General features: G+C 65.2%; 49 protein-coding genes (2 of these 49 running past the window's edge). 28 read left to right on the plus strand and 21 right to left on the minus strand.

Features of this window, described 5'->3' with window-relative positions:
- Positions 1-35, plus strand: partial view of a type II toxin-antitoxin system BrnA family antitoxin gene (gene brnA, locus HZF03_RS18225; RefSeq protein WP_119017937.1) — the 3' end only. It extends 223 nt beyond the left edge of the window; 35 of the gene's 258 nt are visible here — the last part of the coding sequence; its start codon lies off the left edge, out of view; its stop codon occupies positions 33-35.
- A gap of 175 nt (positions 36-210) precedes the next feature.
- Here the strand turns inward: brnA and ettA are convergent, their stop codons facing one another.
- Entirely contained in the window at positions 211-1,860 is a 1,650-nt protein-coding gene (gene ettA, locus HZF03_RS18230; protein WP_011159148.1) for an energy-dependent translational throttle protein EttA, read from the minus strand.
- Between the two features lie 240 nt (positions 1,861-2,100).
- Between ettA and HZF03_RS18235 the strand changes: the two genes are divergently transcribed.
- On the plus strand, positions 2,101-2,301 hold the full coding sequence (locus tag HZF03_RS18235) for a hypothetical protein (RefSeq protein ID WP_119017936.1): 201 nt from the start codon (positions 2,101-2,103) through the stop codon (positions 2,299-2,301).
- A gap of 79 nt (positions 2,302-2,380) precedes the next feature.
- On the opposite strand, the gene HZF03_RS18240 is transcribed toward HZF03_RS18235, so the two are convergent.
- Positions 2,381-3,646 (minus strand): L,D-transpeptidase family protein, encoded by a 1,266-nt coding sequence (locus HZF03_RS18240; RefSeq protein WP_119017935.1) that lies wholly within the window; start codon positions 3,644-3,646, stop codon positions 2,381-2,383.
- A gap of 410 nt (positions 3,647-4,056) precedes the next feature.
- Here HZF03_RS18240 and HZF03_RS18245 point away from each other — a divergent pair, with 410 nt between their 5' ends.
- Positions 4,057-5,028 carry a hypothetical protein gene (locus tag HZF03_RS18245; protein ID WP_179906186.1) on the plus strand — a complete coding sequence of 324 codons (972 nt, stop codon included), beginning with the start codon at positions 4,057-4,059 and terminating at the stop codon, positions 5,026-5,028.
- A gap of 12 nt (positions 5,029-5,040) precedes the next feature.
- On the opposite strand, the gene sseA is transcribed toward HZF03_RS18245, so the two are convergent.
- The 3 genes from sseA to HZF03_RS18260 form a co-directional block, all read right to left on the minus strand.
- On the minus strand, positions 5,041-5,901 hold the full coding sequence (gene sseA, locus HZF03_RS18250) for a 3-mercaptopyruvate sulfurtransferase (protein WP_119017933.1): 861 nt from the start codon (positions 5,899-5,901) through the stop codon (positions 5,041-5,043).
- 117 nt (positions 5,902-6,018) lie between these two features.
- Positions 6,019-6,435 (minus strand): rhodanese-like domain-containing protein, encoded by a 417-nt coding sequence (locus HZF03_RS18255; RefSeq protein ID WP_119017932.1) that lies wholly within the window; start codon positions 6,433-6,435, stop codon positions 6,019-6,021.
- A gap of 146 nt (positions 6,436-6,581) precedes the next feature.
- Positions 6,582-7,757, minus strand: a complete 1,176-nt coding sequence (locus tag HZF03_RS18260; protein ID WP_011159154.1) for a vWA domain-containing protein — start codon at positions 7,755-7,757, stop codon at positions 6,582-6,584.
- Positions 7,758-7,965: 208 nt separating this feature from the next.
- Here HZF03_RS18260 and HZF03_RS18265 point away from each other — a divergent pair, with 208 nt between their 5' ends.
- The 6 genes from HZF03_RS18265 to HZF03_RS18290 all read left to right on the plus strand — a co-directional run bounded on the left by HZF03_RS18265 (position 7,966) and on the right by HZF03_RS18290 (position 14,668).
- Positions 7,966-9,858 (plus strand): diguanylate cyclase, encoded by a 1,893-nt coding sequence (locus HZF03_RS18265; protein WP_234832197.1) that lies wholly within the window; start codon positions 7,966-7,968, stop codon positions 9,856-9,858.
- Positions 9,859-10,027: 169 nt separating this feature from the next.
- Positions 10,028-10,282 carry a GlsB/YeaQ/YmgE family stress response membrane protein gene (locus HZF03_RS18270; protein ID WP_011159156.1) on the plus strand — a complete coding sequence of 85 codons (255 nt, stop codon included), beginning with the start codon at positions 10,028-10,030 and terminating at the stop codon, positions 10,280-10,282.
- 114 nt (positions 10,283-10,396) lie between these two features.
- Positions 10,397-11,239 (plus strand): AAA family ATPase, encoded by an 843-nt coding sequence (locus HZF03_RS18275; protein ID WP_011159157.1) that lies wholly within the window; start codon positions 10,397-10,399, stop codon positions 11,237-11,239.
- A 603-nt stretch (positions 11,240-11,842) separates the two neighbouring features.
- A complete protein-coding gene (locus HZF03_RS18280) occupies positions 11,843-12,886 on the plus strand; it encodes an aromatic ring-hydroxylating dioxygenase subunit alpha (RefSeq protein WP_119017930.1) in 1,044 nt (347 codons plus the stop codon).
- Between the two features lie 3 nt (positions 12,887-12,889).
- A complete protein-coding gene (locus tag HZF03_RS18285) occupies positions 12,890-13,645 on the plus strand; it encodes a GntR family transcriptional regulator (RefSeq protein WP_119017929.1) in 756 nt (251 codons plus the stop codon).
- 30 nt (positions 13,646-13,675) lie between these two features.
- Complete coding sequence (locus HZF03_RS18290) at positions 13,676-14,668, plus strand: PDR/VanB family oxidoreductase (protein ID WP_119017928.1); 993 nt, start codon at positions 13,676-13,678, stop codon at positions 14,666-14,668.
- A 101-nt stretch (positions 14,669-14,769) separates the two neighbouring features.
- Here the strand turns inward: HZF03_RS18290 and HZF03_RS18295 are convergent, their stop codons facing one another.
- From HZF03_RS18295 to HZF03_RS18310, 4 genes are all read right to left on the minus strand, one after another.
- On the minus strand, positions 14,770-15,054 hold the full coding sequence (locus tag HZF03_RS18295) for a hypothetical protein (protein ID WP_011159161.1): 285 nt from the start codon (positions 15,052-15,054) through the stop codon (positions 14,770-14,772).
- A 139-nt stretch (positions 15,055-15,193) separates the two neighbouring features.
- Entirely contained in the window at positions 15,194-15,790 is a 597-nt protein-coding gene (locus tag HZF03_RS18300) for a GNAT family N-acetyltransferase (protein ID WP_119017927.1), read from the minus strand.
- A gap of 148 nt (positions 15,791-15,938) precedes the next feature.
- Complete coding sequence (locus HZF03_RS18305; RefSeq protein ID WP_119017926.1) at positions 15,939-16,868, minus strand: SMP-30/gluconolactonase/LRE family protein; 930 nt, start codon at positions 16,866-16,868, stop codon at positions 15,939-15,941.
- A gap of 151 nt (positions 16,869-17,019) precedes the next feature.
- Positions 17,020-17,400: a hypothetical protein gene (locus HZF03_RS18310; protein WP_119017955.1), complete on the minus strand. Its 381-nt coding sequence runs from the start codon at positions 17,398-17,400 to the stop codon at positions 17,020-17,022.
- 115 nt (positions 17,401-17,515) lie between these two features.
- Between HZF03_RS18310 and HZF03_RS18315 the strand changes: the two genes are divergently transcribed.
- Positions 17,516-17,857: a GIY-YIG nuclease family protein gene (locus HZF03_RS18315; protein ID WP_119017925.1), complete on the plus strand. Its 342-nt coding sequence runs from the start codon at positions 17,516-17,518 to the stop codon at positions 17,855-17,857.
- Between the two features lie 838 nt (positions 17,858-18,695).
- Here the strand turns inward: HZF03_RS18315 and HZF03_RS18320 are convergent.
- From HZF03_RS18320 to HZF03_RS18335, 4 genes are all read right to left on the minus strand, one after another.
- Positions 18,696-18,950, minus strand: coding sequence for a DUF3297 family protein (locus tag HZF03_RS18320; RefSeq protein WP_012497047.1), 255 nt, complete (start codon positions 18,948-18,950; stop codon positions 18,696-18,698).
- Positions 18,947-19,423 carry a glutathione peroxidase gene (locus HZF03_RS18325; RefSeq protein ID WP_119017924.1) on the minus strand — a complete coding sequence of 159 codons (477 nt, stop codon included), beginning with the start codon at positions 19,421-19,423 and terminating at the stop codon, positions 18,947-18,949. The genes HZF03_RS18320 and HZF03_RS18325 overlap by 4 nt, the downstream gene beginning before the upstream one ends.
- Before the next feature lie 18 nt (positions 19,424-19,441).
- Positions 19,442-20,839, minus strand: a complete 1,398-nt coding sequence (locus HZF03_RS18330) for an amidase family protein (protein ID WP_119017954.1) — start codon at positions 20,837-20,839, stop codon at positions 19,442-19,444.
- Positions 20,840-20,910: 71 nt separating this feature from the next.
- Positions 20,911-21,168, minus strand: coding sequence for a DUF6894 family protein (locus HZF03_RS18335; protein WP_011159168.1), 258 nt, complete (start codon positions 21,166-21,168; stop codon positions 20,911-20,913).
- Between the two features lie 136 nt (positions 21,169-21,304).
- Between HZF03_RS18335 and pip the strand changes: the two genes are divergently transcribed.
- Complete coding sequence (pip, locus tag HZF03_RS18340) at positions 21,305-22,294, plus strand: prolyl aminopeptidase (protein ID WP_119017923.1); 990 nt, start codon at positions 21,305-21,307, stop codon at positions 22,292-22,294.
- Positions 22,295-22,303: 9 nt separating this feature from the next.
- On the opposite strand, the gene HZF03_RS18345 is transcribed toward pip, so the two are convergent.
- Positions 22,304-23,077, minus strand: a complete 774-nt coding sequence (locus HZF03_RS18345; RefSeq protein WP_012497051.1) for an SDR family NAD(P)-dependent oxidoreductase — start codon at positions 23,075-23,077, stop codon at positions 22,304-22,306.
- 98 nt (positions 23,078-23,175) lie between these two features.
- Here HZF03_RS18345 and HZF03_RS18350 point away from each other — a divergent pair, with 98 nt between their 5' ends.
- The 8 genes from HZF03_RS18350 (at position 23,176) to HZF03_RS18385 (ending at position 32,383) form a co-directional block, all read left to right on the plus strand.
- Positions 23,176-23,658 carry a winged helix-turn-helix transcriptional regulator gene (locus tag HZF03_RS18350; protein ID WP_119017922.1) on the plus strand — a complete coding sequence of 161 codons (483 nt, stop codon included), beginning with the start codon at positions 23,176-23,178 and terminating at the stop codon, positions 23,656-23,658.
- A 19-nt stretch (positions 23,659-23,677) separates the two neighbouring features.
- Positions 23,678-24,352, plus strand: a complete 675-nt coding sequence (locus HZF03_RS18355) for a DUF4286 family protein (RefSeq protein ID WP_119017921.1) — start codon at positions 23,678-23,680, stop codon at positions 24,350-24,352.
- A 215-nt stretch (positions 24,353-24,567) separates the two neighbouring features.
- The gene (locus HZF03_RS18360; protein ID WP_119017920.1) at positions 24,568-27,420 is read left to right on the plus strand and encodes a bifunctional transaldolase/phosoglucose isomerase; all 2,853 of its coding nucleotides are present in this window, start codon (positions 24,568-24,570) and stop codon (positions 27,418-27,420) included.
- 194 nt (positions 27,421-27,614) lie between these two features.
- Entirely contained in the window at positions 27,615-28,655 is a 1,041-nt protein-coding gene (gene gnd / locus HZF03_RS18365) for a phosphogluconate dehydrogenase (NAD(+)-dependent, decarboxylating) (protein ID WP_119017919.1), read from the plus strand.
- On the plus strand, positions 28,652-30,166 hold the full coding sequence (gene zwf, locus HZF03_RS18370; protein WP_119017918.1) for a glucose-6-phosphate dehydrogenase: 1,515 nt from the start codon (positions 28,652-28,654) through the stop codon (positions 30,164-30,166). Before gnd ends, zwf begins: the two co-directional genes overlap by 4 nt.
- Before the next feature lie 2 nt (positions 30,167-30,168).
- Positions 30,169-30,909 carry a 6-phosphogluconolactonase gene (gene pgl, locus HZF03_RS18375; RefSeq protein WP_119017953.1) on the plus strand — a complete coding sequence of 247 codons (741 nt, stop codon included), beginning with the start codon at positions 30,169-30,171 and terminating at the stop codon, positions 30,907-30,909.
- Positions 30,893-31,441 carry a gluconokinase gene (locus tag HZF03_RS18380; protein ID WP_119017917.1) on the plus strand — a complete coding sequence of 183 codons (549 nt, stop codon included), beginning with the start codon at positions 30,893-30,895 and terminating at the stop codon, positions 31,439-31,441. Before pgl ends, HZF03_RS18380 begins: the two co-directional genes overlap by 17 nt.
- A 123-nt stretch (positions 31,442-31,564) precedes the next feature.
- The gene (locus HZF03_RS18385; protein ID WP_119017916.1) at positions 31,565-32,383 is read left to right on the plus strand and encodes a Cof-type HAD-IIB family hydrolase; all 819 of its coding nucleotides are present in this window, start codon (positions 31,565-31,567) and stop codon (positions 32,381-32,383) included.
- Here HZF03_RS18385 and HZF03_RS18390 read toward each other — a convergent pair.
- Positions 32,380-34,188, minus strand: a complete 1,809-nt coding sequence (locus tag HZF03_RS18390; RefSeq protein WP_119017952.1) for a glycoside hydrolase family 15 protein — start codon at positions 34,186-34,188, stop codon at positions 32,380-32,382. The genes HZF03_RS18385 and HZF03_RS18390 overlap by 4 nt on opposite strands.
- A 4-nt stretch (positions 34,189-34,192) precedes the next feature.
- Positions 34,193-36,145, minus strand: coding sequence for a 4-alpha-glucanotransferase (gene malQ, locus HZF03_RS18395; RefSeq protein WP_119017915.1), 1,953 nt, complete (start codon positions 36,143-36,145; stop codon positions 34,193-34,195).
- Positions 36,146-36,353: 208 nt separating this feature from the next.
- On the opposite strand from malQ, the gene HZF03_RS18400 reads away from it, so the two are divergent.
- From HZF03_RS18400 to treY, 6 genes are all read left to right on the plus strand, one after another.
- On the plus strand, positions 36,354-38,309 hold the full coding sequence (locus HZF03_RS18400; RefSeq protein WP_119017914.1) for an alpha-1,4-glucan--maltose-1-phosphate maltosyltransferase: 1,956 nt from the start codon (positions 36,354-36,356) through the stop codon (positions 38,307-38,309).
- A gap of 10 nt (positions 38,310-38,319) precedes the next feature.
- Positions 38,320-41,622, plus strand: coding sequence for a maltose alpha-D-glucosyltransferase (gene treS / locus HZF03_RS18405; protein ID WP_119017913.1), 3,303 nt, complete (start codon positions 38,320-38,322; stop codon positions 41,620-41,622).
- On the plus strand, positions 41,619-43,769 hold the full coding sequence (gene glgB / locus HZF03_RS18410) for a 1,4-alpha-glucan branching protein GlgB (RefSeq protein WP_119017912.1): 2,151 nt from the start codon (positions 41,619-41,621) through the stop codon (positions 43,767-43,769). Before treS ends, glgB begins: the two co-directional genes overlap by 4 nt.
- 239 nt (positions 43,770-44,008) lie before the next feature.
- Positions 44,009-46,090 (plus strand): glycogen debranching protein GlgX, encoded by a 2,082-nt coding sequence (gene glgX, locus HZF03_RS18415; RefSeq protein ID WP_119017911.1) that lies wholly within the window; start codon positions 44,009-44,011, stop codon positions 46,088-46,090.
- Positions 46,087-47,853: a malto-oligosyltrehalose trehalohydrolase gene (gene treZ / locus HZF03_RS18420; RefSeq protein ID WP_119017910.1), complete on the plus strand. Its 1,767-nt coding sequence runs from the start codon at positions 46,087-46,089 to the stop codon at positions 47,851-47,853. The genes glgX and treZ overlap by 4 nt, the downstream gene beginning before the upstream one ends.
- Entirely contained in the window at positions 47,853-50,639 is a 2,787-nt protein-coding gene (gene treY / locus HZF03_RS18425) for a malto-oligosyltrehalose synthase (protein WP_119017909.1), read from the plus strand. Before treZ ends, treY begins: the two co-directional genes overlap by 1 nt.
- A 387-nt stretch (positions 50,640-51,026) precedes the next feature.
- Here treY and HZF03_RS18430 read toward each other — a convergent pair whose 3' ends face one another.
- Positions 51,027-51,335 carry a polyhydroxyalkanoic acid system family protein gene (locus HZF03_RS18430; protein WP_119017908.1) on the minus strand — a complete coding sequence of 103 codons (309 nt, stop codon included), beginning with the start codon at positions 51,333-51,335 and terminating at the stop codon, positions 51,027-51,029.
- Positions 51,336-51,511: 176 nt separating this feature from the next.
- On the opposite strand from HZF03_RS18430, the gene HZF03_RS18435 reads away from it, so the two are divergent.
- Positions 51,512-51,676, plus strand: a complete 165-nt coding sequence (locus HZF03_RS18435; protein ID WP_012497069.1) for a DUF3309 family protein — start codon at positions 51,512-51,514, stop codon at positions 51,674-51,676.
- A gap of 139 nt (positions 51,677-51,815) precedes the next feature.
- Here the strand turns inward: HZF03_RS18435 and ligD are convergent, their stop codons facing one another.
- Entirely contained in the window at positions 51,816-54,560 is a 2,745-nt protein-coding gene (ligD, locus tag HZF03_RS18440) for a DNA ligase D (RefSeq protein WP_119017907.1), read from the minus strand.
- A gap of 133 nt (positions 54,561-54,693) precedes the next feature.
- Between ligD and ku the strand changes: the two genes are divergently transcribed.
- Entirely contained in the window at positions 54,694-55,575 is an 882-nt protein-coding gene (gene ku / locus HZF03_RS18445) for a non-homologous end joining protein Ku (RefSeq protein ID WP_119017906.1), read from the plus strand.
- A 228-nt stretch (positions 55,576-55,803) separates the two neighbouring features.
- Here ku and HZF03_RS24505 read toward each other — a convergent pair whose 3' ends face one another.
- Positions 55,804-56,193: a DUF6496 domain-containing protein gene (locus HZF03_RS24505; protein ID WP_119017905.1), complete on the minus strand. Its 390-nt coding sequence runs from the start codon at positions 56,191-56,193 to the stop codon at positions 55,804-55,806.
- A 63-nt stretch (positions 56,194-56,256) separates the two neighbouring features.
- Positions 56,257-56,514 (minus strand): sulfurtransferase TusA family protein, encoded by a 258-nt coding sequence (locus HZF03_RS18455; RefSeq protein ID WP_119017904.1) that lies wholly within the window; start codon positions 56,512-56,514, stop codon positions 56,257-56,259.
- A 127-nt stretch (positions 56,515-56,641) separates the two neighbouring features.
- Here HZF03_RS18455 and mobA point away from each other — a divergent pair, with 127 nt between their 5' ends.
- Positions 56,642-57,262 (plus strand): molybdenum cofactor guanylyltransferase MobA, encoded by a 621-nt coding sequence (gene mobA / locus HZF03_RS18460; RefSeq protein WP_119017903.1) that lies wholly within the window; start codon positions 56,642-56,644, stop codon positions 57,260-57,262.
- 109 nt (positions 57,263-57,371) lie between these two features.
- Here mobA and HZF03_RS18465 read toward each other — a convergent pair whose 3' ends face one another.
- Positions 57,372-57,671: the 3' end of an alcohol dehydrogenase gene (locus HZF03_RS18465; protein WP_119017902.1), read on the minus strand. It continues 753 nt past the right edge of the window; only the last 300 of its 1,053 coding nucleotides appear in the window; its start codon lies off the right edge, out of view — the gene reads right to left on this strand; it ends in the stop codon at positions 57,372-57,374.

Here is a 57,671-nt window from a genome sequence, read left to right on the forward strand (position 1 = left end):
TGATCAAGATGTGGCTGAGTGAAAAGGTCGGATAGCCAGATACTCGCTTGAAGATTAGCTGTAACTTCCGGCGGGAAATACCAAGACCCAAGGCGACCAGACCGAGAGGATGCTCGCCTCTGCCCCGACGCGATCCATCCGGCGACAGGCTGATCGCGGCCGGTCAATCGAACAGCGCAAACGTCCTCAAACTGCCTTAGCTGACGCGCCTCAGCGCGTCAGCTTCTTGTACTTCGCGCGGTGCGGGATGATAGCATCCTGACCCAGCCGGCGCATCTTGTCCTTCTCGTAGTCCTGGAAGTTACCTTCGAACCACTCGACGTGGCTATCGTCCTCGAAGGCTAGGATGTGTGTCGCGATACGGTCGAGGAACCAGCGGTCGTGGCTGATGATCACGGCGCAGCCGGCGAAATCCTCCAGCGCTTCTTCGAGCGCACGCAAGGTGTCGACGTCAAGGTCGTTGGTCGGTTCGTCGAGCAGCAGCACGTTGGCGCCCGACTTCAGCATCTTGGCGAGGTGGACGCGGTTGCGTTCACCGCCCGACAGCGAGCCGACCTTCTTCTGCTGGTCGCCGCCCTTGAAGTTGAACGCCGAGCAGTAGCCGCGCGAATTGACTTCCTTCTTGCCGAGTAGGATCAGCTCGTTTCCACCGGAAATCTCCTCCCACACCGTCTTCTTGGCATCGAGGCTGTCGCGCGATTGGTCGACATAGCCGAGATGGACGGTCTCGCCGACGGTGATGGTACCTTGGTCGGGCTTCTCCTGCCCGGTGATCATGCGGAACAGCGTGGTCTTGCCGGCGCCGTTCGGGCCGATCACGCCGACGATGCCGCCCGGCGGCAGCTTGAAGGTCAGATCGTCGATCAGCAGCTTGTCGCCGAACCCCTTGGTCAGGTGCTCGAAATCGACCACGTTGTTGCCGAGCCGCTCGGCCACCGGGATGATGATCTGGGCGGTCTGGGTCTGCTTCTCGGAGGCCTTGGCGAGCAGTTCCTCGTAGCGCTGATAGCGCGCCTTGGACTTGGCCTGCCGGGCTTTCGGCGACGAGGCGATCCACTCCTGCTCGCGCTCCAGCGTCTTCTGGTGCGCCGCGTCCTCACGGCCTTCCTGCAGCAGCCGCTTCTGCTTCTGCACCAGCCAGGACGAGTAGTTGCCCTCGTAGGGAATGCCGCGACCGCGATCGAGCTCGAGAATCCACGACGTCACGTTGTCGAGGAAGTAGCGATCGTGGGTGACGATCAGGATTGCGCCCGGATAGTTGCGCAGATGGCTTTCCAGCCACGACACCGACTCGGCGTCGAGATGGTTGGTCGGTTCGTCCAGCAGCAGCAAATCGGGCTGGTCGAGCAGCAGCTTGCACAGCGCGACGCGGCGGCGCTCACCGCCCGACAGCTTGGTGACGTCGGCGTCGTCGGGCGGGCAGCGCAGCGCGTCCATCGCCTGATCGACCTTGCTGTCGAGATCCCACAGCCCGGCGGACTCGATCTGGTCCTGCAGCGCGGTCATCTCGTCGGCGGTCTCTTCCGAGTAGTTCATCGCCAGCTCGTTGTAGCGATCGAGGATCGCTTTCTGCTTGGCGACGCCGAGCATGACGTTCTCGCGCACGGTGAGCGCGGGATCGAGCTGCGGCTCCTGTTCGAGATAGCCGACGCGGGCCCCCTCGGCGACCCAGGCTTCGCCGGTATATTCCTTGTCGATCCCCGCCATGATTTTCAGCAGGGTCGATTTACCGGCGCCGTTGACGCCGAGCACGCCGATCTTGGCGTCCGGGTAGAACGACAGATGAACGTTATCCAGCACCTTGCGGGTCGGATAGGCCTTGGTCAGACCCTGCATGAAATAGACGAACTGGCGAGCCATCGTGGTCCTTGAACGCGGTGCGTGCGGGGGAAATCGGTTGCCGCTGATGTAACGGTGCGGCCGGCAAAGGGCAACCCGAGGACGCGCGACGTTAAGTGGCGATTAAGCCTGTTCTCGTGCGTTTCCGAGGCGCGAACGATTCGAAGACAATTTTAACGACCTCGTCCAACACTCGTCGCCTTATAGCGGCGACGAATGCGCCGCCGAGTCGGCGCGGCGCCGACCCACGGGGCGATAAGCATGGCGAGCCTCACCACGACCACCGAAGTGCATCACGACGAGCAGGCCGGCCCCGACACCAGCCTGCTGAGCGAAATCCGGCTGTTCTGGCGGCAGTTCTTCGTCCAGGCGTTCAATGCCTACCGGCCGGAGATGTACTACATGCGCGGCCCGGGACCGGCCTGGCACGCCAAGCACGGTCACAAGCCGACGCGCCACTAAGCCTCGAATTGTCATCTGAAAAGCAAAACGCCCGCAGGTGAGCCACCGGCGGGCGTTTCAAAGTTGAGATTGGCCGCGCTTAGCGGATCGTGACCGGTGCCGGCAGCGGCGCCACCGACGTCGGCTGTGCGCCCGGCAGCGGAGCCGGCGGCAATGCCGGGGATTGCCCGCCCGGCGCCATCGCGGGCTGCGCCTGAGCGGTGGCAGTGTTCTTCGGCGGTGAGCCCGGCAGCACCACAACGCGGGTGCCGACCTTGGCGCGCTCGAACAGATCGCTGACGTCGTCGTTCAGCATGCCGATGCAGCCCGAGGACACGAACTTGCCGATCGTCGACGGCTGGTTGGTGCCGTGGATGCGGTACACGGTCGAGCCGAGATACATCGCGCGGGCGCCCATCGGGTTGCCCGGACCGCCGGCCATGAAGCGCGGCAGATAGGGCTGGCGCTCGATCATCTCGGCCGGCGGATGCCAATCCGGCCACTCCGCCTTGCGGGAGATCTTCTGCACGCCGTTCCAGGTGAACCCGTCACGACCGACACGGACGCCGTAGCGGATCGCGCGGCCGTTGCCGAGCACGTAATACAAATGAGTGTTGGCGGTATCGACCACGATGGTGCCGGCCGGCTCCTTGGTGGCGAAATCGACCTCCTGCCGGCGCAGGTTCGGCGGCAGCTGCACGGTCTGATCGGCGTCCGGCTGCTCTTCCGGCGGCAACGCCGAGACCTGCATCGGCCGGCCATCGGCGCCGGGCTGAGCCGACGGCGCGCCGCCGCCGACACCAGCCGGCGGACGCACGCCACCGTCACCGCGATCGGAATAGATCACCGACGGCGGCCCCATCGGACGGACGTAGCGGGGATCATCCGGCGACATCACCGGTCCCTGCGGCGCGGCGCCCGGTGCCGCGTTGGAATAGCTCGTTGCGCCCGTCGGGCGGCCGTAACGCGGATCATCGGGCGACATCACCGGCCCCTGCGGGCCCGCGGCCGGCGCCGCGTTGGAATAGGTCGGGGCGCCCATCGGGCGGCCGTAGCGCGGATCGTCCGGCGACATCACCGGGCCTTGCGGGGCGGCATTGGAATAGACCGGCGCGGCCGAACCGCCGTAGCGCGGATCGCCCGGCGAGGTCACCGGACCGGGCGGCGGTAGCGTCGCGGACTGGCGCGCCGTGGGCGCGTCCTCGTCGTCGATGCTGTCGAAATTGGGCAGGCCTGGACGGTCCTCGCCAGCTTGCCCGATATACGCGCCGGGGGTCGAGGGATAGCTCTGCGCGAGCGCGGCGGAGGTTCCCGCGGCGACCACAGCAGCGGACGCCAGCAACGTCAGTAAGCGCTTGTTCATCATAACCCGTTTGTAAGTCGGAGCGGCAACCGGACCGTTAACGGAGGCCGAGATGCCGGAGGATCACGGCGCATTCAAGACAAGGGCGGCACAATCACGCGAATTTTGGCGATATTTGCCGTACGCGACGGGTTCGCAGCCGCGAGAACGCTGAAGAAATGGCTCGCCGGCGATGCGGGGCACGCGCTACGCGACTGTGACCGTCCGCCAACAACCCTTAGCCGCATCAGGCGGCAATCGAGTCGCTGAGTCGTTTCGCGGCGCGTGATGCGACTCGTTTTGCGCTATTCTCAGATGGCTTGATTCGCGGCTGGTTTTGAGTACGCCGCGAACCAATGTCGCAGTGGTCGCCGCGTTGGTGTGGGTCAAAAGTGTCGTCGCGTCCCGATGTGCGACGACGGAATACATCCGAAATGCTTCCCGGTTTCCGGTTTTTGTTCGCGGCGATGACGCTTGCGGTCTCGTTGCTGGTGTTCGGTCTCGGTGCCGCCGCCCTGCTCCGGGCTGCGCACGAGCAGTTCGTGAACGTGCATACGGTGCGGCCGCCGGCCATCACGCTGCTGGCGCGGGCCCCCGAGGCTCCGACGCCGAGCCTGAGCATGCTCCGGGTCGATTCACCGGCACCGGCCGCTGAACCGCCTGCCGCGACCGCAAACCAAAGCCCGAACACAACCGATCCGGTGGCGGCAGATGTCGCGGCTCTCGGCAATGGCGAAAGCGCGAAACCCGAAGCCAAAGCCGCCGAGCCCGCACCGACCGCCGCGCTGCAGCCCTCTGCGGCCGAGACACCCGCCGCCGCGCCGGCAGCACAGTCGCCGCACGCGGAACAGGCTCCGGCCGCCCCTGAACCAGCGTCGCAAGCCAGCTCGCCCCCGCCCGTCGCCGCGCCCGAAGCCGCGCCGCCAACCACCACCGCGGCAACTTCGACCGATGCGCCCAAGCCGGATGACAAGCCGCAGGCCGGCGCGGAGAAGTCCGTCACTCCGGCTGCGCCCACGCAAATTGCCGCAACCGAAACGGCGGCGCCTGCGACACCGGCTGCTCCGGTAGCGACCGCCCCTTCTGCCGAGGCGCTGCCGGAGGTTACGCCGCTGTCCGGGCCGATCCCGACGCCGCGCCGTGATCCGCGCGACAGGAGCAAGACCGCCGCCAACACCCCGGCCGCCCCCAGCGCGGCCACGCCCGCTGCCCCGGCCGCAGACACCCCGACCACCGATGTCACCGGATCGATCGGCGAAACCCTGCCGCCGCCGGATGCGACGCCGCTGCCGGTGGCGCGACCGAAGCCAGTGGTCCGGCGTCCGCTAAAGAAGCGCCGCCAGGTGGCACGCCGGCGCACACCGCGCGCCGAGCAGCCGCAGTCGGGAACGGGTGTCGGTCTGTAAGAGAAGCTGCCGTTACGCCGCCGGACCGGTCGCGACCGGCGGGCCATCCTGAAGGCCCCATTCCGACCACGAGCCGTCGTACAGCGCCGAGCCGCGCACGCCGAGCCGATACAGCGCCAGCGTCAGCACCGCCGCCGACACACCGGAGCCGCAGCTCGTGACCACCGGCCGGCCGAGATCGAGCCCTGCCCGCTCGAACGCCTGCCGCAGTTCAGCGAGCGGCTTCATGGTGCCGGTCGCAGCGTCGAACAGCTCGTTGTAGGGCAGATTGCGGCTGCCCTGGATGTGACCGGCCCGCAGGCCAGGACGCGGCTCGGCGACGCTGCCCTCGAACCGCGGCGCGGCGCGTGCGTCGATCACCTGCTCGGCCCCGCTATCGAGATTGGCGACCAGTTGATCGCGGCTGCGGATGAACGACGGATCGAGCTTGGCGCCGAAGCGGCCCGGCGTGATCGTCGGCTTGCCCGCCTCGGTCGGCCGGCCCTCGGCCACCCATTTCTTCAGGCCGCCGTCGAGAATGCGGATGTTGGCGTGACCGAACGACAGGAACATCCACCACGCCCGCGGTGCCGCGACCCAACCACCAGCGTCATAGGCAACCACAGTGTCGCCCGAGGAAATGCCGAGCGCCTCGACGTCGCGCGCGAACTGATCGGCACTTGGATACATGTGCGGCAGCGAACTGGCGTGATCCGACACCGCATCGACGTCGAAGAATACCGCGCCCGGAATGTGCGCGGCGAGATAGTCGTCCGCCGGCAATGGCAGCACGCCGGGCATCTTGAAGCTGGCGTCGATGATCTTGACGGAGGGATCGCCGAGCCGCTCGGCAAGCCAGTCGGTGGAAACCAGGGGATCGGTGTGAGCCGTCATCGGATGTCTATACCTCTGGTCTAAGTGCCATCACCGGGCTTGCCCCGGTGACCCATCATCTAACGAAGCAGATGGACACGCGGGTCAAGCCCGCGTGCGACGACAAGAACGAAGCGCTCACTTCTTCTTCGGCACCCAGGCTTCGATCGGGCCGCCGGCATCGCGCCAGGCGCCGAAACCGCCCTCGATATGAGCGACCGGCTTCAGTCCCATGTCCTGCGCGGTCTTGGCGGCGAGCGCCGAACGCAAACCACCGGCGCAATAGAACACGAACTTCTTGTCTTCCTGGAAGATCGGCTTGGCGTAGGGGCTCTGCGGATCGATCCAGAATTCCAGCATACCGCGGGTGCAGGAGAACGAGCCCGGGATCTTGCCGTCGCGCTCGATCTCGCGCGGGTCGCGGATGTCGACGATCACCACGTCGCTGGCGCCGGACTTGTGCAACGCGATCGCGTCCGCGGTCGTCAGCGTCTCGATCGAGGAATTGGCTTCGTCGAGCATCGCCTTGATGCCGCGGGTGATGGTCTGAGGCATGGTCGTTCCTTGTTTTCGTTTCTTATCAGTTTGGTTGGTCAGTCCGGGGGCACGCGAAGCACGAACCCGGAATCTCTTTGCGTGGGTCGATCGGATTCCGGGTTCGCGAGCTATCGCTCGCGCCCCGGAATGACGCCTTCAAGGCCTCAGCGCACCAGCTCGCGCATCGCGCCTTCCAGGCCCTCGATCGTGATCGGATACATCCGCTCCGAGAACAGCCGGCGGATGATGGTGGTGGATTCCGAGTAGTCCCAATGACGCTGCGCCACCGGATTCAGCCACACCGCGTGCGGATAGGTGCGCAGTACCCGCTCCAGCCAGACGTGGCCGGCTTCTTCGTTGACGTGCTCGACCGAGCCGCCCGGCACCATGATCTCGTACGGCGACATCGACGCGTCGCCGACGAACACCACTTTGTAGTCGTGCGGGAATTTGTGCAGCACGTCCCAGGTCGGGGTACGGTCGGTGAAGCGGCGCTTGTTCTGCTTCCACACGCCTTCGTACAGGCAGTTGTGGAAGTAAAAATATTCCATGTGCTTGAATTCACTCTTCGCCGCGGAGAACAACTCTTCGACTTGAGCGACGTGGCTGTCCATCGAGCCACCGATATCGAAGAATACCAGCACCTTCACCGCATTGCGGCGTTCGGGCCGCATATGCACGTCGAGATAGCCGTGATTGGCGGTCTCGCGGATCGTGGTGTCGAGATCGAGTTCGTCCGGCGCCCCGGTGCGGGCGAATTTGCGCAGGCGGCGCAGCGCCACCTTGATGTTGCGGATGCCGAGCTCGACGTTGCCGTCGAGATCCTTGAACTCGCGCTTGTCCCAGACCTTCACGGCGCGTTGGTGCCGGCTCTTTTCCTGGCCGATCCGCACGCCTTCCGGATTGTAGCCCTCCGCGCCGAACGGCGAAGTGCCGGCGGTGCCGATCCACTTGTTGCCGCCCTGGTGGCGCTTCTTCTGCTCCTCGAGGCGCTTCTTCAGCGTTTCCATGAGCTTGTCCCAGCCCATCGCCTCGATCTGCTTCTTCTCTTCCTCGCTGAGATATTTCTCGGCGAGCTTCTTCAGCCATTCGGCTGGGATCTCCGCCTTGTCCATCGCGTCGAGCAGGTTTTCCAGGCCCTTGAAGGTGGCCCCGAACACCCGATCAAATTTGTCGAGATTGCGCTCGTCCTTCACCAGTGCGGCGCGCGACAGGTAGTAAAAATTCTCCACGCTCTGATCGGCGAGGTCGGCGTCGAGCGCCTCCATCAGCGTCAGATATTCGCGAAGCGTGACCGGAACCTGGGCGTCGCGCAGCGACGTGAAGAATTGAAGGAACATGACGACAGATTGCCCGACCCTGCAGCCCCGTCAAGACCGAATACCTCCGTTGCGACTGTTGAAAACTCGGGCCTGAAATGCCGATAGGCACAAATCCGAGCAATGGAATTATGACTCAGTAAAGCATCCGGGGTGCAAGCACAGGCGCCTCAAGAATGGCCCTGTGATGCCCCCTCGCCCTCTCCTGCTCCGACGTTGGATCGGCCGCGTGTCCACCGCGACCCTGGTCGTCGCCATGTTCGTGGTGGCGCTCGGCGCGTGCGTGCTCGGGCTGGTGGTGTGGAAGGGCTACGACTCGCACAAGATCGCGCTGGCGCAGAGTGAAACCGAGATGCGGAATTTATCGCACTCGCTCGCCGAGCACGCGACGCACACATTCCAGGGCGCCGACGTGGTGCTCGATGACATCGTGTCGTTCATGAAGTGGCGCCCACATCCGAGCCCGGTCTTCAATGAGCGGCTGCGCGCGCTCGCCGACAACCTGCCGCAGCTGTCCGACGTCGCGATCCTGGACGCCGACGGTCAGCTGACCTACGCTTCGGTGAAGCCGGTGCCGGTCCTCGACAACTCCGACCGGAGCTACTTCCGCTATCACCGAGCCAATGACGACCACACATTACTGATCACCGGGCCGATCCAGTCGCGAACCTCCGGCGTGTGGGTGTTCGTCGTCAGCCGCCGCCTCGAAACCGCCGACGGGAAGTTCTTCGGCGTCGTCGTCGCGACCATCGAGAGTGAATACTTCAGTACATTCTACAAGACGTTCGATCTCGGCCCCGGCGGCAGCATCAGCCTGTTGCACAGCGATGGCCGCCTGCTGATTCAATGGCCGTCGCTGCAAACCGGGCGCGACTTGGCAAATATGGCGCTGTTCCAGAAGGCGCTGCCCAGGAGCCCGGACGGTTACTACCTGACGGTGTCGCCGTTCGACGGCCTGACCAAGTATTTGGCGTACCGGCGCGTCAGCCGCTATCCGCTGGTGGTGACGGTGGCGCGGACCGAGGATTCGGTGCTCTCCGGCTGGCGCGAGGCGGTGCGTTCCGACGCTGTCGTGGCGACCGCGATGCTGGCCTGCGTCGTGCTGCTCGCCGCAGGCCTTGCAGCACAACTGCGCACCCGCCAGGAAGTGCAAAACCTGCTGCGCGAGCGCGACGCCCACTATCGGCTGATCGACACCAACATGGGCGACGTGATCGTGCTCACCGACGAGGTCGGCATCCTGCGGTTCGTCTCGATGTCGGTCGAGACCGTACTCGGCCTGAAGGCCGATCGACTGGTCGGTCGGTTGTGGACCGTGTTGGTGCACCCTGATGACGTGCCGTTCGTCGAGGCGGTCGGCGCGGGGCTGCCGGATTCGCCGGCTGGATTGTGCGTTGAGTTCCGGATGCGCTGTCCCGAGGGCAGGCTGGTCTGGCTCGAAGCCAATTTCGCCTACACACGGAATGAGGACGGCCCCACCGATTGCGTCGTCAGTACCTTGCGTGACATCACGCGGCGCAAGGCGATGGAGAAAGAGGTCGAAGCCCTCAATGCCCGCCTGGCGGAATTGGCGCGGACCGACGGCCTCACCGGCCTGCCCAACCGCCGATCGCTCGACGGCTTCGTCGCCCGCGTGATCACTTCGTCCCCGACGCTCTCGGTGCTGATGATCGACGTCGATGATTTCAAAGGCTTCAACGACCATTTCGGCCATCAAGGCGGCGACGACGCGCTGCGGCAGCTCGGTCATCTGTTCGGCGGGTTGGTCGCCAGCGTTCATGGCTTCGCGGCGCGCTACGGCGGCGAGGAATTCACGATCGTGCTACCGGGTGCGGATGCGGTAGCGGCAGTGGATTTCGCCGAAAGCCTGCAGGCTGCGGTGCGCAGGCTCGCGATCCGCAACCCGGCGTCGGCTCGCGGCTACCTGACCGTCAGTATCGGCATCGCCTGCGGCACCGCACCGTGCGATTCCACTGTGCTGCTGCGAGACGCCGACATCGCGCTGTATGAAGCCAAGCGGCGCGGCCGCGACTGCTGCGTCACCGCGGCCACCGCGTTTGTCGATGACGCCGCGCCGTTGCAACCGGAGCAGCCTTCGGCCTCAGCCGACACCACCTCGTAGCCGCACGGCCGCCCCTCGCGTCGAAGCGCTTCACTACAATCCGCACGTGTAGCCTGCGGCTTGCCGCAGTCTGCAAAATCGGTAGCCTGTCCCGCGGGATGCGCGCTAAAGTCGCGCCTGTTGCCGGGGCCTAGCCCCGGCGGCGAGACGAACAAGGACGAGGAGCGCAATGGGGATCGATTCCATTCTGGTCTGGCTTCTGGTCGGCGCAATCGCCGGCTGGCTTGCCGGGCTGATCGTTCGCGGCGGCGGTTTCGGATTGGTCGGCAACGTCGTGATCGGCATTGTCGGCGCCGTTGTCGCTGGCTGGCTGCTGCCGTTCCTCGGCGTCAACCTCGGCGTTGGAATTTTCCGCGCGATCATCAATTCCGCGATTGGCGCCGTGATCGTGCTGGTGCTGCTGGCGATGATCCGCAGAGCCTGATACCGACGCTGTTCAATCTCGCGGTCGCCGCCTGCGGCCGCGCCCCCTCCAACCACCACCAATCAACAAACAACAACAACGGCGCGCGCGCCGGATCAGACGAGGCTGAAACGCATGAAGTTCACCGGCACCAAGGATTATGTGGCGACCGACGACCTCAAGGTCGCCGTCAATGCGGCGATCGTGCTCGAACGGCCGCTCCTGGTGAAGGGCGAGCCTGGCACCGGCAAAACGGTGCTGGCGGAGGAAGTGGCCAAGGCGCTGAATGCGCCGCTGCTGACCTGGCACATCAAGTCGACCACCAAGGCGCAGCAGGGTCTGTACGAATACGACGCCGTCAGCCGCCTGCGCGACAGCCAGCTCGGCGATCCGCGCGTCTCCGACATCAAGAACTACATCAAGCGCGGCAAGCTGTGGGAGGCGTTCACCCACGAGGGGCGCCCGGTGCTGTTGATCGACGAAATCGACAAGGCCGATATCGAATTTCCGAACGACCTGTTGCTCGAACTCGACCGCATGGAATTCCACGTCTACGAGACCGGCGAGACGATTCGCGCCGACAAGCGGCCGATCGTGGTGATCACCTCGAACAACGAGAAGGAACTGCCCGACGCCTTCCTGCGCCGCTGCTTCTTCCACTACATCAAGTTCCCCGACGCCGACACCATGCAGGCGATCGTCGACGTCCACTTCCCCGGCATCAAGCAGCGGCTGGTCGAAGAAGCGCTCAAGATCTTCTTCGAAGTCCGCGACGTGCCCGGCCTGAAGAAGAAGCCGTCGACCTCCGAACTGCTCGACTGGCTGAAGCTGCTGCTGAACGAAGAAATGAGCCCGGAACAGCTCCGCGAGCGCGACCCGCGCAAGCTGATACCACCGCTACACGGTGCGCTGCTCAAGAACGAGCAGGACGTCCACCTGTTCGAACGGCTGGCGTTTTTGAGCCGGCGGGAAGTGTAGCAACCTCTCCCATCGTCATTCCGGGGCGCGCGTAGCGCGAGCCCGGAATCCATAACCCCTGCGCCCCGTTGTTGGGCACGGGGTCGCGACGCCTCCACCTATCGAGAGTTCGGAGAGTATGGATTCCGGGTCTGCGCCGCTACGCGGCGCATCCCGGAATGACAAAAGTTAGCTTGTTGCTCGTTCCGTCATTCCGAGGCGCGCGTCGCGCGAACCCGAAATCCCGAGATGTTCTGCGCGCTGCGTTCATCCCAGCAGGTAGTCCGCATGAGCGTAGCGACATGCGGGTCTCGTGCGGCCCCGCGTACCGCTCCGCTCACGCAGGCTACGAAGCGTTGCACCGCCGCGAGGGCTGACGCGACAGGCTCAAGATCAATCCATCAGAATTTGCGTCATGGCCGGCTTGTCCCGGCCATTTTCGTTTTGGGCTCAGTCGTTTACCGCGGCGACCACCTTGGGGGCATGGGGTGCCTCGGCGGCCGATACTCAGCTCGATGTATACATTGTCGGCGATATTTCAGCCTGATTTCGGCGATCAGCCTTGTCATTCAACCACTCCTGTATACAATCTAAACCCAATCAATAATGCACAGGGAGGCCACGATGCCCGCCTTTCCGCTCAACGCCTGGTATGCGGCGGCCTGGGACGCCGACATCAAGCACGCGCTGTTTCCGCGCACGATCTGCGGCAAGCATGTCGTGATGTATCGAAAGGCAGACGGGAACGTCGCTGCTCTTGAGGACGCCTGCTGGCATCGCCTGGTGCCTCTGTCGAAAGGCCGGATCGAAGGCGACACCGTCGTCTGCGGTTATCACGGGCTGAAGTTCAATCCGCAGGGCCGCTGCACCTACATGCCGTCGCAGGATACGATCAATCCGTCGGCCTGCGTGCGCTCGTATCCGGTGGTCGAGCGGCATCGCTTCGTCTGGCTGTGGATGGGCGATCCGGTGCTGGCCGATCCGGCACTGGTCCCCGACATGCACTGGAATAACGATCCGGCCTGGGCCGGCGACGGCAAGACGATCTACGCCAAATGCGACTGGCGCCTGGTCGTCGACAATCTGATGGACCTCACCCACGAGACCTACGTGCACGGCTCGTCGATCGGCAACGAGGCGGTGGCCGAAGCGCCGTTCGACGTCACCCATGGCGACCGCACCGTCACGGTGACACGCTGGATGAAGGGCATCGAACCGCCGCCGTTCTGGGCCGCGCAACTCGGCAAGCCCGGCCTGGTCGATCGCTGGCAGATCATCCGCTTCGAGGCGCCCGGCACCGTGACGATCGATGTCGGCGTGGCGCCGGCCAGCACCGGCGCGCCGGAAGGCGACCGCTCGCAGGGCGTCAACGGCTTCGTGCTCAACACCATGACGCCGGAAACCGATACCACCTGTCACTACTTCTGGGCTTTCGTGCGCAACTATCGGCTCAGCGACCAGCGCCTCACCACCGAGATCCGCGAAGGCGTCTCTGGCATCTTTCGCGAGGACGAGATCATCCTCGAAGCGCAGCAGCGCGCGATGCTCGAGAACCCGGACCGGGTGTTCTACAATCTCAACATCGACGCCGGCGCGATGTGGTCGCGCAAGCTGATCGACCGCATGGTCGCGCAGGAAAACGCGCCGAAGCTGCAGGCGGCGGAGTAAGCGATGAACGACAAGGCCGCCGAGCGCTCGATGTCGCAGACCGTTCGCGCGCAGCTCGCTCTGCGCGACATGGTGCTGTCCGGCCAGCTCCGTGCCGGCGAACGGATCTCCGAACTGCAGGCGGTCGAGATCACTGGGGTGTCGCGCACCCCGGTGCGGATGGCGCTGGTGCGGCTGGAGGACGAGGGCCTGCTGCAGGCGATCCCGTCCGGCGGCTTCATGGTGAAAGCGTTCTCCGAGCGCGACATCCTCGACTCGATCGAGCTACGCGGCACCATGGAAGGCCTCGCCGCGCGTCTCGCCGCCGAGCGCGGCGCCAGCGTCCGGCAACTCGAGCCGCTGAAGCAATGCCTGTCCGACATCGACGAACTGGTGCGGCAGGATCCGATTTCGGTCGACGCCTTCTCGGCCTATGTGGCGCTGAATGCGCGGTTTCACGCGCTGCTCAACGAACTGTGCGGCTCGGCGCCAGTGATGCGGCAGATCGATCGCGTCGCCGCCCTGCCCTTCGCCTCGCCGAGCGCCTTCGTGATGGCGCAATCAGGACTGCCGGAAGCGCACCAGATCCTGCTGATCGCCCAGGATCACCACCGCGCCGTGATCGACGCGATCGAGAACCGCGAAGGCGCGCGCGCCGAAGCGGTGATGCGCGAACACGCCCGGCTCGCGGTGCGCAATTTGCGGCTGGCGCTGCGCAACCGCACCCATCTCGATCTGCTGCCCGCGCTGACGCTGGTGACTCAAGCCGCAGACAAATAATCAGCTCACCCTCATCGCCAGGAGCCCGTGATGCGCTTCGCCGAACAGTGGACCAGCAGCACCGTCGTTTCGACCCGCGACCTGACGCCGTCGATCCGTGAGATCGTGCTCGAACCCGACGTCGCGGTCACCACCTGCGCGCCCGGGAGCCATATCAACGTTGCGGTGTTGATCGACGGTCAGCCCGACAAGCGCAGCTACTCGCTGGTCGGCCCGCCGGAGCAAGGGCGCCTACGGATTGCGGTGCGGCTCGCCGCTGACAGTCGCGGCGGATCGCAAACGATGTGGGCGCTCAAACCGGGGCAGCGGATCGACATCACCCATCCGACCTCGCTTTTCGAGTTCGACTGGAGCCGCAAGCACTATGCGCTGATCGCCGGCGGCATCGGTGTCACGCCGATGCTCGGGATCGCCACCGCGCTCGCCCGCCGTGGCACTGAGCTGACGATGCACTACGCGGTGAAATCGCGCAGCGACGCCGCCCTCCACGATGAACTGAGCAGCCTGCTTGGCGACCGGCTGCGGCTCCATGCCGGCGACGAAGGCGCGCGGCTCGATCTCGATGCCACGTTCCGCGCGCTTCCCGAGGGCGCCGTGGCAGTGCTGTGCGGCCCGCTGCGAATGCTGGAGGCGGCGCGTCACGCCTGGCATCAGGCCGGCCGCCCAGCGAGCGATCTGTGCTTTGAGACCTTCGGCTCCAGCGGCCGGCTGCCGACCAGCGAATTCCGAGTCCGCATCGCCGCCACCGGCAGCGAGATCGTGGTGCCGCGCGACCGCTCGATGCTGGACGCGTTGAACGCCGCCGGCTTCGAGGTCATCTCCGATTGCGAACGTGGCGAATGCGGCGTTTGCGCCGTCGATGTCACCGCCATCGAGGGCGGGATCGACCACCGCGACGTGTTCTTCAGCGAGCATCAGAAGCACGACAGCGGCAAGATGTGCGCCTGCGTCTCCCGTGCCCGCGGCACGGTGACGATCGACACCTTGTACCGGCCGGATCAGTTGCCAGGGGTGGTCGCCTAAGCCGCCGATGTGCTGGAACGAAGTAACTCGCCCCAGGCTGGCCTGCTCCTTCTCCCCGCGCGCGGGGCGAGGTTAGGAAGCGCTTCGATTGAACGGGACGCTCAGCGCCAGCCTTCGTGCACGTCGATCGGCTGATCGCACACCCATTCCGGCCGCAGCATCACCTGACAGCCCTTGTCGAACGGCAGCAGACCGACGCGGCGCTGGTCCTGCATGATTTCGATCGACCAGGTCCGCGGCACCTCCGGATGCACCTGAACCAGCCGCTGGATCACCCCGGCGGCAAACAGCGTCGCATCGATATCGTCAGCGAGCGCCGCGCCGTCGTGGCCCGGGCCATCGACGCGGTTGATCGGATCGCGGACATGAAATCGATAGAACGGCATAGCGTTAGAATGGCGTCGACGGTGGCTCCGCAAAATGACGCAGATCAAAGGGAGCCCATTGGGAGCGCCATTCTTTTGATCATCAGCCGATTAGCAAGCAAAATCTTGATAAAAATCAAGGGAACCTGCGCCCGGCGGATCAGCGGCCAGGCTTCTCGAACAGTTGGTAGTTCAGATGCGCCTTCACGGTCGGCCATTCCGCGGCAATGATCGAGTACACGACGGTATCACGTAGCGTGCCATTCGGCGCGATCTGGTGATTGCGCAAGATGCCGTCCTGCTTGGCGCCGAGCCGCTCGATGCCGCGCCGGGACTGATGGTTGAAGAAGTGTGTGCGGAACTCGACCGCAATACAGTCCAATTTCTCGAAGGCGTGCTGCAGCAGAAGCAGCTTGCATTGCGTGTTGAGTCCGGTTCGCTGCACGCGGGACGCGTACCAGGTGGAACCGATCTCGACGCGGCGATTGCCGGCATCCACGTTCATGTACGTGGTCATCCCGGCGATCTTGCCGGCCGCATCCTTGACCGTCCATGGCAGCATCGCACCCTGCGCCTGCAGCGCCAGCCGCCGCGCGATCTCGGCTTCCATCTTCTCTGGAGCAGGCACGAACGTGTACCACAGCTTCCACAGCTCGCCGTCTTGCACCGCCTCGACCAACCCGTCGCGATGCGATGGCTCCAGCGGCACCAACGTCGCATGCGGGCCGTTCAGGGTGACGGGTTCAAGCCAGGACATCGGCGCTGCTTCCTCATGTGTCAGGGGCTGGAACCATAATACGTCGTGGCCGGGCTTGTCCCGGCCATCTCCAAGCATGCGCATATGCACCGGCTGAAGGACACGAATGCCGGGCAGGACGTCAGAGAGTTGAAGAATCCGGTCGCCGCTACTTGTTCAGAAAATTCAGCGGCAGGCCCGGCCGCGCCCAATCCATCGCGATCAGCTCGCCCTTGCCGGACAACGTGACGTAGGCGGTCTTCAGATCGGGGCCGCCGAACGCGATGTTGGTGGTGACGCGGTCGCCGGTCGGCACCTGCTCGACCAGCGTGCCGTCCGGCGCGATCACCGAGATGCAGCCGGACACCAGCGTGGCGACGCAGACGTTGCCGTTCGCCTCAACCGCGAGCGAATCGAACATCTGATAGCCGCCCAGCCCGCAGATCGGCTTACCCTTCTCGCCGCGATAGATCACGTCGCGCGGCTTCACCTCGCCGGGCCCCGACAGATCGAACGCCCACAACCGGCCGGTCGGAGTTTCGGCCGCATACATCGTCGCCTCGTCCGGCGACAGGCCGATGCCGTTGAGCGGCAGCGTGCCGAACACCTGCTCGGTGATCTCGGTCATGCCGGGCTTGATGTAGTAGGCGGCGCCGACGTCCATGTCGCGGGCGCGGCGCTTGCCGAGATCGGTGAACCACAGCCCGCCGTGCTTATCGAACACCAGATCGTTCGGCCCCTTCAGCGGGTGCTCGCCGCATTTGTCGAACAGCGTCTCGACCTCACCGCTCTGCAGATCGACCCGCTGAATCGAGCCGCCGATATACTCGTGCGGTGCGGGTGCGCCGGGCATCATCGTGCCGCGCGACGGAAACCAGCCGAAGCCGCCGTTGTTGCAGATGTACATCTTGCCGTCGGGGCCGAGCGCCGCGCCGTTGGGGCCGCCCGGCACCTTGGCGACGACTTCCTTGCGCCCGTCCGGCCACACCCGCGTCAGTTGCTGCGCGCGGATTTCGACCAGCACCACCGATCCGTCCGGCATCACCACCGGGCCTTCGGGAAACGCCAGATCGGTGGCGAGAACGCGGACGTTGGACATGGTTTTCTCCCGAGATGTTTGTTGTGCGCGGGCGACGAGGCCCGGCGCTTATTGTCTCGGGAACGAGTTGTAAGTCATCTGATCGCGGCTTGCCAAGCAAGCGCGATAATTCCATCGAGCGGCAGATGATCAAGGAGACGACGACGCGGAACTACTTCGCGTCGGTCTTCGGCGGCGACGCATCCTTGGACGGCGCTGCATCCTTGGGCTGCGCAGCATCCTTCGCAGGCTCGGCCTTGGCCGGCTTCTGCACGGCCTGCAGTTCGGCGAGTTGCTTCTGCAGCGCCACCACGGCCGCGCTCAGCGCGGCGATCTGCGCGCGGGCGGCGTCGAGCTTCTGCTGCTGATCCAGCCGCGCCTTGTCGAGGCTCTTGTGCAGGAAGTCGACATTGCTCTGCAGGCAGCTGGTGCGCCGCTCCATGGTCTTTTCCACGGTGCAGATCTCGATGCCGGGCACGTCCTGCGCCGTCGCGGCCGGGCTCCACAGCAGCGGCGCCAGCAGCGCCAGCGCGATCATCGGTTTGCCGGCCATCGTCGTCTCCTTCGGTTGCATCGGGCATCAGCGAAGCCGCTGGCGCGCCGGCCGTCAACAGCTGTGCCCCGCGGCCGATTGCCGGACTCAGCGAAGCCGTGCGAGGTTCGCCACCATGCAAGAGGCTCCTGCCGAAGAAGAGTGCTTCGTTTACGTGCTCGGCTGTGCCAGCGCGGGCCGCTACCTCACCTATGTCGGCTGGACGCTCGATCTCGATCGCCGCCTCACCCAGCACAACACCGGGACCGGCGCGCGCTCGACCCGTGGCCGTGCCTGGGTGCTGATCCATTCGGAGCGCTTCACCTGCCGCCGCGACGCGATGAGCCGGGAGTGGCATCTCAAGCGCGACCGCGCCTTCCGCCGCCGCCTCGCCGCCGAAGCGCAGGCCCGCGACGCTGTGCCGAAGAAGACCGCCAAAACTGTCCCAGCGCGTAACACCGCGCGGTGCCGATCTTAATCTTTGGAACGCGGCCGGAACGAAGCGGGCCCGAATCAGAGCGAATCAGTTCTCGCCATCAGCTTCGCACCAGATCTCGCGCGCGGCACCGCATCGTCGGCACAACACCTGCCCCGTTGCTGGAGACGTTCGGCCGCAAGTGCGGCTGAATGCGTTGACACGCGCGCCGACGTCGCGATCAGCGTGACGCGCGGCCGCCTATCTGCCGCGACCACGCACGAGCCCTCACCCTGGCTGCGCTGTCCCCGAACGCGACAGCGAACCTGCACGATCTTAACCTTTGGAACGCGGATGGAACGAAGCGGGCCCGAATCACTGCGAATCACCTTGCGCGCGCGACGGGTCGCTAGATCTCGCCGGCCTCACGCATGCTCGGCACAACACCTGCGCGCGAGCGTTCGCTCGAACGCGCAGCTCATCAGGAAAATCGTTAACGGTCGCGGCGAGCGATGGTCAGGAGCGACGACGCTGCCAACTGTCGAAGCGGATGGAAGTGACAGCCGGCATCGCTTTGCGCGCTGTCCCCGGATGCGACACTCGCCGTGCGCCGTCTTAAGGTTTGGAACGCGGGTGGAACAAAGCACCGACGAATCAGAGCGAATCGGGTGTTGGTGCTGAGCCGGCGCTAGATCTCGCGACCAGTGCCAGTTGACAGCGCAACATCTGCGCGCCGCTGTTCACGCGGATGCCGAACAGGGCGTGCTCATCGTTAACGTGCGCCGGCCAACCGGCCGCGCGAATGCGCGCCGGTGCGCACGAGCGCACCAACAACGGCATTGCTGCGGGATGATGAGAAAAGTCCCGGCCGGGCGCGGAGCACCAGCCGGGGACGCGAAGCTCAGCTGCGCGGGCGGATATACGGCTCCACCGGGCCGTGAACCTTGATCGCGAGCTGATTGCCGAACCGATCCTTCGCGGTGCCGGCCGCGACGCGGATCCAGCCCTCGCTGACGCAGTATTCGATCACGTTGGTCTTGTCCTGCCCCTTGAAGCGGACGCCGACGTCGAGCTCGAGCAAGTCGGCGTTGTAGTAAGGGCTGGAGGGCTCGATCGACAGACGATCGGGCAGTTCAATGTTCTGAGTGTCGGTCATAGCAAGGTCTCGATCTCTTTCGAAAGCGCCTCCGGCGTGGTGGTCGGCGCATGCCGCGATACCACGCGCCCGGACCGATCGACCAGGAACTTGGTGAAATTCCATTTGATCGCCGAGCCGAGCAAGCCGCCCTTTTCGTCCTTCAGAAACTTGTACAGCGGATGCGCGCCGGCGCCATTGACGTCGATCTTGGCGAACATCGGGAAGGTCACGCCGTAATTGGTCGAACAGAACTGCGCGATCTGCGCTTCGTCGCCGGGCTCCTGCGCACCGAACTGGTTGCACGGAAAGCCGAGCACCGAAAAGCCGCGCGGGCCATATTTCTCCTGCAGCGCTTCGAGGCCCTTGTATTGCGGGGTGAAGCCGCAGGCGCTCGCGGTGTTGACGATCAGCAGCACCTTTCCTTCGAACTCTTTCAGCGCGACATCTTTGCCCGCCAGCGATTTGGCGGTGAAATCATAGATCGACGCCATCGTCCCCTCGCCTCCGTCTCAAGCCACCGGATCGATCGGTGACGGCGGCACGCCGCCGGCCTCGATCGCTTCGCCCGCGAGCAGGCACAGATCCTCGCGATAGCGCCCCGACACCACCTGCACACCGACGGGCACACGGCCGACCATCCCGGTCGACACCGTCAGCGCGGGCAGGCCCATGAACGGCAGGCCGACCTGCGGCATCTGCGCCGCCCACACCCGTTTGAACGACTCGTCGTCCTTCAAATCGAGCCGCTGCGGGAACGGCAGTTCGCCGCACACCGGCATCAGCAGCACCGCATAGGTGTCGAAGAAGGTCTGCCAGTCGCGCGTCAGCGTGGCGCGGCGGGTGAGCAGCTTCGAGTAGCTGGCGAGATCGCCGATCGCCTTGTCGCGATTGCCGTGCAGGCACGCCAGCGCGCCTTCGTCGCCCTCGCGCTCGGCCGCGTCCAGCATCGCCTGATAACCGTCGCCGAGCCAGAACTGCGCCTGCAGCTCGGCGGCCTCGCGCAGCGGCGGCGTGCTGGCGATCTCCTCGACGACCCAGCCGGCGGCTTCGAGACGCCGTGCGGCGTCCTTCAGCGCATCGCGAACCTCCGGCACCACCGCAAGATCGTCCGGCGCGATGCACAGCGCGGCGCGCTTGTCGCGCGGCGGGCAGTCGAGCGGCGCCGGCACCCACCACGGATCGCGTGCGTCCGGTTGCGCCAGCGCCTGCAGCCCGAGCCGCACGTCGGCGATGGTCCGCGCCAGCGGCCCCGACACAGCGCTGATCTGCGGGCAGATCGGCCGCTCCGGTGACGAGGCGTTGTAGGCGGCGACGCGGCCGATGGTCGGCCGCAGCCCGTGCACGCCGCAGGCATAAGCGGGGTAGCGCACCGAGCCGGCGATGTCGGTGCCGTGCGCAATCGCGCCGATCCCGGCTGCGACAGCGGCAGCGGCGCCGCCGGACGAGCCGCCCGGCGTGATCGAGGGATCGCGCGGGTTCAGCGTTTCGCCGTGCAGTTTGTTCGAGGTGAACCAGCGATAGGAGAAGGCTGGCGTGTTGGTGCGACCGATGATCACCGCGCCTGCTTTGCGGAGATTGTCGACCACCGGATTGTTGGTCTTGGCGATCCAGTCGCGCTGCAGCGTCACACCGTTGGTGGTGGCAAAACCCTGCTGATCGACATTGACCTTGACGGTCACCGGCACGCCGGCGAGCACACCGGGCATCTCGCCTTTGGCGAGCGCGGCGTCGACCGCATCAGCCTGGGCCAGCGCGTCGTCGGCCTTGTGATCGACCACCGCATTGATCGCAGGATTGACGGCATCGAGCCGGTGCAGCGCAGCCTCGGCCACTTCGCGCGCCGAGACGCGGCGGCTGCGGACGAGATCGGCCAGTTCAGTCGCGGGAAGGCGCCAGATGTCCTGCATGATCACTCCGTTGCGAGACAGATGTGATAGCGTGGCAGGATCAGGCGCGCCACCGCCAATTCAGCAGCCGCTCAATGCCTGTTCCGCGGCGACTCCGGCAGATCGAGCATCGCCTCGCTGAAAGGAAATTCGAGCAGCACATCCCCCTCCTCGTCGGTCACTTCGAGGCTGGCGCGGATCAGGTCGAGCTGCGCACTCTCGGTCTTGACGATTTCGCGGATGGTGGCGCGCGCCACTTCCCAGGCGTGGTCGGCGTCGCGCAGCTCCTCGCCCTTCGGATCCGGAATCAGTTCCTCGCCGATCCGGGTGTTGAAGAAATATCGCGGCATTCCGGCTCCTGATTGAACACCTCTGACAGGTGGCCATCACGGCGCTGATCCGCAACCCTCGTGGCGCAGCCCTGCCCTTCGCGCGCAGCGCCGTGCGGTGCTCGCAAACCGCGCGGTTTCGCGCTAACAGGTTTGGATGCCGCTCGATCCGGAAGCCGAAGCTCCGTCCAGCCAGCGCCCGGGCGCTGACGCACCGCTGTCCTCGCAGATGCTCGCAGTTGGTGACGGCCACGAACTCTATGTCGAAAGCAACGGCCGCGCCGACGGCATCCCCGCAGTGTATCTGCACGGCGGCCCGGGCAGCGGCTCTCAGGTCGATCATCGCCGGCTGTTCGATCCGCACCGATTTCACGCCGTGCTGTTCGACCAGCGCGGCGCCGGACGCAGCCGCCCGAAGGGTGGGCGCGAGGCCAACACGCTGCCGCATCTGATCGCCGACCTGGAGGCGATCCGCCGTCACTACGGCTTCGAACGCTGGCTGGTGGTCGGCGGTTCATGGGGTGCGACGCTGGCGCTGGCCTATGCCGAGACGCATCCAGAGCGCGTCACCGGCCTGGTGCTGCGCGCGACGTTTCTGGGCACCCGCTCTGAGCTCGAAACCGCGTTCTTGTCAACGTTGCCGCGGTTCTATCCGGCGCTGTACGACGACTTCATGAGCGTGCTTCCCGAAGCCGAGCGCGCCAATCCGCTCGACGCCTATTGGCGCCGCATCCTCGATCCCGATCCCACCGTGCACGCTCCGGCCGCCCGCGCCTGGGGGGAGACCGAGGGCACTCTCTCGACCGTCGCGCCGCGGCGGACGCGGCTCGATCGCGCCGCGCTATCCGGCACCGGTCCGCTGCCGTCCACGCCATTCATGGAGGCGCACTACTTCGCCCACGACTGCTTCCTGCAGCCGGACCAGTTGCTGCGCGATGCACCGAAGCTCGCCGGCATTCCGGGTGTGATCGTGCAGGGCCGCTACGATCTATTGTGCCCACCGTCCACCGCGCAGCGCCTCGCGGCGCGATGGCCGGAGGCCGAGCTGCGCACCATCGATGCCGCCGGCCACCTGCTCTACGACCCTGGAATCCGCGACGCGGTGATCGCCGGAATCACCGACGTCGCTGCGAAGATTGCCGGCTGAGGCCGCGCGTCAGCTGCGAAACGCCGGCACACCCGCGGGCGATCCGGTGGCGCCGCCATCGACGAAAATTTCGGCGCTCTGGATGTGGGCGGCATCGTCGGAGGCGAGAAACAGCACGGTCTTGGCGATGTGCTCCGGCTCGGCAATCCGGCCGAGCGGCGTTGCCGCCGCGATCCGCTTTTCAAGCACCGCCATCGCCTGATCGGTCGGCGCGGTGTCCTTCCAGATCGGTGTCCGCGCCCCGCCCGGCGCCACCACGTTGACGCGGATGTTGCGCGGCGACAGTTCGGAAGCCATCACCCGCGCCATTCCGCGCAGCCCGGCCTTGCTCGCCGCGTAGGCCGCAAAGCCCGGATTGCCGAGCACCGAGATCACCGAACCGTTGAGAATAATCGAGGCGCCGTCGTTCAGATACGGTAGCGCAGCCTGCACGGTGAAGAACACCGCCGTCAGATTGGTGCGAATCACCTGCTCGAACGCCGCCAGCGAAGTGCCGCCGAGCGGCGTCGCGCCGGGGATGCCCGCATTCGCGAACACGATGTCGAGCTTGCCGAACCGCTCCGCCGCACGGGCGACCGCGTTCTCGATCGCGGCGATGTCGGTGACATCGGCCTCGACCGCGAGCGCCTGCGCGCCGAGCTCGCGCGCGGCCGCATCCAGTCTCGCCCGATCACGGCCGGTGATCGTCACGCGTGCGCCTTCGGTCACGAACAGCTTGGCGGTCGCAAGACCGATGCCGCTGTTGCCGCCGGTGATCAATGCCGTCTTGCCGCTCAGTCTCATGCCCGCCTCATCTGGTTGCATTTTTAAACTGATTGGCACGTAATCCCAATTAGTTTTATAATGCAACCACACAACAGCGTGATCGGGACGGCCTCATCATGGTGAAGCGAACCAGCTTCGAGAACGACGCCTGCCCAGTGGCGCGCGCGCTGGACGCGATCGGCGACTGGTGGTCGCTGCTGATCATTCGCGAGGCACTGTTCGGCGTGCGGCGATTCAACGAATTCCAGGCGCAACTCGGCCTCGCCAAGAACATCCTGTCGGTGCGGCTGCGCGCGCTGGTCGAGCACGGCATCCTGGAGCTGGCGCCGGCATCGGACGGCAGCGCGTATCACGAATATGTGCTCACCCCGAAAGGCCGCGGCGTGTTTCCGGTGCTGGTCGCGCTACGGCAATGGAGCGAAGAATTCGACGCCCATCCCGACGAAATCGCCACCGTCCTCGTCGACGTCGAGCACGGCCGACCGGTGAAGAAGCTCGAGCTTCACGCCGAGGACGGCCGTCTGCTCGCGCCCCACCAGACCACGTTGAAGCCGCGCGACGCCGTCAAACCGGGCAAGCGGCGCAAGCTCGCCCAATAGCAACTCAAGGGACTTTGCGATGCCTATCGCTGGACAAGGAATGCTGCTGACCTCGATGGACATCGCACCGGAGCACGAAGCCGACTTCAATCGCTGGTACGACCGCGAGCACATCGCCGAGCGCGTGGCGATCGAAGGCTTCGTCGAGGCGCGCCGCTACGTCGCGCTGGGCGCAGCGCCAAAATATCTCGGGCTGTATTCGACCGAACGCTTCGAGGTGCTGAGCAGCGACGCCTATCGAACGGCGCTCGCCAATCAGACCGAATGGTCGAAACGCAATATCGCCAAATTCAAGAACATGATCCGTGGGGTCGCGCGGATCACGCTGAGCCGTGGCCAAGGCCGCGGCGCCGTGCTTGGCCTGGTCCGCATCCGTCCCGCCGCGGGCAATGAGGACGCCTTGCGTACCGGGCTGTCGGCGAAGCTCGATCCCCTGCCGCTCGACGGCATCATTTCGATGCACCTGCTCGAAAACGATCCCGCACTGTCGAAGCCGCTGACCGACCGGCCCGGCGTTACCAGCCCCGGCGCATCGGACTGGTTCGTGCTGATCGACGGCACCAGCGCTGCGGCGGTCCAGACGGCGATGGCCGGACGGTTCGAAAGCGCAATCGCGGCCGCCGGCGCGGAGCTGATTGCGGCCGGGACCTATGCGCTGCTGTGGGATTTGGCGAAGGCCGATCTCGACCGCTGACGACACATTTCGCCTGAATTTTACTGTAATCGCGGCATCACATGCGTGCGATAGGATGGCGGCAGGGAACCGTTTGCCGGTTCAAGCGTCATCTTCGCATTGAGCGGTAATCTGCCGGCGTGCAAGGCGCCGGTCAGGATGTGTTGACAAGCCTCGATCCCCGGACGGAAATGCGAGCGAGGCCGTCATCGCATCGAACCAGCAGACAAGGCACCATGAATCCCGTCAAAGCGCTCGAAAAACACGGCCAGGCGATCTGGCTGGATTTCCTGGCCCGCGGCTTTATCGCCAAGGGCGACCTGAAGAAACTGATCGAGACCGACGGGGTGAAGGGGGTGACGTCCAATCCCTCGATCTTCGAAAAGGCGATCGGCGCCAGCGACGAATACGACGGCGCGATCGGCGAGGCGCTGAAGAAGGGCGACCGCTCGGTCGGCGATCTCTACGAGACGCTCGCAGTCGAAGACATTCAGAACGCCGCCGATGTGCTGCGTCCGGTTTACGACAAGCTCGAGCATCGCGACGGCTTCGTCAGCCTCGAAGTCTCGCCGTATCTGGCGCTCGACACCAAAGGCACGCTGGCGGAAGCTGAGCGGCTGTGGCGCGCGGTGAATCGCGAAAACCTGATGATCAAGGTACCGGCGACCCGCGAGGGCCTGCCGGCGATCAAACAGCTGGTCTCCAAGGGTATCAGCGTCAACGTCACGCTGCTGTTCTCGCAGAAGGTCTATGTCCAGGTCGCCGAGGCCTACATCGCCGGTCTGGAAGCGCTAATCGCCTCTGGCGGCGATCCGGCACATGTCGCCAGCGTCGCCAGCTTCTTCATCAGCCGGATCGACAGCGCGGTGGATGCCGCGCTCGACGACAAGATCGCCAAGGCCAACGATCCGTCCGAAAAAGAGCGGCTGGAAGAGCTGAAGGGCAAGGTCGCGATCGCCAACGCGAAGCTGGCGTATCAGGACTACAAGCGGCTGTTCAGCGGCGACCGTTGGGCCAAGCTGGAAGCCTGCGGGGCCAAGCCCCAGCGGCTGTTGTGGGCCTCCACCGGCACCAAGAACAAAGCCTATAGCGACGTGATGTATATCGAGGAGCTGATCGGTCAGAACACCGTCAACACGGTGCCGCCGGCGACACTCGATGCCTTCCGCGATCACGGCGAGCCGCGTAACAGCCTGGAGAAGGACCTCGACGAGGCGCGCGCGGTGATCAAGGGCCTTGCCAGCACCGGCGTCTCCCTTGATGCCATCACCGACAAGCTGGTCACCGAAGGCGTCCAGCTGTTCGCCGACGCCTTCGACAAGCTGCTCGGCGCGGTGGCGTTCAAGCGCGAAACCGTGCTGGCCGGCCGGGTTGGAAAGCAGACGCTATCGCTTCCGGGCGAACTCGCCAACAGCGTGAAGCAGCACACCGAGGCGTGGCGCAGCGCCGGCAAGATCCGCAAGATCTGGTCGCGCGACGAGTCGGTCTGGACCGATCACGACGAAGGCAAATGGCTCGGCTGGCTGCACGCGCCGTCGGTCGCCAAGACCAAGCTCACCGAGTATCAGGATTTCGCCAAATGGGTGAAGAGCCAGGGCTTCACCGATGCGGTGGTGCTCGGCATGGGCGGCTCCAGCCTCGGGCCCGAAGTGATCGCCGAGACCTTCCCGCAGCAGGACGGCTTCCCCAAGCTGCACGTGCTCGACTCGACCGATCCGGCCCAGGTGCGCGCGCTCGAAGCCAGCATCAAGCTTGCCTCGACGCTGTTCATCGTCTCGTCGAAGTCCGGCGGCACCACCGAGCCGAACGTGATGAAGGCCTACTTCTTCGCGCGCGTCACCGAAGCAATCGGCGCCGACCAGGCCGGCCGTCACTTCGTTGCGGTCACCGACCCCGGCTCGTCGATGGAGAAGGTCGCGACCGAGCAGAAGTTCGCCAAGATCTTCCACGGCGATCCGACCATCGGCGGGCGTTATTCGGTGCTGTCGCCGTTCGGCCTGGTGCCGGCGGCCGCGGCCGGGATCGATCTCGCCAAGCTGCTGGACTCGGCGCTGGCAATGGTCCGCTCCTGCGGCACCGACGTGCCGCCGCAGCAGAATCCCGCGGTGCAGCTTGGTCTGGTGATGGGCTGCGCCGGTCTCGAAGGCCGCGACAAGGTGACGATCACCTCGTCGAAGGCGATTGCCGATTTCGGCGCTTGGGCCGAGCAGCTGATCGCGGAATCGACCGGCAAGGAAGGCAAGGGTCTGATCCCGATCGACGGCGAGCCGTTGGCTGACCCGTCGGCCTACGGCAACGACCGGCTGTTCGTCGACCTGCGCACCGAAGCCGAAACCGATGCGGCCCACGAGGCGAAGCTCGCGGCGTTGGAAGCGGCCGGGCACCCGGTGGTGCGGATCGTGCTGAAATCCACCGAGGCGATCGGTCAGGAGTTCTTCCGCTTTGAACTTGCGACCGCCGTCGCAGGCGCGGTGCTCGGCATCAACCCGTTCGACCAACCCGACGTCGAGAGCGCCAAGATCAAGACCCGCGAACTCACCGCGGCGTTCGAAAAATCCGGCGCACTGCCGGCGGAGACGCCTGCGCTGTCGACCGCCGAGGCCGATCTCTACACCGACGCCGGAAACGCCGCCGCGCTGCGCAAGGCCGGTGCCGACGGCACGGTGGCCTCGTGGCTGAAGGCGCATCTGTCGCGCGTCAGCGCCGGCGATTACGTCGCCCTGCTCGCTTACATCGAGCGCAACGCGGCGCATATCGAGGCGCTGCAGGATATTCGGCTGAAGGTTCGCGACCATCGCAAGGTCGCGACCTGCGCCGAATTCGGCCCGCGCTTCCTGCACTCGACCGGGCAGGCCTACAAGGGCGGACCGGACAGCGGCGTCTTCCTGCAGATCACCGCCGACGATGCGGCCGACCTGCCGGTGCCCGGCCAGAGCGCCAGCTTCGGCGTGATCAAGGCGGCGCAGGCGCGTGGCGATTTCGACGTCCTCACCGAACGCGGCCGCCGCGCCCTGCGGGTTCACCTCAAGGGCGATCTCGGCGCCGGGCTGAAGTCGCTCGGCACCGCGATCAAGCAAGCGCTGGAGTAGCAGCCGCGGGGAATTCCTTTCGGCCGAACAGGATCGTCATTGCGAAGAGCGAAGCAACGAAGCAACGAAGCAATCCAGAGTCTGTTGACTGAGCCCTGGATTGCTTTGCCTTCGGCTCGCACTGACGGAGTAACCGCCTAAAAACGTAGCCTCGCACATCAAGCGAGGCACGGCTCAACAGTGGAGACTTGCGCATGCAGATCGGCATGATCGGCCTCGGCCGGATGGGTGGCAATATCGTCCGGCGCCTGATGAAGGATGGCCATCATGCCGTGGTGTACGACAGGGACCCGCAAGCGATCGAAACGCTGACGCGCGAAGGCGCAACCGGCGCCGGCGGGCTCGAAGACCTGGTGCGCAAGCTCGACGCCCCCCGCGCGGTGTGGGTGATGCTGCCCGCCGGACAGATCACCGAGACCACCATCGAACAGCTTGCCAAGCTGCTCGCCGCCGGAGACGTCATCATCGATGGCGGCAACACCTTCTGGCAGGACGATATCCGCCGCGCCAAGACGCTGAAGGAAACCAGCATCGATTACGTCGATGTCGGCACCTCCGGCGGCATCTGGGGCTTCGAGCGCGGCTACTGCATGATGATCGGCGGCGACAAAGCCGTCGTCGACCGGCTCGATCCGATCTTCGCTACACTGGCGCCGGGCATCGGCGACATCCCGCGCACGCCGGGCCGCGACGATCGCGATCCCCGCGTCGAGCAGGGCTATCTCCACGCCGGCCCGGTCGGCGCCGGCCATTTCGTCAAAATGGTTCACAACGGCATCGAATACGGCCTGATGCAGGCCTATGCCGAAGGCTTCGACATTCTCAAGAACGCCAGTAGCGACTCCCTGCCCGAAGCGCACCGCTTCGATCTCGACATCGCCGACATCGCCGAGGTCTGGCGCCGCGGCAGCGTGATCCCGTCCTGGCTGCTCGACCTGACGGCAACGGCGCTGGCGAAAAACGATCAGCTCGACAACTACTCGGGCTTCGTCGAGGACTCCGGCGAAGGCCGCTGGACCATCAACGCCGCGATCGAAGAAGCGGTGCCGGCCGAAGTACTCACCGCCGCGCTGTTCGCGCGTTTCCGCTCGCGGCGGGAGCATACGTTTGCGGAGAAGATTCTCTCGGCGATGCGGGCGGGCTTCGGCGGCCACAAGGAGCCGCAGCAGCATCCTGAGCCGGAGCAGCAAGCCGCTCCGCAGCAGAAACTGAAACCGAAAGCGGAGCGCGCGTGACCACGCAAGCCAACAGCAATCAGGTCCCCGAAGGCTGCGCGTTCGTCATCTTCGGCGCCACCGGCGACCTCACCCATCGGCTGGTGATTCCGGCGCTCTACAACCTCGCCGAAGCCAACCTGCTGCCTGAAAAATTCTGCGTCGTCGGCGTCACCCGCAAGGAGATGTCCAGCGACGATCTGCGCGACAGCCTGATGCAGGGCTTGCGCAAATACGCGACCCGCCCGGTCGATGACAAGGTCGCCGATCAGCTTCTGTACTGCGTCACCGCAGTCAGCGCCGATCCCAGCGAGCCGGCCTCGTTCGAGCGGTTGCGCGAGCGGCTGGAGAAGCTCGAGGCCAATCGTAACACCGGCGGCAACCGGCTGTTCTATCTCGCCACGCCGCCTGATGCGTTCGCGCCGATCGCCACCGAGCTCGGCCGCGCCGGGCTGCTTAAGGAGACCAGCGGCGCCTGGCGACGGTTGGTGGTGGAGAAGCCGTTCGGCACCGACCTCGCCTCGGCCAAGGCGCTAAACGATCATCTGCTCAGCATCATCTCCGAGCACGAGCTGTACCGGATCGATCACTACCTCGGCAAAGAGACGGTGCAGAACATCCTGGTGCTGCGGTTCTCCAACGGCATGTTCGAGCCGATCTGGAACCGAGAGCACATCGACCACATCCAGATCACCGTCGAGGAAAAGCTCGGCGTCGGCCATCGCGGCAGCTTCTACGACAAGACCGGCGCGCTACGCGACATGGTGCCGAACCATCTGTTTCAACTGCTGTCGCTGGTGGCGATGGAGCCGCCGGCGCATTTCAACGCCCATGCGGTGCGTTCGGCCAAGGCCGACGTGCTCGCGGCGATCCAGATCCAGAGCGAGGATGAAGCGCTGCGCAATTCGGTGCGCGGCCAATACACTTCGGGCAAGATCGGCGACACCGACATCCCGGACTATCGCAGCGCCAAGGACGTCGCGGCCGACAGCACCACCGAGACCTTCGCGGCGCTGACGCTGTCGATCGACAATTGGCGCTGGGCCGGCGTGCCGTTCTATCTGCGCACCGGCAAGGCGCTGTCGGGCAAGCGCACCGAGGTGGCGATCAAATTCAAGGAGGCGCCGTTCTCGATGTTTCGCTGCACCCCGGTGCAGGAACTGTCGCAGAACTTTCTGGTCATCGGGATCGAACCGGTCGAAGGCATCTCGCTGCAATTCAACACCAAGGTGCCGGGACCGATGATCGCCATCGACGGCGTCGAGATGACCTTCCGCTACAAGGACTACTTCAAGGTGGCGCCGAGCAACGGCTACGAGACGCTGCTGCACGACTGCATGATCGGCGACAACATCCTGTTCCAACGCGCCGACGGTGTCGAAGCCGGCTGGCGCGCGGTACAGCCGTTCCTCGACGCCTGGAAGAAGGCCGGCGCGCACGGCCTTCAGATCTATCGCGCCGGCAGCGATGGCCCGGAAGATGCCGACGAACTGCTGGGGCGTGACGGTCGCAATTGGCGGAAGCCGGCCTGACCATGCGCAGCGACGATCATCACCTGGTGGTCGCGGCCGACGCCGACGCGCAGGCGCGACTGGCCGCGCAGCGCCTGATCGCGCGGATCGAACTGCATCACGAGCGTCCGGCGATCTGCCTCACCGGCGGCTCCGGGCCGCAGCGACTCTTCGCGCTGCTCGCCGACGAATTCGAAAGCCGGATTCCATGGCAGCGCGTGCACTGGTTCATCAGCGACGAACGCTTCGTGCCGGAGAGCGATCCGCTCAGCAACATCGGCGCGGCCAAGCACGCGTTTCTGGACGGCCGCGCGCCGCCGCAGAATATTCACGCCATTCCGACCGACGCGGCGACACCTGAGGATGCGGCACGCCGCTACGAAGCCGAACTGCAAGCGTTCTATGGCGGCTACGTGCTGACGCCGGATCGGCCGCTGTTCGATCTGGTGCTCGGCGGGGTCGGTCCGGACGGTCACACCGCGTCACTTTTTCCGGGACGGCCGCAGTTGGCGATCCAGGACCGCTGGGTCGCGGGTGTCGACACTGCACCCGTCGAGCCGCTTGTGCCGCGCGTCACCCTTACCTTGCCGGTGCTCGCCTCCTGCGCCGAGATGCTGTTCCTCGTGCATGGCGCTTCCAAGCGCGACATCCTTGCCCGCGTGTTCGCCGGCGAGGATTTGCCGTCCGCGCGCGCCCGGTCGCACGGCGAGACGGTGTGGCTGGTGACGCAGGATGCACTGCCGGAGAATGCCGGTGTCGCCTGAGCCGATGACTTCGGAGCCGCGTCCGCGCGCCGTGATCGTGATGGGCGTCTCCGGCTCGGGCAAGAGCACGGTCGGCGAAGCGCTCGCCCAGCGCCTCGGCTGGCGCTACGAGGACGCGGACGCCTATCACCCGAAAGCCAACGTCGCGAAGATGAGCGCCGGCCAGCCGCTGACCGACGACGATCGCTGGCCTTGGCTAGAAGCGATCGCTGCCGAGATCGACCGCATCATCGCCGGCGGCGGCCACATCGTATTCGGCTGCTCGGCACTGAAGCGCGCCTATCGCGACGTGCTGGTGCACGGCCGGGACGACATCCGGATCGTGTTTCTCGACGGCAGCCGCGAGCTGATCGGCGGCCGAATGGCGGCGCGCAAGAACCACTTCATGCCGGCCGGCCTGCTCGACAGCCAGTTCGCCACGCTTGAGCGCCCCGGCCCGGACGAACGCCCGATCATCGCCTCAATCGACGCGCCCGTAGCAACGATCGTCGATGACATCGTCGGTCAGCTTCCGACGTCGACCGGCGATTAATTCGATGCTCAGCACCGTCATTGCGGGCGAAGCGAAGCAATCCAAGAGCTCCGTGCACGATTCTGGATTGCTTCGTCGCTCCGCTCCTCGCAATGAAGATGACTCCACTTCGAGGTTCGCTCCATGACCCGCATCCAGCTCGTAATCTCCGACGTCGATGGCACCCTGGTCACCACCGACAAGCGGCTCACCGATCGTGCCCGTGATGCGGTGTCGAGATTGGAAGCCAGCGGCGTCGGCTTCACCCTCACCTCCAGCCGGCCACCGGTCGGGATGCGGATGTACAGCGATCCGCTCGGCATCACGCTGCCACTCGGCCCGTTCAATGGCAGCTCGATCGTCACCCCGACGCTCGACGTGCTCGAACAGCATCTGATCCCGGACAGCGCGGCGACGATCAGCATCGAGCTGTTCGAGCGCAGCGGCATCGACATCTGGCTGTTCACCAATGACAATTGGTACATCCGCCGCGATGACGGCAAATATGTCGCCCACGAGGAGCGCACCATCCGCTTTTCGCCGACGATGGCCGAGGACTTGACGCCGTTAGCCGGCAAGGCTTGCAAGATCGTCGGCGTCAGCGCCGACTTCGCGCTGCTGAAGCGCTGCGAGCCGGAGCTACAGGCCGCGCTCGGTGACCGTGCGCTGGCGGTGCGATCGCAGGACTACTATCTCGACGTCACTCCGCCCGGCCGCAGCAAGGGTACGTTCGTCGCCGCGATGGCGGAGCGGCTCGGCATCGCGGCGGACGCGATCGCCACCATCGGCGACATGCAGAACGACCTGCCGATGTTCGGCGTCAGCGGCCTGCCGATCGCAATGGGGAACGCCGCCGACGACATCAAGCAGCAGGCCGCTCACGTCACCGGCCGCAACGACGACGACGGCTTCGCCGCCGCGATCGACTTCATCCTCGAGCACAACGCGCGTGTCGGCGGTTAGCTCTGCTTCGACCGTTGCATCGCCGGCTTGTGCGTCGCGGCCTTCGCGGCCGAGAGGTTGTTGGCGGTGTTGATCAGCGCGATGTGGGTCAGCGCCTGCGGGAAATTGCCGGTCTGCCGCCGTTGTGCGGTGTCGTATTCCTCGGCCAGCAGGCCGAGATCGTTGGCGATGCCGGCGACACGATCGAACAGCTCCTTGGCGCGGTCGATCTCTCCGGCCAGCACATAGGCATCGGCGAGCCATAGGCTGCAGGCCAGAAACGCGCCCTCCTCCGTTTCGGTCGGATCCTGATTCTCGCGCGGATCGTGGCGCAGCACGTAGCCGTCGCTCATCAGGCTGCGCTCGATTGCCTCCAGCGTGCCGAGCACCCGCGGATCCCGCGGCGGCAGGAAGCCGACCGCCGGGATCAGCAGCACCGAAGCGTCCAGCACCTTGGCGCCATAGTGCTCGACGAAGGCGTTCTGCTCGACATCGAAGCCGTTGGCGCAGACGTCCGCATGAATCTTCTCGCGCAAGGCGCGCCACTCGGCGACCGGCGCCTTCAGACCGAACTTCTCCGCGCTCTTGATGCCACGATCGAACGCCACCCAGGTCATGACCTTGGAGAAGACGTAGTGCTGGCGCGCACCGCGCCGCTCCCAGATGCCGCTGTCGGGCTGATCCCAGATCGTGGCGAGATGCTGCAGCACCTTGCACTCCAGCGCCCAGGACTCGCCATCGAGCGCGAGATCCGCGTTGCGCCATTGATGGAAGGCATCGATCAGTTCGCCATAGACGTCAAGCTGCAGCTGCGCATGTGCGGCGTTGCCGATCCGCACCGGCTGCGCGCCCTGATAGCCGGCAAGCCAATCGGCCTGCCATTCGAGCAGCCGGCGTTCGCCGTAGATGCCGTACATGATCTGCATGCTGGCCGGATTGCCGGCGACCGCGCGCAGCAGCCAATCGTGCCAGGCCGCTGCCTCTTCGGTGTAGCCGTTGTTCATCAGCGCGAACAGCGTGAAGGTGGCGTCGCGCAGCCAGCAGAACCGGTAGTCCCAATTGCGCGAGCCGCCGAGCTTCTCCGGCAGCGAGGTGGTCGGCGCCGCGACGATGCCGCCCGATGGCGCGAAGGTCAGCGCCTTCAGCGTGATCAACGACCGCATCACCAGCTCGCGATACTCGCCCTGATAGGTGCAGCGGCCGGACCATTCGGCCCAGAAATCCTCGGTGTCCTTCAGCGCTGCGATCGGATCGATCGCCTCCGGCACCGGCAGATGCGACGGCCCGTAGGTCATCACGAACGGGATCTGATCCCCCTCGCCGACTTCGAACTCCGCGACCGTGGTCATGTCCTTGCCGTGGGTCGCCACCGGCGTCCTGAGGGCCAGCATGTCGGGCCCGCCGACCGCCAGCACCGCGCCGTCGTCGGTCCGCCGCACCCACGGGATTGCCACGCCGTAGCCGAACCGGATCACCAGTTGCATCGCCACCTTGACCCGACCGCGATCCCCTCGCACCAGACGGACGACATCGGAGGCCGAGCCGCGTGGCGGCATGAAGTCGATCAGCGTGATGCTGCCGGTCGCGGTTTCGAACGTGGTTTCGAGGATCAGGCTGTCGCCGCGATAGCGCCGACTGCAACGCACGACCTCGTCGGCCGGCGCGATCTGCCAGCGGCCGTTGTCTTCATTGCCGAGCAACGCCGCGAAACAGGCCTCGGAATCGAACGACGGCCAGCACAGCCAGTCGATCGAGCCATCGCGGCCGACCAGGGCTGCGGTCTCGCAGTCGCCGATCAGCGCATAGTCTTCGATCGGGCTCGGCAAATCGTCACCCCGCGATGCGGCGGTCGGCGGTCGCGGCAAGCAGCGCTTGGCGATTGATCACCGCGGCGATGTCTTCGATCGCCTTCGGCAGCCGCCGCCGCCAGTTCGGATGTTCCGACACCGTGCCGGGCACGTTGGGCTGATCGAGCACGCCCAGCAGATCTTCCAGCGCGATCGCCAGCAGCCGCGACGGCGTGCGCGCCAGGAACGTCAGCACCGCGTAGATGTCGTCCTGCTCGATGCCCTGATGGCGCAGCGCATCGCCGAGCATCACCAAAGCGTGGCGGCGGGAATCGTCGCTCTCGCCGGGATCGACGCCGATCGATCGCTTCAGATGCAGATCGGTCGACGCGCGCCAGCCCGAATAGGTCGCGAGGTCATGGGTGTTGAAGGTGACCAGCGCGTTCGGCAGATAGTGATCGAGGCCGAAGAACCAGCCCTGGTGGAAGTCGCGCTCGAACATCATCACGCGATACGACCAGACGCCCCAGGCCGCGAGCTGTTCGCGGAAGCCGTCGGGCACCGTGCCGAGATCCTCGCCGATCACCACGCAGCGCTGATCGACACTCTCCTGCGCGGTGACCGCGAGCAGCGCCTCGAACGGCATTCGCACATAGACGCCCTGGTTGGCGGCAAAACCGTGCGGGACCAGATACAGCCGGTTGAGCCCGAGCACGTGATCGAGCCGGATCGCACCGGCATAGCGCATCGATGCGCGCAGCATCTCGCGGAACGGCGCGAACCCGGTCAGCTCCAGCCCCGGCGCGTTGAACCCGGCAAGTCCCCAATTCTGGCCAGCGGTGTTGAGCGAATCCGGCGGCGCGCCGACCGACAGCACCCGCGAGATCGCCGTCTGTTCGTTCCAGGCGTCGAAGCCCTCGCTCTGCACGCCCACCGCGACGTCGAGATACAGCCCGACGCGCATCCCGCGTTCGGCGGCGAGAGCCTGGCACGCGCGCAATTGTTCATCGGCGCACCATTGCGCAAATTCGATGAACTCGACCGCGCGGCCGTCCGGCCCTTCGCGCAGGCGGGCACAGCGCACGTCGTCGGGCCGCCGCCACTCGTCGGTCCAGTCCCACCACGGCGTCCCGAACTTGTGCCGCAGCACTTCGAAACACGCGAACCGCGTCAGCAGCGGCGCGCGCTCGGAGCGAAACGCCTCGAACGCCTCGCGCCGTCCGGGCTCAGGCGCGTCGCAGAATTTATCGAAAGCGGCGCGCAAGGCACGCCACTTCATCGTCGCCACCACGTTGTAGTCGATCAGTTCGCCGTCGCGCAGCGCCGCGATATCGACACCCGGCAGGTCGCTCAGCGAGAATTCCGGCAATCGCTCGACGTCGATGTACAGCGGATTGAGAAACATCCGGCTGTTCGGCGAATACGGGCTGCAATCATTCGGGCGGTCGTCGAACAGCGCGTGCAGCGGATTGAGGCCGACGCCGCCGGCGCCGAGCGCGGCCGCCAGCTCGATCAACTGCGACAGGTCGGTGAAGTCGCCGATGCCCCAGTTGCGTGCGGAGCGCAGGCTGTAGAGCTGCACGGCGATCAGCCAGGAGCGGTCGAACTCGCCGTTGAAGGCATGCGGCGGCGCGACCAAGAGCGGCACCTCCTCGGTGCGCCCGGATGCGTCGCTCAGCCGCAACCGGTGAGTACCGCTCGGCAGCCCCTGCGGCCAGGTGACGTTGCGCGCGTCAGCGGTGCCTTCCGCCAGCGTCGCTTCACCAGCAACGATCTGCCAGCGCACCGGCAACGCCGCCTGCGCGTCCAGATCGGAGCGGCATTCCTCGCCCTGCCGGATCACCACGATCCGGTCCAGCAACGGCCGCACCGCAGCTTCGGGCATGGCCTCGATAATCAGCGCCAACGCTTCCGGCGGCGTGACATGGCGACACCCCTGACCGTCATAAAATTCGGTCTGGATGCCCAACTCGGCAGCTTTGGTGAATAAATCCATAAGGCACGCTATCTGCACGCCGCGCAGGGTGCGCCGCGAATCCGCCTGTCGCCGACAGGATAGTCATATCGAACGCGATTGCGTAGGGTGAGTTCCATTGGAACCAGGGCCGTTCGAGAAGCTTTGTAATCGAGAACCGCCCGGTTCACTATGGGACGAGTGTCCTAGATCGTGGGCATCACCTTTACTCAATCGATCGTGGGCTATTGTGAACAAGTCGACACAAACGCTTCAAGCCGCCGCTCACGGCGGCGCTTTTCACATCGAAGACATCTATCCGCTGATCGACGGCGGACGCTTTGCGGTGAAGCGGATCGTCGGCGAGCCGATTGAGGTTTGGGCCGACATCTATCGCGACGGCCATGAGGTCATCGCCGCGGCCCTGATCTGGCGCCGCGAGCAGGACAGCGCCTGGCAACGCGTGCCAATGACGCATGTCGTCAACGATCGCTGGTCGGCGACCTTCACGCCGCAGCAGCTCGGCCGTCACATTTATGCGATCGAAGCCTGGACCGACGAATTCGCAACTTGGCGTCACGGCGCCGAGCTGAAGCTGAAGGCCGGCCAGGATCTATCGCTCGACGCACTCGAAGGCGCGGGCCTGCTGACCAAGGCACAAACCGACGATCCAGAAGTGCTGCGGCTGATTCAGCAGCGCTGCGAAGAATATCTACGGACCGGTGATATCACGCCGCTGCTCTCGCCGGAATTGCGCGACGCGATGGCGACCAGTCAGGTGCGGCAAGACCTCACGCGCACCGATCCGCTGCCGCTGACGATCGACCGGCCGCGTGCCCGCTACGGCGCCTGGTACGAGATGGTGCCGCGCAGCCAGAGCTCCGAGCCCGGCCGCCACGGCACCTTCCGCGACTGCATCGCCCGGCTGCCGGACGTCGCCGCGATGGGCTTCGACGTGGTGTATTTCACCCCGATCCATCCGATCGGCGCCACCAACCGCAAGGGCCGCAACAACGCGCTGAAGGCCGAGCCCGGCGATCCGGGCAGCCCCTATGCGATCGGCGCCGAGCACGGCGGACATGATGCGATTCACCCGGAGCTCGGCACGCTGGCAGACTTCCGCGCCTTTATCGATGCCTGCGAGGTCGTCGGCATCGAGGTTGCGCTCGACATCGCCGTGCAGTGCTCGCCGGATCATCCGTGGCTGAAGCAGCATCCGGACTGGTTCAAGCGCCGTCCCGACGGCTCGATGAAATACGCCGAGAACCCGCCGAAGAAATACGAAGACATCGTCAACCCGGATTTCTCTTGCGAAGACGCCGGTTCGCTGTGGAACGCGCTGCGCGACGTCATCCTGTTCTGGGCCGAACAGGGCGTGAAGATCTTCCGGGTCGACAATCCCCACACCAAGCCGCTGCGGTTCTGGGAATGGCTGATCCGCGAGGTGCAGCTTCGTCACCCCGACGTCATCTTCCTGGCTGAAGCCTTCACCCGCCCGAAGCTGATGAAGGGGCTGGCCAAGCTCGGCTTCACCCAGTCCTATACTTACTTCACCTGGCGCACTCAGAAGTGGGAGATCGAGCAATATTTGCGCGAGCTCACCGACTATCCCGAACGCGACTTCTACCGGCCGAACTTCTTCACCAATACGCCGGACATCCTGCCCTTCCACCTACAGGGCGGCGAGCCGTGGATGTTCAAGTCGCGCCTCGTTCTCGCCGCAACGCTGTCATCGACCTATGGCATCTACAACGGCTTCGAGCTGCTCGAGCACGAGCCGATCCCCGGCAAGGAAGAGTATCTCGATTCCGAAAAATACGAGATCAAGGTGCGCGACTGGGACAAGCCGGGCAACATCAAGCCGTACATTCGCGACATCAACCGCATCCGCGGCGCCAACCCGGCCTTGCAGCAGACCAGCAATCTTCGCTTCCTCGAGGTGCAGGACCCGAATGTGACCGGCTTCGTCAAGACATCGGTCGACGGCACCAGTGCGGTCGCGGTGGCGATCGCGCTCAGCAGCGACTACCATGAATTTTGGCTGCCGCTCGGCGACGTCCAGATCGAGGTTGCCGGCGAGCGACGACCGGTCGCTGCGGTCGAGAACCTGCTGACTGGCGAGCGCCACGCGCTCGATTGGGGCGGGATCAACCTGCGGATCGATCCGCATCGTGACCCGGCGCTGCTGTTCCGTTGCCTGGCGTGAGTGCGGAAGCATGAATAAAATGACATCGATCGCCCCGAGCGACAGACCGGACGCGGAAACTTCCGACGAACTCTGGTACAAAGACGCCATCATCTACCAGTTGCACGTCAAGGCGTTCGCCGACAGCAACAATGACGGCATCGGCGACTTCGCGGGTCTCACCGAGAAGCTGGATTATCTGCAGGAGCTCGGCGTCAACACGCTGTGGCTGCTGCCGTTCTATCCCTCACCGCAGCGCGACGACGGCTACGACATCGCCGACTACGGATCGATCAATCCCGACTTCGGCACGATGAAGGACTTCCGCCGCTTCATCGTCGAGGCCAAGAAGCGCAATCTCCGGGTCATCACCGAGCTGGTCATCAACCACACCTCGGATCAGCACGCCTGGTTCAAGCGGGCGCGGCGCAGCCCGAAGGACTCCAGCGCGCGCGACTGGTACGTCTGGAGCGACACCGACCAGAAATATCTCGGTACCCGGATCATTTTCACCGACACCGAGAAATCGAACTGGACCTGGGATCCCGAGGCTGGCCAGTATTACTGGCACCGGTTCTTCTCGCACCAGCCCGATCTCAACTTCGACAATCCGCGCGTCGTCAGCGCCGTGGTCAAGGTGATGAAACGCTGGCTCGACACCGGCGTCGACGGCTTCCGGCTCGACGCGATCCCGTATCTGTGCGAGCGCGACGGCACCAACAACGAGAACCTTCCCGAGACCCACGCCGTCATCAAGCGGCTGCGCGCCGAACTTGATGCCTACGCCAAGGGCAAGCTGCTGCTCGCCGAGGCCAATCAATGGCCGGAGGACGTTCAGCAGTATTTCGGCGATGGCGACGAATGCCACATGGCCTACCACTTCCCACTGATGCCGCGGATCTATATGGCGATCGCGCAGGAAGACCGCTTCCCGATCACCGACATCATGCGGCAGACGCCGGAGATCCCGGCGAACTGCCAGTGGGCGATGTTCCTGCGCAACCACGACGAGCTGACGCTCGAAATGGTCACCGACGTCGAGCGCGACTATCTGTGGAAGACCTACGCAGCCGATCCGCGAGCGCGGATCAACGTCGGCATCCGTCGCCGCCTCGCGCCGCTGATGGACAATGATCGCCGCAAGATCGAACTAATGAACTCGCTGCTGATGTCTTTCCCCGGCACGCCGATCATCTACTATGGCGACGAAATCGGCATGGGCGACAACATCTATCTCGGCGACCGCAACGGCGTGCGGACACCGATGCAGTGGTCGCCTGACCGCAACGGTGGATTTTCGCGGGCCGACCCGGCGCGGCTGTACGCGCCGCCGATCATGGACCCGGTGTACGGCTACGCCTCGGTCAACGTCGAAGCCCAGCAGCGCAGCCTGTCGTCGTTGCTGAGCGCGATGAAGCGCTTGATCGCGGTGCGCAAATCGACGCCGGCGTTCGGCCGCGGCAGCATCACCTTCATCCGTCCGAGCAACCGCGCGGTGATTGCCTACGTTCGCCAATACAAGGACGAGGTCATTCTGTGCGTCGCCAATCTGTCGCGTGCCGCGCAGGCGACAGAACTCGACCTGTCGCCGTGGAAGGACCGCGTGCCGCAGGAGATGCTCGGCCGCACCAAATTCCCGCCGATCGGCGATCCGGCCTACATGATCACGCTGGCGCCCTTCGGCTTCTACTGGTTCAAGCTGCAGGAGCCCGGCACGGCCGCGCATGTCGCGCCGGTCTCCACCGTGCCTGAATTCGTCACGCTGGTGGTGCCGCTCGGTTCGACCTGGATGACGCTCGGCCGCACCCGCTCGATGTTCGAGCACGAGGTGCTGCCGACCTTCCTGTCCCGCACCCGCTGGTTTCCGGAGCGCAATCCGCGGGCGATCCATCCGCGGCTCACCTCGGCGATTCCGTTCGCCAATGACGGCGACAACCGTCCGTGGCTGGCGTTCTTCGAGGCCACGCAGCGGGGGACGACGGCGCGTTATCTGCTGCCGATGCAGATCGACTGGGTGCGGTTCGACCGCGAACGCTACAATCCGCGGGCCTATGCGGCGGTGCGCCAAGGCGCCCGCGAAGGTACCCTGCTCGATGTCGCCGCCGATCCGTCGTTCATCGACTTGCTGTTGGAGAACGTCCGCGGCGCCGTCACCGTGACTGGCGATAACGGCGACCGGCTGGAATTCCGCCCTGGGTCCAAGCTCGCGGAGCGGCCAGCCGGACCGTTCCAGAACATTCGCGCGGTCGAAACCGAGCAGTCGAATTCGACCGCACTGGTCGACGGCGACTACGTCGTCAAACTGTATCGGCGGCTGCAGATCGGCATCAATCCCGAGCTGGAGATGGGGCGCTTCCTCACCGAGGTCGCCGGCTATGCCAACACCCCGGCCCTGCTCGGCAGCGTCGAGCTGATCGAAGGCGACAAGACCAGCGCGGTCGCGGTGGTGCACGAATTCGCCCGCAATCAGGGCGACGGCTGGACCGTCACCTCCGGCTATCTCGATCGCTACATCGACGAACAACGCGTGCTGAGCCGCGCCGAGGAAAAGACCGAGAGCGATCAGCTCGCGCCCTATCTGCATTTCATGCAGCAGACCGGCAAGCGGGTCGCGGAGATGCACATCGCGCTCGCCAGCCATCCCGAGGTGCCGGACTTCGCCCCGGAGCCGATCACCCTCGACGCCTCGCGCGACTGGGCCGAAACCGTTGCGGCATCCGCCGACCGGATGCTCGACGAACTGCGGCGCCGGCGCGACACGCTGAAGGAAGGCGACCGGACGCTGGTCGACGAACTGCTGGCGGCCCGCGACGTGCTGATGTCCCGCATCCACGGCCTGCTCGGCGACGACGGCGGCCTGAACATCCGCCATCACGGCGACTTCCATCTCGGACAGATGTTGATCGTCAAGGATGACATCTACATCATCGACTTCGAAGGTGAGCCGCGCCGCACCTTGGACGAACGCCGCGCCAAAGCACCGGCGGCTCGCGACGTGGCCGGGCTGATCCGGTCGATCGACTATTCGACGACCGCCGCTCTCGAGCGAGCGCTGAAAGCAGCCTCCGACGAGCCCGGCCGACTGACCGAGGCGCTCGACCTGTGGCGGATCCGCGCCACAGGCGCGTTCCTGGACGCCTATCGCCAAACCATGGGCGACAGCCCGGTGTGGCCGGCGGATATCGCGGCCGCCGACCGGGTGCTCGACTTCTTCCTGATTGAAAAGGCGCTGTACGAGATCGACTACGAGATCGCGCATCGTCCCGACTGGGTGCGTGTGCCGCTGGCCGGCATTCTCCGTATCCTGTCGCCGCCTCCCGAGGAGCTTCCATGACCGTGCAATTGAGCGACGAAGCCTACGCAGTTGTCGAAGGCCGTCATGCCGATCCATTCCGCTATCTCGGCGCACACCCTGAGGAGGGCGCCACCATGGTGCGCGTGCTGCTGCCGGATGCCGTTGCGGTCGAGGTGATCGGCGACAATGGCGACGTCGCGCCGCTCGACCAGGCGCATCCGGCCGGCCTGTTCGTCGGACCTCTGCCCGGCGCTTCGCCGCGCTATACGCTGCGCGCACGGTTCGGCGACACCACGGTCGAGCTGCAGGACCCCTACCGCTTCCCGCCGATCCTCAGCGACTTCGATCTCTATCTGCTCGGCGAAGGCACGGACCAGCGGCTTTACGACAAGCTTGGCGCCCATCCGATGGAGCTGGAAGGTGTCGCCGGCGTCGGCTTCGTGGTGCTGGCGCCGAACGCGCGCCGCGTCAGCGTGGTCGGCGATTTCAACTTCTGGAATCCGCTGCGCCACCAGATGCGGGTGCGCGGCAACGGCTATTGGGAGCTGTTTGTCCCGGGCGCCCGCGCCGGCGATCACTACAAGTTCGATCTCACGGGACAGCACGGCGAACAACTGCCGCAGAAGGCCGACCCCCTGGCATTCGCCGCCGAGCTGCGACCGAAGACCGCCTCGATCGTGGTCGACGCCACCACGCTGCCACGACCGCGACCGGCACCGGATAACATCAACGCGCTGTCGGCGCCGATGTCGATCTACGAGGTGCATCTCGGCTCGTGGCGTCGCAAGGAAGGCGACCAGTGGCTGACCTATCGCGAACTCGCCGAGCAACTGCCGGCCTATGTCCGCGACATGGGCTTCACCCACGTCGAATTCCTGCCGGTCAGCGAGCATCCGTTCGACGGCTCGTGGGGCTATCAGCCGACCGGCCTGTACGCGCCGACCTCGCGCTTCGGCTCGCCCGAGGATTTCTGCGCACTGGTCGACGCCTGCCATGCCGCGGGCATCGGCGTGATCCTCGACTGGGTGCCGGGCCATTTCCCGGACGATCCGCACGGCCTCGGCAATTTCGACGGCACAGCGCTGTACGAGCACGCCAACCCGATGCAAGGGCGGCATCTCGACTGGGGCACGCTGATCTACAATTACGGGCGAACCGAGGTCGTCAATTTCCTCACCGCGAACGCGCTGTTCTGGCTGGAGCGTTACGGCATCGACGGGCTGCGCGTCGATGCGGTGGCCTCGATGCTGTACCTCGATTACAGCCGCCCGGCCGGCGGCTGGATCCCGAACAAATTCGGCGGCCGTGAGAACATCGAGGCGATCGACTTCATTCGCCGCTTCAACACTGAAGTGTACGGCAAATTCCCGCACGCCACCACCGCAGCGGAGGAATCCACCGCCTGGCCGCAGGTGTCGCGCCCGATCGAATTCGGCGGGCTCGGATTCGGCTACAAGTGGAACATGGGGTGGATGCACGATACGCTGAACTACATCAGCAAGGATCCGATTCACCGCAAATATCATCACGGCCAGATCCTGTTCGGACTGCACTACGCGTTCTCGGAGAATTTCATTCTGCCGCTGTCGCACGACGAGGTCGTTCACGGCAAACGCTCGATCCTCGGCCGGATGCCGGGCGATGAGTGGCAACGCTTTGCGAATCTACGCGCCTACTATGCGTTCATGTTCGGGCACCCCGGCAAGAAGCTGCTGTTCATGGGCAGCGAGTTCGGCCAGGAGCGCGAATGGAGCCACGATCGCTCGCTCGACTGGCATCTGCTGGAATATCCGAAATATTCCGGCATCCAGGCGTTGCTGCGCGACCTCAACAAGCTGTACAGGTCGCTGCCGGCGCTGCATCAGCTGGATTGCGATCCGTTCGGCTTCGACTGGCTGATCACCGAAGACGCCAATCGCAACGTGTTCGCCTGGATGCGCAAGGGCAACGATACCCGCGCCCGCTGTCTGGTGATCGTCAACTTCTCACCGAACGTCTACCAGGACTATCGCGTCCGCGTGCCGTTCCCCGGTCGCTGGCGCGAAGTGTTCAATTCGGACTCGGCCGGCTACGGCGGCAGCAATGTCGGCAATGGCGGCGAAGTCCGCACCCTGGAGGGTCTGGTGCCTGAGCTGAGCCTGACGATCCCGCCGCTGGCCGCGATCTTCCTGACGCCGGAGGATTGATTCCTGGGAGGCGCGCAGCGCCAAGCTCGCGCTCGTTCCGGAAGCGGCGGCCGAGTATCGGTTGATCTCGACACAATCCCGAACGCTTCAATGTGACGGTTTGGCGATGCCCGCGCGATCGGGCATCGTTTTGCACAAAGCCACGTCAGAATGGCAGATTTACTAGTGTTCTTCGATTTCGAAGTTCGCTAACAAAGACAGTCGCAGGCTATGCGAACTTCGTGATCGGGACACTCGCTATGCGCCTCACCGCCGGAACCGACTCCCGTCTCGGAGCGACCTGGGACGGGCGCGGCACCAACTTCGCCCTGTTCTCCGCCAACGCTCACAAGGTGGAGCTCTGCCTGTTCGACGCCCAGGGCCGGCGCGAACTGGAACGGATCGAACTGCCGGAGCACACCGAAGACGTCTGGCACGGCTACCTCAACGACGTCTCGCCCGGGCAGCTCTACGGCTATCGGGTGCATGGCCCGTACGATCCCGATCGCGGCCATCGCTTCAACGCTCACAAGCTGCTGCTCGACCCCTATGCGAAGCGGCTGAACGGACGGCTGGTGTGGAGCGAGGCGCACTTCGCCTATCGCACCGGCTCGCCACGCGAGGACCTGTCGTTCGACCGCCGCGACAACGCGCGCGGCATGCCGAAGGCCGTCGTGGTCGACGAGACCGTGGGCAGCGGCCGCCGCGAGACGCGGCCCGGCGTACGCTGGGAAGACACCATCGTGTACGAGGCCCACGTCAAAGGCCTGACCCAGCTTCGCGACGATGTGCCGCCCGGACTGCGCGGCACCTTCGGCGGCCTCGCCTGCCCGACCATGATCGCACATTTGAAGCGGCTCGGCGTCACTACGATTGAACTTTTGCCGGTCCAAGGCTTTGTCGATGACCGCGTCCTGGTCGAGAAGAAGCTTGTGAACTACTGGGGATACAACACCATCTCGTTCTTCGCACCGGAAGCCCGTTACGCGCCGGACAAAGACAATCCACTGGACTCGTTCCGCACCACCGTGGCGCGGCTGCACGATGCCGGCATCGAGGTGCTGCTCGATGTGGTCTACAACCACACCGCCGAGGGCAATCATCTCGGGCCCACGCTGTCGTTCCGCGGCATCGACAACGCCTCGTACTACTGGCTGAAGCCCGACAACCCGCGCTACTACGACGACTTCACCGGTTGCGGCAATTCGATGAACCTCACCCATCCGCGGGTACTGCAGATGGTGATGGACAGCCTGCGCTACTGGGTCGAAGTCTGCCACGTCGACGGCTTTCGGTTCGACCTTGCCACCACGCTGGCGCGGGGTTCGAACGGCTTCGATCGCAACTCGGGATTCTTCACCGCGATCCGTCAGGATCCGATCCTGGCAGGCGTCAAGCTGGTCGCCGAGCCGTGGGATCTCGGCATGGGCGGCTATCAGGTCGGTGCGTTCCCGTCGCAATGGTCGGAGTGGAACGACCGCTATCGCAGCGTGATGCGACGTTACTGGAGCGGCGAAGGCAGCCTGATCGGCGAAGTGTCGCGGCGCATGACGGGCTCGTCCGACATGTTCAACCGCGACGGCCGGATGCCGCGCGCCAGCATCAACCACGTCACCGTGCACGACGGCTTCACGCTTGCCGACCTGTTCAGCTACGAGCGCAAGCACAACGTTGCCAACGGTGAGGACAACCGCGACGGCTCCAACGACAATCACAGCATCAACTGCGGCGTCGAAGGTCCGACCGACGATCCGAAGCTCCTCGGGATGCGTCGCCAGCTCCGCAAGAACCAGCTCGCCTGCCTGTTCCTGGCGCAGGGCGTGCCGCTGCTGCTCGCCGGCGACGAGGTCGGCAATTCTCAGGCCGGCAACAACAACGCCTATTGCCAGGACAACGAGATCGGCTGGGTCGGCTGGGACGGGACCAACACCGAAGACGACATGGTGGAATTCGTCGGACTGATGACCGATATCCGCCGCCGCTTCCCGCAGCTACGCTCGCGGCGCTGGCTCGACGGACGCCGCGCCGACGGCTCCTACGGCGTGCTGTGGCTGACGCCGTCCGCCGCCGAGATGACCGATCAGGATTGGGCGTTCCCGGATGGCCGCTTCCTGGCTTACGTGCTCAGCCCGAGCGAGCCGGGCGGCAGCGCGATCTTCATCGTGTTGAATTCGGGCGTGCAGGAGATCGAATTCCACCTGCCGAAGCTGCCGGAATATCAGACCTGGAAAGAACTTTTCGACACCACCAAAAATACCGTGCAGGTGGCGACGCTGGGCTGCGGCAATCCGATGATCGCTCCGCCCCGCTCCGTGCTGGCGTTCTCTGGGACGACGGAATGACGCTCCGCAGTTTCGGGCCGCGTCTCACCGGCAACGGCGTCGAATTTCGCATCTGGGCGCCGAACGCAAAACGTGTCGATGTCGTGCTCGACCGTCCGCATCCGATGCGGCGCGACGCCAGAGGTTGGTACACCACCCACATCGACGGCATCGGCGCCGGCGCACGCTATCGCTTCCTGATCGACGGTAGCCTCGATGTACCGGACCCGGCCTCGCTGTTTCAGCCCGAGGATCTGGCCGGGCCGAGCGAAGTGATCGACCACGCCGCATATCAATGGCGCGCCGAGGATTGGCGCGGGCGGCCCTGGGCCGAAACCGTGCTGCTCGAAACCCATGTCGGCACCTTCACACCGGAGGGCAGCTTCCGCGCGATGATCGACAAGCTCGACCATCTGGTCGACACCGGCATCACCGCGCTGGAATTGATGCCGCTCGCCGATTTCCCCGGCACGCGCAATTGGGGCTACGACGGCGTGCTGTGGTATGCGCCGGACAGCACCTATGGCCGTCCCGAGGATCTCAAGGCGCTGATCGACGAGGCGCATCTGCGCGGCCTGATGGTGTTCCTCGACGTCGTCTATAACCATTTCGGCCCCGAAGGGAATTACCTCGGCCAATACGCACCCGGGTTCTTCTCCGATTCGCACACGCCGTGGGGCAACGGCATCAATTACTACGTCGAGCAGGTCCGCGCCTTCGCGATCGAGAATGCGTTGTACTGGTTGGGCGATTATCGTTTCGACGGTCTGCGGCTCGACGCGGTGCATGCGATCCCCGATCAGGGCGAAATCCCGATGCTGGACGAGCTGTCGCGCGAAGTCGGCCGGCTCGCCGCGGAGACCGGGCGCTACGTGCATCTGGTGCTCGAGAACGACGACAACACCGCCGCCGTGCTCGATCCGGTCACCCATCCGCCACGGGGGCAATATCGCGCGCAATGGAACGACGACTACCACCACGCCTGGCACGTCGCGCTGACCGGCGAGACTCACGGCTACTATTCGGATTACGCCAATGCGCCGCTGGCGCATCTTGCGCGCGCGCTCGGCTCCGGCTTCGTGTTTCAGGGCGAGCCGTCGGAACATCGCGGCGGCCAGCCGCGCGGCGAACCGAGCGGAGACCTCGTGCCGCTCGCCTTCATCAACTTCCTGCAGAACCACGACCAGATCGGCAACCGCGCGCTCGGCGACCGGTTGGAAAGCCTGGTCAAGCCGCAGGCGATCGAAGCGGCGCTCGCCGTCACGCTGCTGGCGCCGACGGTGCCGATGCTGTTCATGGGCGAGGAATGGGGCTCGCAGGCGCCGTTCCCGTTCTTCTGCGATTTTCAAGGCGATCTTGCCGAGGCAGTGCGGGCCGGACGGCGCAAGGAATTCGCCGGCGCCTACGACAAATACGGCGGCGAGGTCCCCGATCCGCTCAGCAAGGACGCGTTCGACAGCGCCGTGCTCGATTGGCACGAGCGCGACCAGGGCCCCGGCGCCGCGCGTCTGGCGCTGGTCAAGCGCCTGCTCGCCATCCGCCACCGCGAGATCGTGCCGCGGCTCGACAGCTCGCGGTTCGGCGACGCTCGGATCACCGGCGACGGCCTGCTGAAGGCATTCTGGCGGCTCACCGACGGTGCGACGCTCGAACTCGTCGCCAATCTGTCGGACGACGAACGTGACGGCGGGGCGCCACCCGCGGTGGGAACGATTCTATGGGGCGGCGATTGGAACCGGATCATTCCGCCTTGGGCGGTGTCCTGGCGCCTCGAGCATCCGTAATGCCTCCTGCGATACCCACTGCCACCTATCGCCTGCAACTCACCGCTGATTTTGGATTCGACGCCGCCGCGGCGATCGTCCCCTATCTGGAACGGCTCGGCATTTCGCACGTCTATGCCTCGCCGTTCATGAAAGCCCGCAAGGGCTCGACCCACGGCTACGACATCGTCGACCACACCCAGCTCAATCCAGAGCTCGGCGGCGAACAGGGTTTCGCCCGCCTCAGCGCCGCGCTGAAACAGCACGACATCGGCCTGATCCTCGACTTCGTCCCCAACCATGTCGGCGTACACTATGCCGACAATCCGTGGTGGCTCGACGTGCTCGAATGGGGCCCGGCCTCGCCGCACGCCGCATCGTTCGACATCGATTGGGAGATGCTGCCGTTCCGCGCCCGCGGCGGCGTGCTGCTGCCGATCATCGGCTCGTCCTACGGCAAGACGCTGGAAGCCGGCGAGATCGAGCTGCGCTATGACGCCGCCGAGGGCAGCTTCTCGGCGTGGTACTACGAACACCGGCTGCCGATCGCGCCGCAGCGCTACAGCGAGATCCTGCGCACCATCGTGCGCGAGGCCGGCGCGGAGAACAGCGACGCGGGTCGCGCGATCCTCGACCTCGCCGCGCGCTACACCGGGCTGGGCCATCCGTCGCGAAAGGAAGCACCCGAGTTCAAGGCGGCGCTGCAAGCGATCCCCGGCGCCGCCGAGGTGATCGCTCGCGGGCTCGACGCCTATCGGGCCGGCGAAGGCCGCGCCACGCAGATCCAGGCGCTGCACAATCTGCTGGAGCGCCAGCACTACAAACTCGGCCATTGGCAACTGGCATCGAGCGAGATCAACTACCGCCGCTTCTTCGACGTCAACACCCTCGCCGGCTTGCGGGTCGAGGACGCCGGCACGTTCGAGGCGATCCACAGCCGGGTCAAGAAGCTGCTGGCCGACGGCCAGTTGCAGGGCCTGCGCCTCGATCACATCGATGGCCTGCGCGATCCGGCGCAGTATTTCCAGCGGCTGCGCCGGCTGGCCCGCGACGCGCAGGGCGCGGGTGCTCCGCCGCTCTACACGGTAATCGAGAAGATCCTCGGCGAAGGCGAAGCGCTGCACCGCTTCGCCGGCGTCCACGGCACCACCGGCTATGAATGGCTCAACGTCATCACCCGCGTGCTGCTCGACGGCCGCGGCCTGAAGCCGCTGGACGAAACCTGGCGGCAGGCCAGCAACCTGTCGCCCGCATTCGATCCGGTGCTCAAGGCCGCCAAGCGCCGCGTGCTGGAAACGCTTCTGCTCAGCGAATTCACCGTGCTGACCCGGCTGCTGGCACGGATCGCCTCCGGCCACTACTCGACCCGGGATTTTTCCGCCGACAATCTGCGGCAGGTGTTCGAGCTCTATGTGCTGCACTTCCCGGTGTATCGCACCTACCTGACCGGCAACAGCCCGACGCAGCTCGACCGCAAGCTGATCGAAGACACCATCGCCAAGGCGCGGGCGGACTGGTTCGGCGCCGACGACGGCATCTTCGAATTCCTCAAGGACGTGCTGACGATGGACCTGGTGAAGCCGGGCCGCGCGCTGCATTCCAAGCCGCGGGTCCGCCGGTTCGCGCTGAAGGTCCAGCAGTTCACCGGGCCGACCATGGCCAAGTCGCTCGAGGACACCGCGTTCTATCGCTATCACCGGCTGCTCGCGCTCAATGAAGTCGGCGGCGATCCGGCCGCGCCGGAGATGCCGATCGCGGCGTTTCACGACGCGATGCAGAGCCGCGCCAAGGACTGGCCGCACGGCATGACCGCGACGATGACGCACGATGCCAAGCGCGGCGAAGATGCGCGCGCGCGGCTGCTGTCGCTCGCCGAGATCCCCGGCGAGTGGGCCAGCGCCGTCGGCAAATGGAAGCTGATCAACGCGCCGCATCTGGTCGTCGACGGCGACATGCGCGCGCCTTCGCCGGCGTTCGAATACATGCTGTACCAGGCCCTGATCGGTGCATGGCCGCTGTCACCCGATCCAGATTTCACCGACCGCTTCCAGGGTTTCGCGCTGAAGGCAGCGCGCGAAGGCAAACAAGAAACTAACTGGCTCAACCCAAACCTCGCCTATGAGGAAGGCATTCGCCTCTTCGTCGATCGCCTGCTCGATCCGAATCTGTCGGGCCCGTTCCTGGAATCGGTCGACAGCCTGCACCGACGGCTGTCGCTACTCGGCGCTTTGAACGGCCTCAGCCAGCTGACGTTGAAGGCGACGATGCCCGGCGTCCCCGATTTCTATCAGGGCACCGAGTTCTGGGACTTCTCGCTGGTCGATCCCGACAACCGCCGCCCGGTTGATTTCGACGCGCGTGCAGCGGCGCTGGAGTCATTGGACGACAAGCCGGACTGGGCAACCCTGACAGCGAACTGGAGCGACGGCCGCGTCAAGCTTGCCTGGACGCACCATCTGCTCAAGCTGCGCCGCGACGACGCCGCGTTGTTCAGTGACGGCGACTACCGGCCGCTGGCAGTGAAGGGCGCACACCGCGACCATATCGTTGCCTTCGCCCGCACCCGCGGCAGCGAGGCGATGATCGTCGTCGTGGCAAAGGGCCTCGCTGCGTTATCCGATGAAGGCCGGCAATGGCCAACCGGCGATGCGTTCGACGGCGCGATCGAGACCAAAGGCTACACCGTGGAAATCGGCGACGGCGAGACCACGTCGGGCGAGTTGCAGCTCCGCGACCTGTTCCGCCACCTCCCTGTCGCCGTGCATCGCGCGCGGCTCTCCGGATCAAGACGCGCACAACGCGGCTGACCAGACTGCACCGTCCCTCCAATGCTGCCTCGTCATTCCGGGGCGCTCGCGCCCGCGAGCGAACCCGGAATCTGAACCCTGCACCGACTCCCGCAAAGCCCTGCTCGCTTCGAGATTCCGGGTTCGCGCTGCGCGCGCCCCGGAATGACTCGAGGGAGATGTCGTGCAAGAGTAAGAGGCCGCCGGGTCGCGCGACGCGCACCCCACAAACACCGAGGCCGCCCGGGAGCTGGAGCCGGACGGCCTGACGGGGTTTGTGCCGAGCAGGAAATCGGTTCCCTCACCCGCCCCACCAGAATTCCAAGATTCGGTTACTTACAATTTAACGAAACCTACAGATAAACACTTGTTGCAACGCGATAATTTGGTGCAGCGCACGCAACGTTGTTACTTCTTCTCCAGCATCAGGTAACCGCGCTTCTGGATTACGACGCGAGCTGCCTCAGCGAATTTCTGTAATAGCCACGGCAGCCGCACTTCGAGCCGCACGTGGTCTTCGGCGACGTCGACCTGCCCGGCCGCGACCTGTCCGAGCGCGCGCACACGAAATAGCATTTGATCGCCCCGCCATGTCTCCTCGTCGACGGTGAGAATAGGGACGTTGACCGCCGCCCGGCTCAGCCCGGTCTGCAGCCTTCGACGCGCCTCGTCGCGCCCAAGGTGGTGGGGAATTGATACGACGAGCGGAGCTGACATCGGCTTGCATCCTTCTTCCGGTATTGGAGAGCTGCCGACTATCTATGTCGGCAGCGACAAAACAACAGAGCTGTGCACACGCTGAGGTTCCGGTTCGGAACCTTCACTCATGCGACGTGTTTGGTCTCCCGGCAGGCGGAGCATTCGGGCGACCCCGCCGCGACAAGGAGAACGACATGTCTCTCGGCACAATCATCCTGATTATTCTAATCATCGCCTTGCTCGGCGGTTTCACCGGCGTCGGCGGCGGTCCGTTCTACGGCACCGGTTACTACGGCGGCGGCGGTCTCGGCCTGGTGATCGTGATCCTGCTGATCCTGCTGTTGCTCGGCAAGATCTGACGCACTGTCGTCGGTCAGCTCTCTGATCAACGCCGTTGTGGCCGGGCTTGTCCCGGCCATTCACGTCTTCGGCGCCTGTTGGGCAGACAGACGACGGAACCTGCACGGCCCCTGGTACGAGGCGAGGCGACCGATGAGCCTATGTCTTGCCTGAGGTCAGCATCCTGATCGCGGCCTTCAGCGGAGCTGCGGCGTCGTCGTAATCTGCCCACGCCTTTGAGCGCTTGATCAGCGCGGGCACCGACTCGATCGTGTAGCGCTTGGGATCGAGCCCGGCCTTCACCTGCGACCACGTCAGCGGCATCGACACCGTGGCACCGGTGCGCGCCCGTGGCGACAGCACAGCGACCGCGGTCGACATCCGGTCGTTGCGCAAGTAATCCAGGAAGATCTTTCCAATCCTCTTCTGCTTCGACATGTTGAGCAGATATTGCTCGGGGCTATCCTCGGCCATCTGCGCACACACCGTCTGGGCGAAGGTCTTCGCCGCCTTCCAGTCGATGCCGTCGTCGGGTTTGAGCGGCACCACGACATGCAGCCCCTTGCCGCCGGTGGTCTTGCAGAAAGTCTTGAGCCCCAGTGCTTCGAGGCGCTGCTTCATTTCCTTCGCGGCCGTGATCACCTCGTCGAACCCGACCTCAGGAGCCGGATCGAGATCGAACACCAGACGTCCCGGCACGTCGTAGCGGCTCGGCGCACAGTTCCACGGATGCAGCTCGACCCCGCCGATCTGCGCCGCCGCGATCAACCCTTCCAAACGATCGATCTGCACATACGGCTTACGGTCGCCTGAGACCTTTGCCAGCCCGATCAGGTTCGACATTCCCGGCATCGCGTGCCGCTGGAAGAAGTGCTCGCCGTCGATTCCGTCCGGCGCGCGCACGATCGAACACGGCCGCCCCTTGATGTGCGGGATCAGCCAGTCGCCGACCTCGGCGAAGTAATCGGCAAGATCGCGCTTGGTGATCGCGGCGCCGATCTCGCTCGCCGGCCACAGCTCCTTGTCGGGTTTGGAGATCGCCACGCCCATCACCTCGGAGCGGGCGGCATCGGCCCGGCGCGGCGCCGCGCGCTTTGCGGCCGGCTTGCCCGACTTCGAAGCCTTGGCAGTGCGACGCTTCAGTGCCGGCTCGGCAAGCTCGACCCGCTGCGGCTCCTCGGCCTCGACCTCCTCCGCCGGCTTGTCGGCACGCAGGCCCTTGAACGACGCCTGCCGCACCATGCCGGCGCCGGTGAAGCCGGCAAATTCGATCTCTGCGACGAGATCGGGCGTAACCCAATGCACCTCACGGGTCTTCTTCGGCGCATTGGCGCCGCTGAACGGACTGCTATCCGCTTTGTGCGCTTTCAGCTCGGGCAGGATGCGTTTGACGACGTCCTGGCCAAAGCCGGTGCCGACGATGCCCACATAGGCAAGGTCATCGCCGCGATGGACGCCGACAAGCAATGAGCGGAATTTGCCGTTCGTGGTCTTCCAGCCGCCGATCACCACCTCATGGCCGGCGCGGCACTTCGCCTTGGTCCAGCCATCGCTGCGGCCGGAGCGATACGCGGCGTCGAGCTTTTTCGATACGATCCCCTCAAGCGACAGCTTGCAGGCCGATTGCAGGATCGCGTCTCCGCCCGTGTCGAAATGCTCGACGTAACGGATCAGCCCCTCCTTGCGCCGGCCGCGCGCTGCTTTCAGCAGGGCCGCAAGCCGCGCCTTGCGCTCCGCCAACGGCAGGCCGCGCAGATCCTCACCATCGACGTAGAGCAGATCGAACGCGAAGCAGATCAAGTTCTCGGTGTGACCATCGGACAGCGCCGCCTGCAATGCCGCGAAATCCGGCTGCCCGTGCGAATCCAGCGCCACCACCTCGGTGTCGATAATCGAGTCCGGCAGCGATGCCGCTTCGTCGGCGATCGCACTAAACTTGGTGGTCCAGTCCAGACCCTTGCGTGTCAGCAGCCTGGCTTCGCCATGCTCGACGCGGAGTTGCATCCGGTAGCCATCGAACTTGATTTCGTGACCCCAGCCCTCGCCGCCGGGCGGTCGCTCCACCGAGGTGCAGAGCTGCGGCGGCACGAAGTCTGGCATGGCTGCGCGCTTGCCTTGCGCGGCTGGCTTACTCCGCGACACTGGCTTCGCGGACTTGGCAGCTTTCGCTTTCGCGGAGGTCGTCGGCTTGGACTTGGCGACTTTCTTCGCAGCGCCAGTCTCCGCCCGCTGATCGGCCGCAAGCCCGGTGTTGGAATCCCACACCGCGTCCGCCGTGACCTTCGCGGCCGCCTTGCGCAGCATGAATGGCTTCGGTGCCTTGCCCTTGCCTTCCGCGATCGTTTCCATGGCGCGCCCCGAGGCGACCGAGCGGTCGTCGTCGAGTACGGTGTTGGCGTCACCCTCGCGGGCGTCGTCGTCGCGGTGCTTGATCAGCAGCCAGTTGGTGCGCTTGCCGCCGCTGCGGTCGTGCCGCATCCGCACCAGCACCCAGCTGCCATGCAGCTTCTCGCCATGCAGGGTGAACTTCAGGTCGCCGGTCTTGAAGCCGCGCTCGGGATCGTCGCACTCCCAATAGCCGCGGTCCCAGAGCTGCACCGTGCCGCCGCCATACTGACCCTTGGGAATCGTGCCTTCGAAGTCACCGTAGTCGAGCGGATGATCCTCGACCTCGACAGCAAGGCGCTTGTCGTTGGGATCGAGCGACGGTCCTTTGGTCACCGCCCAGGACTTAAAGACACCGCCATATTCCAGGCGCAGGTCGTAGTGCAGCCGGGTGGCGTCGTGCTTCTGGATCACGAACCGCCGCTGCTTCGACGGCGCCACCTTGGCATCGCCACGCGGCTCCGCGGTCTGCTCGAAATCGCGTTTTTTGCGGTAGATGCTGAGCTTGTTGCTGGCCACCGTCGCTCCTTACTCACCGCCGACAGGTTGGGCAGGACAGGAACCAAAACCCGGGATGCCCGTTCAAGTTCCACCCATGATAGCATCACCCTGACCGCCCGGTCGCGACGACTCGAGCCCTCGGAGAATTCCCATGCCTCGCGCCTACTGGAAGGGCACGCTGAAGCTGTCCCTCGTCACCTGTCCGGTCGCGTTGTATCCGGCCACGACCAGCGTCGAGAAGACCCGCTTCCACATGATCAATGCGGAGACCGGCAACCGGCTGAAGCAGCAGATGATCGACGAGGACACCGGCGACGTCGTCGAGAAGGATCAGAAGGCCCGCGGCTACGAGGTACGCAAGGGCAAGTACATCGAGATCGAGAAGGACGAGCTGGAGGCGGTGCAGATCGAGAGCACCCACACCATCGACATCGACAGCTTCGTGCCGGCTGACGAAATCGACCAGCGCTTTCTCAATCATCCCTATTACATCGTTCCCGACGGCAAGGCAGGCACCGACGCCTTCGCAGTGATCCGCGACGCGATGAAAGACAAAGGCCGCGTCGCGCTCGGCCGCATCGTCCTCACCAACCGTGAGCATGTGCTGGCGATCGAGCCGTTCGGCAAGGGCTTGCTGGCGACCACGCTGCGCTACCCTTACGAGCTGCGCGACGCCGACGAATATTTCGACAGCATCAAGTCGCCGAAGATCTCCAAGGACATGGTCGAACTCGCCGGCCACATCCTCGATACCAAGGCGGCACATTTCGAGCCGAAGAAGTTCAAGGACGAATACGAGACCGCGCTGAAAGCGCTGGTCAAGCGCAAGGCCGCCGGCAAGTCGATCAAGCTCCCCGAACCCGAGGAAAAGGAGAGCAACGTCGTCAGCCTGATGGACGCGCTGAAGCAGAGCCTGGAAGGCGGCAAGTCCGGCGGCAAAACCGGCGAGGCTCACGGCCGCCACAAAGCCTCCCGCTCCTCCGCCCGCCCGAAGGCCCGCCGCTCCACCGCGCGGCAGCGCAAGGCGGGGTGAGGCTGGTTTAGATCGGGTGTCCTGCAATGCTGCTCTGACAGCTTAGGAAGCCTTGCGGGTTTGCCCCACACCGTCATTCCGGGGCGCGAGCGCAAGCTCGCGAACCCGGAATCTCGAAGTTGTTTTCCGGCAGCGCTGCCGAACCATCAGCGCCCTGAATCTCCAGATTCCGGGTTCGCCGCTGCGCGGCGCCCCGGAATGACTCGCGCGATGGTACGTGAAGTCGTCCTACGACGCCTTCTTGCCGGACCTGCGCGATGATGATTTCCGGCCTGACGATTTTCGCGCGGTGGATGACTTCGACGACTTACGCCCCGACGAGGCCTTCGCGCCGATCCGCTTGCTGCTGGACTTGGTGGCCTTCGTGGTCGTCTTCTTCGTCGTCTTGCGGCCGGACTTCGATGCTTTCTTGGCGGAGGTCTTCGACGCCTTCTTGCCGGTCTTCTTCTTTGGCGCCTTCGCCCCTTCGGCGCGGGCTTCCGACAGACCAATCGCGATCGCCTGTTTGCGGCTCTTGACCTTCTTACCCGAGCCGCCGCTCTTCAGCGTCCCGGCCTTGCGCTTCTTCATCGCGCGGCCGACCTTGGCGGACGCTTTCTTGGAATATTTCCGGGCCATGATCTCCTCCCTATGGAACGATGATCAATGATGCCGATCCCCGATGGTTCCTTGGCGGAGCTATCAGTCCCGCTCGCCGTCCACGGCCGGTGCGCTCGCGAGCTTTTCGATAACGAACACGATCACCTCGTCGCTGCGTTCACTCGAGATGATACGATCGCCGGTCTCGCCGATCAGCACTGGAATATCGATCAGCGCCATCGGATCGGTGCAGCGGACTTCCAACAGATCGCCGGCCTGCAGACGCGGCAGTGCCTTGCGGGTCTTCAGCACCGGCAGCGGGCATTTCAGCCCGGTGAGATCGAGAACGGTCTTGGCCATGGCGGCGGACGATGACGAAGCCGCGGCGCGCGGTCAATCGCCTTCGGCCTCGTTCTTATTGCCGAGCCGCGCCATGGTGAGCTAACCACGGGCGTCGCGAAAGTCGCGACGCGGCGCGGAGTGCGCGATGTCTGATGTTCGACCACCCGCCGTGATCCTGGCCGGCGGCCTTGCCCGCCGGATGGGCGGCGGCGACAAACCGCTGCGGGCCATCGCGGGGCGACCGCTACTGGCGCACGTGATCGAGCGCCTCCAGCCCCAATGCGGCGCGCTGGCGCTCAACGCCAATGGCGACTCGGCCCGCTTCGAATCCTTCGGTCTGCCGGTGATTGCCGATGATGTGCAGGGCTTCCCCGGCCCGCTCGCCGGCGTGCTGGCGGCAATGGATTGGGCGGCGGAGCAGCAGCCACGTGCCGCCTGCGTCCTGACCGCACCGGGCGACTGCCCGTTCCTGCCGCGTGATCTGGTGGCGCGCCTCCATCAGGCACGGCTCGACGAGCATGCCGAGATTGCTGTCGCCGCCTCAGGCGGCCATCTGCATCCAGTAATCGCACTGTGGCCGGTAGCGATCCGCGACGCATTGCGGGCCGCACTGATCGAGGACGACATCCGCAAGGTCGAACGGTTCACCGCGCGCTATCCCTGCGCGGTGGTGGAGTGGCCTGTCACGCCATTCGACCCGTTCTTCAACGCCAACACGCCGGACGATATCGCCGAGGCCGAACGCATTGCGGCGGCCGATCAATAGCAGAACGTCTCCCCGTCATTGCGAGAAGCGTAGCGACGAAGCAATCCAGCACCGAGCACGGGGCTGGATTGCTTCGCTTCGCTCGCAATGGCGGAAGCGGTGCGTGCCGCTACGGCGTCAGCACCGCGCGGCCGACCAGCTTGCCCTTCTGCAGATCGATGAGCGCATCGTAAGCCTGCGGCAGCGCCACCTTGGTGACCGGGATCGGCGACACCTTCTTGGCGCGGACCAGATCGAGCAGCTCCTGGGTTTCGGCAAGATTGCCGACATAGCTGCCCTGGATGGTGATGGCGCGCATCGGGATGAACGGCAGCGCCCACGGCGCGCCGCCGCCGAACAAACCGACGATCACCAGCTTGCCGCCCTTGGTGAGACAATCGAAGCCGAGCTGCGCGGTCTGCGGATTGCC

It is taken from the genome of Rhodopseudomonas palustris (assembly GCF_013415845.1).
Lineage (GTDB): Bacteria > Pseudomonadota > Alphaproteobacteria > Rhizobiales > Xanthobacteraceae > Rhodopseudomonas > Rhodopseudomonas palustris_F.

What these genes read in the sequence shown, in the direction of transcription:
- ettA (WP_011159148.1), bottom strand. Translation starts at nt 1,860, where the DNA reads ATGGCTCGCCAGTTCGTCTATTTCATGCAGGGTCTGACCAAGGCCTAT.
- HZF03_RS18235 (WP_119017936.1), top strand. Translation starts at nt 2,101, where the DNA reads ATGGCGAGCCTCACCACGACCACCGAAGTGCATCACGACGAGCAGGCC.
- HZF03_RS18240 (WP_119017935.1), bottom strand. Translation starts at nt 3,646, where the DNA reads ATGATGAACAAGCGCTTACTGACGTTGCTGGCGTCCGCTGCTGTGGTC.
- HZF03_RS18245 (WP_179906186.1), top strand. Translation starts at nt 4,057, where the DNA reads ATGCTTCCCGGTTTCCGGTTTTTGTTCGCGGCGATGACGCTTGCGGTC.
- sseA (WP_119017933.1), bottom strand. Translation starts at nt 5,901, where the DNA reads ATGACGGCTCACACCGATCCCCTGGTTTCCACCGACTGGCTTGCCGAG.
- HZF03_RS18255 (WP_119017932.1), bottom strand. Translation starts at nt 6,435, where the DNA reads ATGCCTCAGACCATCACCCGCGGCATCAAGGCGATGCTCGACGAAGCC.
- HZF03_RS18260 (WP_011159154.1), bottom strand. Translation starts at nt 7,757, where the DNA reads ATGTTCCTTCAATTCTTCACGTCGCTGCGCGACGCCCAGGTTCCGGTC.
- HZF03_RS18270 (WP_011159156.1), top strand. Translation starts at nt 10,028, where the DNA reads ATGGGGATCGATTCCATTCTGGTCTGGCTTCTGGTCGGCGCAATCGCC.
- HZF03_RS18275 (WP_011159157.1), top strand. Translation starts at nt 10,397, where the DNA reads ATGAAGTTCACCGGCACCAAGGATTATGTGGCGACCGACGACCTCAAG.
- HZF03_RS18280 (WP_119017930.1), top strand. Translation starts at nt 11,843, where the DNA reads ATGCCCGCCTTTCCGCTCAACGCCTGGTATGCGGCGGCCTGGGACGCC.
- HZF03_RS18285 (WP_119017929.1), top strand. Translation starts at nt 12,890, where the DNA reads ATGAACGACAAGGCCGCCGAGCGCTCGATGTCGCAGACCGTTCGCGCG.
- HZF03_RS18290 (WP_119017928.1), top strand. Translation starts at nt 13,676, where the DNA reads ATGCGCTTCGCCGAACAGTGGACCAGCAGCACCGTCGTTTCGACCCGC.
- HZF03_RS18295 (WP_011159161.1), bottom strand. Translation starts at nt 15,054, where the DNA reads ATGCCGTTCTATCGATTTCATGTCCGCGATCCGATCAACCGCGTCGAT.
- HZF03_RS18300 (WP_119017927.1), bottom strand. Translation starts at nt 15,790, where the DNA reads ATGTCCTGGCTTGAACCCGTCACCCTGAACGGCCCGCATGCGACGTTG.
- HZF03_RS18305 (WP_119017926.1), bottom strand. Translation starts at nt 16,868, where the DNA reads ATGTCCAACGTCCGCGTTCTCGCCACCGATCTGGCGTTTCCCGAAGGC.
- HZF03_RS18310 (WP_119017955.1), bottom strand. Translation starts at nt 17,400, where the DNA reads ATGGCCGGCAAACCGATGATCGCGCTGGCGCTGCTGGCGCCGCTGCTG.
- HZF03_RS18315 (WP_119017925.1), top strand. Translation starts at nt 17,516, where the DNA reads ATGCAAGAGGCTCCTGCCGAAGAAGAGTGCTTCGTTTACGTGCTCGGC.
- HZF03_RS18320 (WP_012497047.1), bottom strand. Translation starts at nt 18,950, where the DNA reads ATGACCGACACTCAGAACATTGAACTGCCCGATCGTCTGTCGATCGAG.
- HZF03_RS18325 (WP_119017924.1), bottom strand. Translation starts at nt 19,423, where the DNA reads ATGGCGTCGATCTATGATTTCACCGCCAAATCGCTGGCGGGCAAAGAT.
- HZF03_RS18330 (WP_119017954.1), bottom strand. Translation starts at nt 20,839, where the DNA reads ATGCAGGACATCTGGCGCCTTCCCGCGACTGAACTGGCCGATCTCGTC.
- HZF03_RS18335 (WP_011159168.1), bottom strand. Translation starts at nt 21,168, where the DNA reads ATGCCGCGATATTTCTTCAACACCCGGATCGGCGAGGAACTGATTCCG.
- pip (WP_119017923.1), top strand. Translation starts at nt 21,305, where the DNA reads ATGCCGCTCGATCCGGAAGCCGAAGCTCCGTCCAGCCAGCGCCCGGGC.
- HZF03_RS18345 (WP_012497051.1), bottom strand. Translation starts at nt 23,077, where the DNA reads ATGAGACTGAGCGGCAAGACGGCATTGATCACCGGCGGCAACAGCGGC.
- HZF03_RS18350 (WP_119017922.1), top strand. Translation starts at nt 23,176, where the DNA reads ATGGTGAAGCGAACCAGCTTCGAGAACGACGCCTGCCCAGTGGCGCGC.
- HZF03_RS18355 (WP_119017921.1), top strand. Translation starts at nt 23,678, where the DNA reads ATGCCTATCGCTGGACAAGGAATGCTGCTGACCTCGATGGACATCGCA.
- HZF03_RS18360 (WP_119017920.1), top strand. Translation starts at nt 24,568, where the DNA reads ATGAATCCCGTCAAAGCGCTCGAAAAACACGGCCAGGCGATCTGGCTG.
- gnd (WP_119017919.1), top strand. Translation starts at nt 27,615, where the DNA reads ATGCAGATCGGCATGATCGGCCTCGGCCGGATGGGTGGCAATATCGTC.
- pgl (WP_119017953.1), top strand. Translation starts at nt 30,169, where the DNA reads ATGCGCAGCGACGATCATCACCTGGTGGTCGCGGCCGACGCCGACGCG.
- HZF03_RS18380 (WP_119017917.1), top strand. Translation starts at nt 30,893, where the DNA reads ATGCCGGTGTCGCCTGAGCCGATGACTTCGGAGCCGCGTCCGCGCGCC.
- HZF03_RS18385 (WP_119017916.1), top strand. Translation starts at nt 31,565, where the DNA reads ATGACCCGCATCCAGCTCGTAATCTCCGACGTCGATGGCACCCTGGTC.
- malQ (WP_119017915.1), bottom strand. Translation starts at nt 36,145, where the DNA reads ATGGATTTATTCACCAAAGCTGCCGAGTTGGGCATCCAGACCGAATTT.
- treS (WP_119017913.1), top strand. Translation starts at nt 38,320, where the DNA reads ATGAATAAAATGACATCGATCGCCCCGAGCGACAGACCGGACGCGGAA.
- glgB (WP_119017912.1), top strand. Translation starts at nt 41,619, where the DNA reads ATGACCGTGCAATTGAGCGACGAAGCCTACGCAGTTGTCGAAGGCCGT.
- glgX (WP_119017911.1), top strand. Translation starts at nt 44,009, where the DNA reads ATGCGCCTCACCGCCGGAACCGACTCCCGTCTCGGAGCGACCTGGGAC.
- treZ (WP_119017910.1), top strand. Translation starts at nt 46,087, where the DNA reads ATGACGCTCCGCAGTTTCGGGCCGCGTCTCACCGGCAACGGCGTCGAA.
- treY (WP_119017909.1), top strand. Translation starts at nt 47,853, where the DNA reads ATGCCTCCTGCGATACCCACTGCCACCTATCGCCTGCAACTCACCGCT.
- HZF03_RS18430 (WP_119017908.1), bottom strand. Translation starts at nt 51,335, where the DNA reads ATGTCAGCTCCGCTCGTCGTATCAATTCCCCACCACCTTGGGCGCGAC.
- HZF03_RS18435 (WP_012497069.1), top strand. Translation starts at nt 51,512, where the DNA reads ATGTCTCTCGGCACAATCATCCTGATTATTCTAATCATCGCCTTGCTC.
- ku (WP_119017906.1), top strand. Translation starts at nt 54,694, where the DNA reads ATGCCTCGCGCCTACTGGAAGGGCACGCTGAAGCTGTCCCTCGTCACC.
- HZF03_RS24505 (WP_119017905.1), bottom strand. Translation starts at nt 56,193, where the DNA reads ATGGCCCGGAAATATTCCAAGAAAGCGTCCGCCAAGGTCGGCCGCGCG.
- HZF03_RS18455 (WP_119017904.1), bottom strand. Translation starts at nt 56,514, where the DNA reads ATGGCCAAGACCGTTCTCGATCTCACCGGGCTGAAATGCCCGCTGCCG.
- mobA (WP_119017903.1), top strand. Translation starts at nt 56,642, where the DNA reads ATGTCTGATGTTCGACCACCCGCCGTGATCCTGGCCGGCGGCCTTGCC.